General features: G+C 60.9%; 62 protein-coding genes and 1 tRNA gene (1 of these 63 cut by a window edge). 42 read left to right on the top strand and 21 right to left on the bottom strand.

The window, feature by feature from the left end:
• The 9 genes from hisD to AC1DOG_RS08000 all read left to right on the top strand — a co-directional run.
• Positions 1-85, top strand: the end of a protein-coding gene (hisD, locus tag AC1DOG_RS08040; RefSeq protein WP_477927314.1) for a histidinol dehydrogenase. The gene continues 1214 nt to the left of window position 1, outside the view; 85 of the gene's 1299 nt are visible here — the last part of the coding sequence; its start codon lies beyond the left edge, outside the window; the stop codon is at positions 83-85.
• A gap of 3 nt (positions 86-88) precedes the next feature.
• Positions 89-562, top strand: a complete 474-nt coding sequence (locus AC1DOG_RS08035; protein WP_112979834.1) for a UPF0262 family protein — start codon at positions 89-91, stop codon at positions 560-562.
• 5 nt (positions 563-567) lie between these two features.
• Positions 568-1044 (top strand): arsenate-mycothiol transferase ArsC, encoded by a 477-nt coding sequence (locus tag AC1DOG_RS08030; protein ID WP_477927313.1) that lies wholly within the window; start codon positions 568-570, stop codon positions 1042-1044.
• A 130-nt stretch (positions 1045-1174) separates the two neighbouring features.
• Entirely contained in the window at positions 1175-1393 is a 219-nt protein-coding gene (gene infA, locus AC1DOG_RS08025) for a translation initiation factor IF-1 (protein WP_003545338.1), read from the top strand.
• Between the two features lie 57 nt (positions 1394-1450).
• Positions 1451-2071: a Maf-like protein gene (locus AC1DOG_RS08020; protein ID WP_018898379.1), complete on the top strand. Its 621-nt coding sequence runs from the start codon at positions 1451-1453 to the stop codon at positions 2069-2071.
• A gap of 32 nt (positions 2072-2103) precedes the next feature.
• Positions 2104-2313 (top strand): DNA gyrase inhibitor YacG, encoded by a 210-nt coding sequence (yacG, locus tag AC1DOG_RS08015; RefSeq protein WP_047507557.1) that lies wholly within the window; start codon positions 2104-2106, stop codon positions 2311-2313.
• A 181-nt stretch (positions 2314-2494) separates the two neighbouring features.
• Positions 2495-2570, top strand: a tRNA-Phe gene (locus AC1DOG_RS08010).
• Between the two features lie 121 nt (positions 2571-2691).
• Positions 2692-2961, top strand: coding sequence for a hypothetical protein (locus AC1DOG_RS08005; RefSeq protein ID WP_047507331.1), 270 nt, complete (start codon positions 2692-2694; stop codon positions 2959-2961).
• 154 nt (positions 2962-3115) lie between these two features.
• Entirely contained in the window at positions 3116-3349 is a 234-nt protein-coding gene (locus AC1DOG_RS08000) for a hypothetical protein (protein WP_477927312.1), read from the top strand.
• Positions 3350-3372: 23 nt separating this feature from the next.
• Here the strand turns inward: AC1DOG_RS08000 and AC1DOG_RS07995 are convergent, their stop codons facing one another.
• Positions 3373-3621 (bottom strand): hypothetical protein, encoded by a 249-nt coding sequence (locus AC1DOG_RS07995; RefSeq protein ID WP_477927311.1) that lies wholly within the window; start codon positions 3619-3621, stop codon positions 3373-3375.
• 229 nt (positions 3622-3850) lie between these two features.
• Between AC1DOG_RS07995 and AC1DOG_RS07990 the strand changes: the two genes are divergently transcribed.
• On the top strand, positions 3851-4255 hold the full coding sequence (locus AC1DOG_RS07990) for a hypothetical protein (protein ID WP_477927310.1): 405 nt from the start codon (positions 3851-3853) through the stop codon (positions 4253-4255).
• A 58-nt stretch (positions 4256-4313) separates the two neighbouring features.
• On the opposite strand, the gene AC1DOG_RS07985 is transcribed toward AC1DOG_RS07990, so the two are convergent.
• A complete protein-coding gene (locus tag AC1DOG_RS07985; protein ID WP_477927309.1) occupies positions 4314-4520 on the bottom strand; it encodes a hypothetical protein in 207 nt (68 codons plus the stop codon).
• A 271-nt stretch (positions 4521-4791) separates the two neighbouring features.
• Here AC1DOG_RS07985 and AC1DOG_RS07980 point away from each other — a divergent pair, with 271 nt between their 5' ends.
• Entirely contained in the window at positions 4792-5220 is a 429-nt protein-coding gene (locus AC1DOG_RS07980; protein ID WP_112979837.1) for an OsmC family protein, read from the top strand.
• A gap of 154 nt (positions 5221-5374) precedes the next feature.
• Positions 5375-6271: a DMT family transporter gene (locus AC1DOG_RS07975; RefSeq protein WP_477927308.1), complete on the top strand. Its 897-nt coding sequence runs from the start codon at positions 5375-5377 to the stop codon at positions 6269-6271.
• A 6-nt stretch (positions 6272-6277) separates the two neighbouring features.
• Here AC1DOG_RS07975 and AC1DOG_RS07970 read toward each other — a convergent pair whose 3' ends face one another.
• The 7 genes from AC1DOG_RS07970 to AC1DOG_RS07940 all read right to left on the bottom strand — a co-directional run bounded on the left by AC1DOG_RS07970 (position 6278) and on the right by AC1DOG_RS07940 (position 16094).
• Entirely contained in the window at positions 6278-7300 is a 1023-nt protein-coding gene (locus AC1DOG_RS07970) for a polysaccharide pyruvyl transferase family protein (protein WP_047507341.1), read from the bottom strand.
• Between the two features lie 50 nt (positions 7301-7350).
• Positions 7351-8841: a lipopolysaccharide biosynthesis protein gene (locus AC1DOG_RS07965; protein ID WP_477927307.1), complete on the bottom strand. Its 1491-nt coding sequence runs from the start codon at positions 8839-8841 to the stop codon at positions 7351-7353.
• Between the two features lie 55 nt (positions 8842-8896).
• Positions 8897-9814, bottom strand: coding sequence for a glycosyltransferase family 2 protein (locus tag AC1DOG_RS07960; RefSeq protein ID WP_477927306.1), 918 nt, complete (start codon positions 9812-9814; stop codon positions 8897-8899).
• Between the two features lie 573 nt (positions 9815-10387).
• A complete protein-coding gene (locus AC1DOG_RS07955; RefSeq protein ID WP_112979841.1) occupies positions 10388-11947 on the bottom strand; it encodes a VOC family protein in 1560 nt (519 codons plus the stop codon).
• 62 nt (positions 11948-12009) lie between these two features.
• Entirely contained in the window at positions 12010-13623 is a 1614-nt protein-coding gene (locus AC1DOG_RS07950) for a response regulator (protein WP_477927305.1), read from the bottom strand.
• Positions 13624-13627: 4 nt separating this feature from the next.
• Positions 13628-14053 (bottom strand): response regulator, encoded by a 426-nt coding sequence (locus AC1DOG_RS07945; protein WP_018898394.1) that lies wholly within the window; start codon positions 14051-14053, stop codon positions 13628-13630.
• Positions 14040-16094 carry a sensor histidine kinase gene (locus AC1DOG_RS07940; protein ID WP_477927456.1) on the bottom strand — a complete coding sequence of 685 codons (2055 nt, stop codon included), beginning with the start codon at positions 16092-16094 and terminating at the stop codon, positions 14040-14042. Before AC1DOG_RS07940 ends, AC1DOG_RS07945 begins: the two co-directional genes overlap by 14 nt.
• 256 nt (positions 16095-16350) lie before the next feature.
• Between AC1DOG_RS07940 and AC1DOG_RS07935 the strand changes: the two genes are divergently transcribed.
• The 3 genes from AC1DOG_RS07935 (at position 16351) to AC1DOG_RS07925 (ending at position 18294) form a co-directional block, all read left to right on the top strand.
• Positions 16351-16725 carry a response regulator gene (locus AC1DOG_RS07935; RefSeq protein WP_477927304.1) on the top strand — a complete coding sequence of 125 codons (375 nt, stop codon included), beginning with the start codon at positions 16351-16353 and terminating at the stop codon, positions 16723-16725.
• Between the two features lie 412 nt (positions 16726-17137).
• The gene (locus AC1DOG_RS07930; RefSeq protein WP_047507352.1) at positions 17138-17842 is read left to right on the top strand and encodes a response regulator transcription factor; all 705 of its coding nucleotides are present in this window, start codon (positions 17138-17140) and stop codon (positions 17840-17842) included.
• Positions 17843-17856: 14 nt separating this feature from the next.
• Positions 17857-18294: a response regulator gene (locus tag AC1DOG_RS07925; protein ID WP_477927454.1), complete on the top strand. Its 438-nt coding sequence runs from the start codon at positions 17857-17859 to the stop codon at positions 18292-18294.
• Between the two features lie 7 nt (positions 18295-18301).
• On the opposite strand, the gene AC1DOG_RS07920 is transcribed toward AC1DOG_RS07925, so the two are convergent.
• The 4 genes from AC1DOG_RS07920 to ybaL form a co-directional block, all read right to left on the bottom strand.
• Positions 18302-18997 (bottom strand): sensor histidine kinase, encoded by a 696-nt coding sequence (locus AC1DOG_RS07920; protein WP_477927303.1) that lies wholly within the window; start codon positions 18995-18997, stop codon positions 18302-18304.
• Between the two features lie 110 nt (positions 18998-19107).
• On the bottom strand, positions 19108-21648 hold the full coding sequence (secD, locus tag AC1DOG_RS07915; protein WP_477927302.1) for a protein translocase subunit SecD: 2541 nt from the start codon (positions 21646-21648) through the stop codon (positions 19108-19110).
• A gap of 92 nt (positions 21649-21740) precedes the next feature.
• A complete protein-coding gene (locus AC1DOG_RS07910; protein WP_477927301.1) occupies positions 21741-22127 on the bottom strand; it encodes a hypothetical protein in 387 nt (128 codons plus the stop codon).
• 54 nt (positions 22128-22181) lie between these two features.
• Positions 22182-23993 carry a YbaL family putative K(+) efflux transporter gene (gene ybaL, locus AC1DOG_RS07905; protein ID WP_477927300.1) on the bottom strand — a complete coding sequence of 604 codons (1812 nt, stop codon included), beginning with the start codon at positions 23991-23993 and terminating at the stop codon, positions 22182-22184.
• Between the two features lie 35 nt (positions 23994-24028).
• On the opposite strand from ybaL, the gene AC1DOG_RS07900 reads away from it, so the two are divergent.
• Positions 24029-24334 (top strand): helix-turn-helix domain-containing protein, encoded by a 306-nt coding sequence (locus AC1DOG_RS07900; protein WP_047507358.1) that lies wholly within the window; start codon positions 24029-24031, stop codon positions 24332-24334.
• A gap of 4 nt (positions 24335-24338) precedes the next feature.
• Here the strand turns inward: AC1DOG_RS07900 and AC1DOG_RS07895 are convergent, their stop codons facing one another.
• Entirely contained in the window at positions 24339-25763 is a 1425-nt protein-coding gene (locus AC1DOG_RS07895) for an ArnT family glycosyltransferase (RefSeq protein WP_477927299.1), read from the bottom strand.
• A 644-nt stretch (positions 25764-26407) separates the two neighbouring features.
• On the opposite strand from AC1DOG_RS07895, the gene AC1DOG_RS07890 reads away from it, so the two are divergent.
• From AC1DOG_RS07890 to visR, 13 genes are all read left to right on the top strand, one after another.
• Positions 26408-28021, top strand: a complete 1614-nt coding sequence (locus tag AC1DOG_RS07890; RefSeq protein ID WP_477927298.1) for a globin-coupled sensor protein — start codon at positions 26408-26410, stop codon at positions 28019-28021.
• 63 nt (positions 28022-28084) lie between these two features.
• Entirely contained in the window at positions 28085-28375 is a 291-nt protein-coding gene (locus AC1DOG_RS07885; protein WP_477927297.1) for an STAS domain-containing protein, read from the top strand.
• A gap of 2 nt (positions 28376-28377) precedes the next feature.
• Positions 28378-28743, top strand: a complete 366-nt coding sequence (gene cheY1, locus AC1DOG_RS07880; RefSeq protein ID WP_018898407.1) for a chemotaxis response regulator CheY1 — start codon at positions 28378-28380, stop codon at positions 28741-28743.
• Positions 28744-28760: 17 nt separating this feature from the next.
• Positions 28761-31007, top strand: a complete 2247-nt coding sequence (locus tag AC1DOG_RS07875; RefSeq protein ID WP_477927296.1) for a chemotaxis protein CheA — start codon at positions 28761-28763, stop codon at positions 31005-31007.
• A gap of 3 nt (positions 31008-31010) precedes the next feature.
• Entirely contained in the window at positions 31011-31478 is a 468-nt protein-coding gene (locus AC1DOG_RS07870) for a chemotaxis protein CheW (RefSeq protein ID WP_018898409.1), read from the top strand.
• Entirely contained in the window at positions 31475-32386 is a 912-nt protein-coding gene (gene cheR / locus AC1DOG_RS07865) for a protein-glutamate O-methyltransferase CheR (protein WP_477927295.1), read from the top strand. Before AC1DOG_RS07870 ends, cheR begins: the two co-directional genes overlap by 4 nt.
• Entirely contained in the window at positions 32383-33423 is a 1041-nt protein-coding gene (gene cheB / locus AC1DOG_RS07860; RefSeq protein WP_018898411.1) for a protein-glutamate O-methylesterase CheB, read from the top strand. Before cheR ends, cheB begins: the two co-directional genes overlap by 4 nt.
• Complete coding sequence (locus tag AC1DOG_RS07855) at positions 33423-33812, top strand: response regulator (protein ID WP_477927294.1); 390 nt, start codon at positions 33423-33425, stop codon at positions 33810-33812. The genes cheB and AC1DOG_RS07855 overlap by 1 nt, the downstream gene beginning before the upstream one ends.
• Positions 33809-34363 carry a chemoreceptor glutamine deamidase CheD gene (gene cheD, locus AC1DOG_RS07850; protein ID WP_112942790.1) on the top strand — a complete coding sequence of 185 codons (555 nt, stop codon included), beginning with the start codon at positions 33809-33811 and terminating at the stop codon, positions 34361-34363. Before AC1DOG_RS07855 ends, cheD begins: the two co-directional genes overlap by 4 nt.
• A gap of 12 nt (positions 34364-34375) precedes the next feature.
• On the top strand, positions 34376-34768 hold the full coding sequence (gene cheT / locus AC1DOG_RS07845; protein ID WP_018898414.1) for a chemotaxis protein CheT: 393 nt from the start codon (positions 34376-34378) through the stop codon (positions 34766-34768).
• A gap of 215 nt (positions 34769-34983) precedes the next feature.
• Positions 34984-36672, top strand: coding sequence for a flagellar basal-body MS-ring/collar protein FliF (fliF, locus tag AC1DOG_RS07840; RefSeq protein WP_477927293.1), 1689 nt, complete (start codon positions 34984-34986; stop codon positions 36670-36672).
• A 314-nt stretch (positions 36673-36986) separates the two neighbouring features.
• A complete protein-coding gene (visN, locus tag AC1DOG_RS07835) occupies positions 36987-37733 on the top strand; it encodes a transcriptional regulator VisN (protein WP_018898416.1) in 747 nt (248 codons plus the stop codon).
• Between the two features lie 13 nt (positions 37734-37746).
• Entirely contained in the window at positions 37747-38496 is a 750-nt protein-coding gene (gene visR / locus AC1DOG_RS07830) for a transcriptional regulator VisR (RefSeq protein WP_477927292.1), read from the top strand.
• Positions 38497-38517: 21 nt separating this feature from the next.
• On the opposite strand, the gene AC1DOG_RS07825 is transcribed toward visR, so the two are convergent.
• From AC1DOG_RS07825 to motA, 6 genes are all read right to left on the bottom strand, one after another.
• Positions 38518-38958: a hypothetical protein gene (locus AC1DOG_RS07825; protein WP_112942786.1), complete on the bottom strand. Its 441-nt coding sequence runs from the start codon at positions 38956-38958 to the stop codon at positions 38518-38520.
• Positions 38959-38962: 4 nt separating this feature from the next.
• Positions 38963-40042, bottom strand: a complete 1080-nt coding sequence (gene flhB / locus AC1DOG_RS07820; protein ID WP_113196477.1) for a flagellar biosynthesis protein FlhB — start codon at positions 40040-40042, stop codon at positions 38963-38965.
• A 126-nt stretch (positions 40043-40168) separates the two neighbouring features.
• Entirely contained in the window at positions 40169-41209 is a 1041-nt protein-coding gene (gene fliG, locus AC1DOG_RS07815) for a flagellar motor switch protein FliG (RefSeq protein WP_018898420.1), read from the bottom strand.
• A gap of 29 nt (positions 41210-41238) precedes the next feature.
• Complete coding sequence (gene fliN / locus AC1DOG_RS07810; RefSeq protein ID WP_477927291.1) at positions 41239-41808, bottom strand: flagellar motor switch protein FliN; 570 nt, start codon at positions 41806-41808, stop codon at positions 41239-41241.
• A gap of 62 nt (positions 41809-41870) precedes the next feature.
• The gene (locus AC1DOG_RS07805; RefSeq protein ID WP_477927290.1) at positions 41871-42809 is read right to left on the bottom strand and encodes a FliM/FliN family flagellar motor switch protein; all 939 of its coding nucleotides are present in this window, start codon (positions 42807-42809) and stop codon (positions 41871-41873) included.
• Positions 42810-42815: 6 nt separating this feature from the next.
• Positions 42816-43688 carry a flagellar motor stator protein MotA gene (motA, locus tag AC1DOG_RS07800; protein WP_018898423.1) on the bottom strand — a complete coding sequence of 291 codons (873 nt, stop codon included), beginning with the start codon at positions 43686-43688 and terminating at the stop codon, positions 42816-42818.
• Positions 43689-43962: 274 nt separating this feature from the next.
• Between motA and flgF the strand changes: the two genes are divergently transcribed.
• The 13 genes from flgF (at position 43963) to fliP (ending at position 52943) form a co-directional block, all read left to right on the top strand.
• Positions 43963-44697: a flagellar basal-body rod protein FlgF gene (gene flgF, locus AC1DOG_RS07795; protein ID WP_113009914.1), complete on the top strand. Its 735-nt coding sequence runs from the start codon at positions 43963-43965 to the stop codon at positions 44695-44697.
• A gap of 16 nt (positions 44698-44713) precedes the next feature.
• Positions 44714-46102 carry a flagellar protein export ATPase FliI gene (gene fliI, locus AC1DOG_RS07790; protein WP_112942781.1) on the top strand — a complete coding sequence of 463 codons (1389 nt, stop codon included), beginning with the start codon at positions 44714-44716 and terminating at the stop codon, positions 46100-46102.
• A 44-nt stretch (positions 46103-46146) separates the two neighbouring features.
• Entirely contained in the window at positions 46147-46692 is a 546-nt protein-coding gene (locus tag AC1DOG_RS07785; RefSeq protein ID WP_112942780.1) for a flagellar protein, read from the top strand.
• A gap of 168 nt (positions 46693-46860) precedes the next feature.
• Entirely contained in the window at positions 46861-47253 is a 393-nt protein-coding gene (flgB, locus tag AC1DOG_RS07780; protein ID WP_018898427.1) for a flagellar basal body rod protein FlgB, read from the top strand.
• Between the two features lie 4 nt (positions 47254-47257).
• A complete protein-coding gene (flgC, locus tag AC1DOG_RS07775) occupies positions 47258-47674 on the top strand; it encodes a flagellar basal body rod protein FlgC (RefSeq protein WP_113009916.1) in 417 nt (138 codons plus the stop codon).
• Positions 47674-48000, top strand: coding sequence for a flagellar hook-basal body complex protein FliE (gene fliE / locus AC1DOG_RS07770; RefSeq protein WP_113009917.1), 327 nt, complete (start codon positions 47674-47676; stop codon positions 47998-48000). Before flgC ends, fliE begins: the two co-directional genes overlap by 1 nt.
• A 20-nt stretch (positions 48001-48020) precedes the next feature.
• A complete protein-coding gene (gene flgG, locus AC1DOG_RS07765; protein ID WP_113009918.1) occupies positions 48021-48809 on the top strand; it encodes a flagellar basal-body rod protein FlgG in 789 nt (262 codons plus the stop codon).
• A 17-nt stretch (positions 48810-48826) separates the two neighbouring features.
• Entirely contained in the window at positions 48827-49312 is a 486-nt protein-coding gene (gene flgA / locus AC1DOG_RS07760) for a flagellar basal body P-ring formation chaperone FlgA (RefSeq protein WP_477927289.1), read from the top strand.
• Positions 49309-50430, top strand: a complete 1122-nt coding sequence (locus tag AC1DOG_RS07755; RefSeq protein ID WP_113196472.1) for a flagellar basal body P-ring protein FlgI — start codon at positions 49309-49311, stop codon at positions 50428-50430. The genes flgA and AC1DOG_RS07755 overlap by 4 nt, the downstream gene beginning before the upstream one ends.
• Positions 50427-50975, top strand: coding sequence for a MotE family protein (locus tag AC1DOG_RS07750; protein ID WP_047507413.1), 549 nt, complete (start codon positions 50427-50429; stop codon positions 50973-50975). The genes AC1DOG_RS07755 and AC1DOG_RS07750 overlap by 4 nt, the downstream gene beginning before the upstream one ends.
• A complete protein-coding gene (gene flgH / locus AC1DOG_RS07745) occupies positions 50972-51688 on the top strand; it encodes a flagellar basal body L-ring protein FlgH (protein WP_047507417.1) in 717 nt (238 codons plus the stop codon). The genes AC1DOG_RS07750 and flgH overlap by 4 nt, the downstream gene beginning before the upstream one ends.
• An 11-nt stretch (positions 51689-51699) precedes the next feature.
• The gene (locus AC1DOG_RS07740; protein ID WP_477927288.1) at positions 51700-52209 is read left to right on the top strand and encodes a flagellar basal body-associated FliL family protein; all 510 of its coding nucleotides are present in this window, start codon (positions 51700-51702) and stop codon (positions 52207-52209) included.
• Positions 52206-52943 carry a flagellar type III secretion system pore protein FliP gene (gene fliP / locus AC1DOG_RS07735; protein ID WP_477927287.1) on the top strand — a complete coding sequence of 246 codons (738 nt, stop codon included), beginning with the start codon at positions 52206-52208 and terminating at the stop codon, positions 52941-52943. Before AC1DOG_RS07740 ends, fliP begins: the two co-directional genes overlap by 4 nt.
• A 111-nt stretch (positions 52944-53054) precedes the next feature.
• Here the strand turns inward: fliP and AC1DOG_RS07730 are convergent, their stop codons facing one another.
• Positions 53055-54962, bottom strand: a complete 1908-nt coding sequence (locus AC1DOG_RS07730; protein ID WP_477927286.1) for an O-linked N-acetylglucosamine transferase, SPINDLY family protein — start codon at positions 54960-54962, stop codon at positions 53055-53057.
• Positions 54963-55261: the final 299 nt, after the last annotated feature.

The raw sequence follows: 55261 nt of genomic DNA, 5'->3' as shown, positions 1-55261 counted from the left end.
TCCGGCTGCCATTGCGCTCGCCGTGTCCGAGGGTCTCGACGCCCATGCGCGGTCGGTTGCGATCCGCCTCAACCTGGAACGGTAAGCGATGGCTGCGGGCGACTTCCGGCTTTGCGACGTCGTCCTGGACGACACCATCGGCCGATCGACGCCCGATGTCGAGCACGAGCGCGCCGTCGCTATCTTCGATCTCATCGAGGAGAACAGTTTTACGCCCCTCGGCCATGCCGGCGGCCCGTACCGGCTGAACATCTCGCTTGTCGATACCAAGCTGGTCTTTGCGATTACGACCGAAGGCGGCGAGGCGGTCGCCACTCATATCCTGTCGCTCACCCCGTTCCGGCGCATCGTGAAGGATTACTTCATGATCTGCGAGAGCTATTACGAGGCGATCCGCTCCGCCTCTCCAAGCCGCATCGAGGCGATCGACATGGGGCGGCGCGGCATCCATAACGAGGGTTCGCAGACGCTGCAGAACCGACTGGACGGCAAGATCGAGGTGGATTTCGACACCGCGCGCCGCCTGTTCACGCTGGTCTGCGTTCTCTACTGGCGCGGATGACCGGGATGAGCGAGCTCGAACCGACAAGCGCAAGCATCAGGCCGGGCGCGATTTTGTTCATGTGCGGCATGAACGCTATCCGCTCGCCGATCGCCGAGGCGATTGCCCGTAGTTTGCTGCCCTCCAATACCTATATAAGGTCTGCCGGCGTGCGCGCTGGCGAACGCGATCCCTTCGTCGATGTGGTGCTCGATGAGATCGGCCTGTCGCTCGGTCGGCATCTGCCGCACACGCTGGAAGATCTCGAAGACGATTATTTCGATGTGATCATCACGCTCTCGCCGCAAGCCCACCACGCAGCGCTGGAACTGACGCGCGCGAGCGCCGTCGAGGTGGTCTACTGGCCGACCATGGACCCAACAGTCGCGCAGGGCACACGGGAGCAGATTCTGGAGAGCTATCGCGAGGTGCGCAATTACCTCGCCGAGCTTATCGAGAGCCGTCTATTAGACCGAAGTGGTATCGCCGCGCAGTCCGCATGAAACAAATAAAGGAAACGCGATCAATTTGGTTCACAAACCCCCGTTGATTGTGTAGTTTCCGCCCAAATTTTGAGGCGGCCCCAATCTTGGCCCATGCCGCCATCTCAACCGACAGGAAGAAAACACCTATATGCCTAAAGAAGAAGTCCTCGAGTTCCCGGGTATCGTCACCGAACTTTTGCCGAATGCGACGTTCCGCGTGAAGCTCGAAAACGAGCACGAGATCATCGCCCACACGGCCGGCCGCATGCGCAAGAACCGTATCCGCGTTCTCGCCGGCGATAAGGTTCTTGTGGAAATGACGCCATACGACCTGACCAAGGGCCGTATCACCTACCGCTTCAAGTAAGCTTGATCCGAAAGCCCCTAAGGCTTTCGCTTCCGTCTGCCCGGTAGTCGAGGTTCCATGGCGCTCAAATACAAGCTCATTCTGGCTTCGGGTTCCCCCCGCCGCGTTGACCTGCTCAACCAGGCAGGGATCGAGCCCTCGCGCCTGATGCCGATGGATATCGACGAGACTCCGAAGAAGTCGGAGCACCCGCGCTCGCTGGCGCGCCGCCTGTCGACGGAAAAGGCCGAAGCAGCACTTGCTGCCATCAAGGGCGACATGACCTGGAAGGGCAGCTACATCCTGGCCGCCGATACCGTCGTCGCCGTCGGTCGCCGCATTCTCGGCAAGGCCGAGTTCGCAGACGAGGCCTCGGCCTCGCTATACCTGCTCTCCGGCCGCAGCCACTGGGTCTATACCGGTGTCTGCCTGGTGACGCCTGATCGCAAGATCCGCCAGAAGATCGTGGAAACCAAGGTGCGCTTCAAGCGTTTGTCCGGTTTCGAGGTCGAAAACTACCTGGCCTCCGGCCAGTGGCGCGGCAAGGCGGGTGCCTATGGCATCCAGGGGCTGGCCGGCACCTTCGTGCAGAAGATGGTCGGCTCCTACACCAACGTCGTCGGCCTGCCGCTGTACGAGACCATTTTGCTTCTGACCGGCGAGGGCTTCGACGTCCATAGCCGGTGGCCCGAGGCTTGAAGCCGGCGGGCCGAAAACCCGAAGGATTGACCATGCCCGATGAAACCAGACAGAGCGCCAAGATCGAACCGCTGCGCAAGGCACACCCATGCCCGGAGTGCGGCACGCCCTCGCAGCGCGAGCACTATCCATTCTGCTCGAACCGTTGCCGCGAAGTCGATCTTTCGCGCTGGCTGACCGGCTCCTACGCCATCCCCGTTGCCGAAGATGAGACGAAGGCTGAGTACCCGGACGAGAACTGATCGTGGTTCCCGCTCGGGAAGCCGTTCAATTTGTTCAATAATTCGGAAAATTCACAGGCCTGTCAAAAAACTCTCATTTGGCGCTTGCCATGGCCGAACAAGATGTTATAACCCCGCTCGCTTCCGGGGAAAACCAAGCCCCTACAGCTCTCGGAGACGAGAGATGTGCCGAAGCAGGAATGCCCAGATAGCTCAGTTGGTAGAGCAGCGGATTGAAAATCCGCGTGTCCGTGGTTCAAATCCGCGTCTGGGCACCACTCTTTCTCCCGAACAATAAAACTCTTCCTTTCGTGTCTGCTGCCGAAGCCATCTTTTGATTTGGCGGCAAACGATCGGGCTGCTACAGCGGTCCATCCCGCAGGACCAGCAGAGAGTATCATGGCCAAGACGAAAGAACCGAAGCTCGAGCATTCCGAACTCGCCGGCGAGTTTACCGATGATGGCGTGACCGTTCTGGTCGATATCTTCCGCCCGGCCGGCACCAATGGCGACTGGAAGATGGAAGTCGTGACGCAAGACGACGACCTGATCGAATGGGAAGAGGGCTTCGAGACCGATCGCGATGCTTTCGACGAGTTTTTGGCCACGGTCGAGCGCGACGGCATCCGTACTTTCCTTGATGATGCGGACGAACCATCGGTTCACTAGAGTTTTCCAGAAAGACTCTGACGCCGTGACACTGCTGTGACTGTCGTTTTCAGAATTGAAAATGTCGCTTGCGGAGACCCTTTAAAATAAACCGAAACTAAGGTGGGCCACTTCGAAAGATAAGTGCGCATAAAGCGCGCCAGGAACAGCAAACATGAAAGCTTTGGAATACAGAGCCGCTCTGGCGGTCCTGGGATTGACCACTGCTGGAGTGGAAAGTCTCTTTGGAATAGACCAGATCACCAGCCGCCGTTGGGCGACGGGCGAGCAGGAAGTGCCGCGCGCCGTGGCGCTGTGCCTGCTACTGATGGCGTCGCATAACCTGTCGGTCGCCCAGGCACAGATCCTGGCCGACAGCGTCGACGTGCCGCTGGCGAAATCCGCCTGATAGTTGGGGATCGGCGAAAGCCCTCAGGCCGCCGGTTGCTGGACCATCTTTTTCAGAACATCGAGAAGCTGTTTGGCGTCGTCATTGGCGCCGAGCACGCGCAGGCGCTCTTCCGCGAGGCTGATGATCGCCTCCATGCTTTCGCGCTCGTTCCAGCCGGAAGCGACACTGGCGCGCGTCAGGTCCTCGAACGCGAACTGCATCGCGTCCTGGCAGCGCACATCCCGATCGGGATCGTCACTGGTGACAAACGGCCTGTAGATCTCCCGCATCTCACTTCTCCGCAACTCATTCGCACGCGCCATGCTAGACCACAGGCTTTAACGAAGTATTCATGACGATATCGAGCAATCTGGGCGGAAATTCGTGACATATCCGATTTCCTGGAGAAACGCTGAACGTTGTCTCGCCGCGCGTGTTGCAGCCTACTGATAAGGGTGTCGTTCTCAACTCGCCTCTGGAGTGGTAATATTACCCCTGCCGAAAAGAGGGGAGATTCACATGCCACGCATCTCGCATCTATATTTCAAGACGGCCATTCTGTTCCTGATCTTTGGCATCGGAATGGGCCTGAACATGGCAATCTCGCAGGATCACAGCGTGATCGGCGCTCATGCACACTGCAATCTCTTGGGTTGGGTGACGATGGCGCTCTTCGGGGGCTATTACGCGCTTAACCCGCGCAAGGCCGAACGCCGCATCGCGATGATCCAGTATGGCATCTATACCGCGGGCGTCACGCTGATGGTTCCGAGCCTCTATCTGATGTTGCTTGGCAACATGGCGATGGAACCCGTCGTGGCAATCGCCTCGATCATCACATTCATCGGCGTCCTGCTATTCGCCTTCGTCATCTTCTCCGGCGAACAGGTGGCCATGACGCCATCGACGCCGTCCTATCGCTGAAGTCCACCGCATTCCTTCTCGGCGCTCGTTCTTGGGGACGGGCGCCGTGGCAGGAAGATCAGTGAACGACCTGCACGCGGATATGCTCCTTGGCTGCATAGGAATGGCAGTCGATCGGCGCATCGCCGACGAAGATCACATCGCCATCCTGGTCGAACAGGCCCCAACAGGCTTCATCATCGACATAGACCTTGCGGACGTAACCGAACGGCGCGCTTTCGACGACGACGTTGGGTGCAACAGCAACTGTCTCAAGTTCTCGCATGGATCACTCCGATAGTCATTTCTGTTTTAGTGCGACATCATATTGCATTGCGAGGCGGATGCCGGGCTATCCCTAGAAATGGGGATGTCTAACTCAGCTTGACCTTTCGCCTCTCAGGGTGTGCCGAATCGGTATTTCATGCCGATTTCCTTCCTTGGTTGCAGCGCGCCGCACCTTTGTGGATTGCGATTGCATCAGCGGCGAAAAGCGCGTTGCGCCGGCCAATCGAAGCTCCTATCTACAGGCACGAATCATCTCCGAGGAATAACTCATGGCCGACCTAAAGGTTCGCACTCGTCCCGTTGGCGCCAGCGCCGTTCTCGGCCGCACCGGCTTCCCACATGTCACCTCCGCCACCGGCGGTGAGATCGACATCGTCACCAGCCCGTCGCAACCGGGTTTCAACCCGCTGGACCTTCTCTATTCCTCGCTCTCGGCCTGCCTGGTCCTGAGCGCCCGCATGGCGGCGAGCCAACTCGGCGTTCTCGACCGCATCACCGAGCTCAAGGCCGACGTAACCGGCGAGAAGGCCACCGAAGGCCTGTCGCGGGTCAAGACCTTCAACATCGCCTTCTCCATCAAGGGCGACATCGACGAGGAGACCCGCCAGAAAATCGCCCACGCCGCCGAAGACGAGATCTGCACGGTGAGCAACACGATCCGCGGCAATCCGGAATTCTCGACGGTCATCTCCGGCTGACCCTTTCTGATGGTTCCGGCGTAGCGCGAGCCGCGCCGGCGACGATATCGACCGCGCCTGTCGTTCCCGGGCTATTCTCAGGCCGCTGCTTCTGCTACTTGCGGTGCATGATGGCGCCGCTCGATCGCACCCGACGCCGCAAGCACGGTACGCCATGTCGCAAGTCTCCTCCGCCCTCCCGCAGTCCGCTCCCTCGCACCGTTTCGCGCTTGCCGCGCTGATCCTCGGCGGTGCCGCGATCGGCGGCTCGCCGATCTTCGTGCGGCTGTCGGAAGTGGGCCCGATGGCAACCGGCTTCTGGCGCGTGGCGCTGGCTTTCTTTCCGATCTACATCTTCTCGCTGATCAAGGGTGGCGCCACCGGCCCGAAGCCCGAGACCTGGGCGGATCGCGGCATGCTCATCCTGCCCGGCGTCATTCTGGCCGTCGACCTCATCACCTGGCACCTGTCGATAACAATCACATCCGTCGCCAATGCAACGCTGCTCGCCAATCTGGCGCCGGTCTTCGTCACCATCATCGGCGTGCTCTTCATGGGTGCTGCCGTCACGCGCGTGTTCGTCGCGGGATTGCTGCTGGCGATCGTCGGCGTCGTCATCCTCAAGGGTGGTCCCGCGGCACTCGGTCAGGGCGATCTGCTGGGCGATGGCGGCGCCGTTCTCGCGGCAGTGGCCTACGCGCTATACATCATCGCCATCGGCAGGCTGCGCACGCGCTTCGATACGGTTCGTATCATGCTGTGGAGCACGGCGTCGGCCGCCGTCTGCCTGTTTCCCTTCGGCTTCTTCGTGGAAGGCCATCTCATGCCCACCACGGCCTATGGATGGGCCATGGTCTTCGGCCTCGCCTTCATCAGCCATGCCAGCGGCCAGGTGGCGATCACCTATGCGCTGGCCTATCTGCCGGCCGCCTTCTCGTCGCTGACGCTGCTTCTGCAGCCGGTCGTGGCCGCCATCCTCGCATGGATCTTGCTCAGCGAGCCGATCGGCCCGATGCAGGCGATCGGTGGTCTGGTGGTCCTCGCCGGGATCATGATCGCCCGGCGAGGCTGATTGCAATCAGGCGACAGCCGCCTGCTTCTGCATGCGCCGTGCGTCGAGAATATCAAGCGCCTCGTCGACGGTCGCCGCAAGTTCCGCCTTCTCTGTGTTGCAGGTGTTCCAGGCTTCGATGAAGCTGCTGGTCTTGCCGTAGCTGTTGTCGAGCACGCAATGGTCGGCGCCGATCAGCACGCACATGATGTGCCCGTGCATGCGGTCGGTGATCACCTGGCGCGCCGAGCCCAGGAGTGCCACGCCACGGTCGAAGCGCTGCTGCGCGCGCTCGCGGTAGGCGAGTTCCGTCATCCGCGCGCGGCCACCGATCTTGCCTGACAGCAATCCCTTCAGAATGGCCGCATGCTTGGTCTGCTTCTGGAAATCGGCGGGCTCATCCGGCCAATCCGACTTCACTGTCCCCGGCCGCTGCGTCGCCGCCGTCAGGTCCTGCGGCGTGCCGACTTCCTGGTCTTCGCGCAGGTTCAAGAGCAGCTCATGCTGCGGCACCGGCTTTGCGACCGGGCCGATGCAGAAGGCCATGTCCGGGCAAAGACGCGTCTCGCACTGGAACCAGCGCTGCGCAAACGCCAGGCTCTTCTTGTCGCGCACGAGAAGCGTGAACTGGCCGTGCTTCTCGATGGCGCGTGCCGTGCTGTCGACGTTGGCTTGATCCTTGAAATGGATGGTCTGCGGCAGCTGCACGATCGGCCGTCCCTTGTGCCGCTCCAGCATGTTTTCGCGGAACTGGCGGTAGCCGGCCCAGATGTCCCCGAAATTGCCGCCGCCATGCAGGAAGATCCGGCCGTCGCCAATGGCGCCGAGCATGCGGTCCTCGTCGAAGGTCGGGATTTCGGTGACATAGGACGGGCGCGAGCGCTTCTTGTCGAAATATGCAAGTTCACCCAGCCAGATCGCGCTGTCGCCGATATTGTAGTGGTTCGGAAAGTCGAGAAGCGCATAACGCTCCGACGGGTCGAATACGTCAGACAGGTTCTTCTCGATCACGCCCTGCAGGCGGTTGATGATCGTCAGGTTAGATTCCATTGAAGGCTCCTTGTTTTAGGGACAAGAGGTCCGAAAGTTATTGCGCGGGCTCAGGCCTGCGCGTGTTTGCGAAACGGATTGAGCGACATTGCAAGCGCGATGTAGGGGCGGATGACCGACCGGCCGAAGATCGGCAGGAAGGCGAGATAGATCACCGCGCCGAGGCCGATGCTGAGGCCGAGCGACAGCCAGCGGCTCTGGACATGCTCGACGATGACAGGATGAGCGAGCCAGACACCGGCTGCCATCAGCAGCGAACCGCAGAGCGGCAGCGCCACGGCCTTCAGCGTGCTCATCGCATCGATGTTGGCGAAGCGGGCCAGCACGTACTGCTGGTAGGGCAGCGTCAGCCAGGCGCGCAGCGTATAGCCGGCCGCAACGGCAACCACACCATAGGGCACGAGCAGCCAGGTGAGCACCAGCGTCGCGGCAAGCTGCAGGGCAGCCACCGAGAGGATCGATTCCGCCCTGTTGACGGCGGAGAGCGCCGACGAGGCGAAGAAGTTCATGACGAAGGGCACAGCCATCAGCACCAGCACCGTGGCGATATCGCCGGCATTGCCCCACTTGTCGCCGAACAACATGGCGATCATGTCGTTGGACAGAGCGCCGAAGCCGAGCAGTAGCGGAATGGTGCCGAGTGCAGCGGCGCCGACAATCTTGTTGTAGGCGTTGCGGAAGGCGACGCGGTCATTCTGCAGGCGCGACAGCGTCACCAGCGCGACACTGCCGATCGGCGCCAGCACGGCCTGTCCGATCAGCTCGATCAGCCGCCAGGCAATACGGTAACGGCCGACTTCGACCGGACCGTACCAACGCGAAATGAAGATGTCCTGCACACGGGCAAGCAGCATCCACATCAGCTGCGTGACGACAAGGCTAATGCTGAACAGGAAGACGGAGCGGAACAGCGGCACGTTGAAACGGAACTTCGGCATCCAGGGATAGGCGACCCAGCCGAGCAGCACCGTGACGACGGCATTGACGGCAGTCTGGGCGACCAGCGCCCACACGCCCCAGCCCATGAAGGCGCAGGCGACGGCGGTGATGCCGGAAAGCAGGCTGGCGGCGATCGCCTGAGCCGCGAGGTTCTTGTGGCCGAATTCGCGTGCCAGACGCGCATTGTGGATCACGGCAAGCGACGACACCGGAAGCAGCGGCGCCAGCCAGCGCAGGATCTCGGCGACTTTCGAGTCGCGGACGAGATCGCCGTAATAGGGCGCGAAGACGAAGACGACAGCGGCGACGATGGCGCTGAAGGCAATGGTCGCCCAGAAGGCGGTATCGGCCAGTTCCTCGTCCAGATCGAGCTGGCGCGTCACCGCGTCACCGAGGCCGGCATAGGCAAGCACCCTGCCGATCTCGACGAACAGGCTCGCGAGCGCGAAGGTGCCGAAATCGCCGGGGCCAAGAATGCGGGCGAGAATGACGAAGATCACGAAGGTCGCAATCGTGCTCCACGCCACGCGGATGACCGACCAGAGGACGGAAAGCGCGGTCTTCTTCTTCAGCTCGGCGTGGCCAATTGCCGTATCTGTCATTCAGTATCCAATCGATTGGGCGCTGAGGCGCAATGCTTTCGGGGCTTGGGACCGCTCAAGCGGCCCGGCCCGTCTTCTGGCCGCGCCAATAGGCGACCATGCCGGTGAAATTGTCTCTGAGCTGGCTGCGATAGGTGAGCCCCAGCTCGTCGCTGAGCTTGCGGCGGCCGATCGCCTCCAGCACTGCCTGGCGAATGTCCCAGCGCAGCATGCCGCGCATGTTCGAGCGGCGGTCGAATAGGTATTTGGCGTAGAGCGCGCCGTTGCCGAAGGCATAGCCGCTCTGCAGCTTCTTCACGTCGCCGAGTTCCCGGCGCCCATGGAAATGCTTCACAGCGAAATCCGGGACGTACTCGACGCGGATGCCGGAATTGAAGGCGCGGTGCACGTAGTCGGTATCCTCGCCGGAGCGGAACGGCGAGCCGGCGCCAAAGCGGGTGTCGAACAGGCCGACCTTGTCGATCAGCGCGCGCGGAAACGCCATGTTGGCGCCATGGATGAACCCGCCGGCATGCAGTTCGCTGGTCAGCACGGCAGGCTCCAGCTCTGGCTTGATCGTGACAGGCAGATCGCGCGCGTCGCCAAGCTCAATGCGACCGCCGCGCATGACGATATCGGTGTCGGCGGCAAAGAGTGCTGCAATCACCGTGAAGTAGTCGGGAAACACTTCGCAATCATCATCCGTGAAAGCGATGATCCGGCCCTTCGCGGCAGCCAGCCCGCTATTGCGCGCAACCGAAAGACCGGGCTTCACTTCGTAAACGAGATTGGTGCTGATCGGCGCGGTCTTTGCCCATTCGCTGACGATCGCGGAAGTGTTGTCGGTGGAACCATTGTCGACGAAGACGAGTTCCAGGCTCAGATCGCTGGCCTGGCGCGCGGCATTCGATACGGCATCCAGGCAGTTCGTCAGTCCATAAGCCCGATTTCTCGACGAGATGATCAGGCTGATGTCCACGGGCTGAGGAGGCATTCGGGTTCCCTTCTGCAGTCGATGTCGGGGAAAGGGTAGGGCGCTCCCCCAACCTCGGCAAGAAACATTTTGCGTTGCAGCAAACCAATACAGTTTGCTGAAAAACCAAAACAATGTGGTGATTTCTTGCTGGTATATTATTAATCGCAGACGGGTGATATTAATGCGATATTATTTCCAGAATGAAGAAAAGTAATTGTAATAATTCGTGTTTATTTAATATTCACAAAGTCGAAATTCTGTTTGTTTGCTTCTGATTATTGTCGAAATAAATCCGATTTAAGCATTGTGAATATAAAAATATATAGAAATGCAATAACGTTGCTTGCGTCGTTTTCTCATCGCCGCATTGCGCTTCTTCGCACTGGCGAAATGGCTGAGAGGTAAAAGACAGCTGGTCTTACCGGACCAATATCGCTCAAGAAGACCGGCCGGATCGGACGTTTTCGCCAGAGAAAAACCCGCCGCATGACTTGGAAGAATGCGACGGGTCCGAGTAGAAATTGCAGAATACGACCAGCGGGTGTGTCCTGGCGGCAGTGGATGGAGCTCCGCTGGCAGCCCGCCGACGCGCTATTCCTCGTGCGTCAGCCACTTCTGAATGACCGGAACATCGTCATCGCCGAGCAGATGCCCCGTCGGGATGACGGTCGAATCGACGGTTGCGCCAGATGTCTTCAGCCGTGTTTCGAGGTCGCTTGCATATTTCCCATAGGCATCCGTCTTGCCGCTGATGACAAGCAGATCGGTGCCTTTCAGGTCCGCATGCGGAAATTCGCTGAGCACGGGCATGGAGCGCAGCAGAACCGCTTTGTGAACCAGGTTCGGGTGAAGATAGAGAAGCGAGTTCAGGAGATTGGCGCCGTTGGAATAGCCAACATAGACGAGCTTCTTCGGATCGAGTCCATAGGATTTGACCGCGCCGTCGATAAAGGCGGCGAAAGCCTCGGCCTCGTTCTTGATGTCCTGCTGGTCGAAGGAGAACGGCGTGATGCGCTTGTACCAGCGCGGAATGCCTTCCTCCGTCGCGCGTCCGCGCACGCCGAGCAGCGTCGCGCGCGGCGCCACCTTGTGCAGCAGCGGCATCAACGTCGTCTCGTTGCCGCCCGAACCGTGCAGCAGCACCAGAACCGTGCCGTCAGGGTTCGGCGGCGTGTAGAAGCGGTGCACGAAGGGCAGTTCGCGATAATTGATCCGGGGTTCGCCCGGCATCGAGAACTGCGGCAGAACCACCTTGAGATCCTTGAGATCGGTGATTGGGTCCTTCGGCACGAACAGCTTTTCGCCAAGCGTCGCCGCCGGCTCGTCCACCGTCATGCCCGGCTTGTCGGTCGCAAGCTCGATCAGCGTGCCACCAGGTTCACGCACATAGAGCGAGCGGAAATACTTGCGGTCATGCACGTTGATATCAGATGCGCTCGCACCCTCGCTCTTCAGTGCATCATGAACCTTCGACAGTGCCGCGTCGTCCTCCGCGCGGAAGGCGACGTGGTCAAAGGTGCCTGTTCCCGGCGCGCTCGACCAGAACCCCTTGGCGTTCCTGATATCGACGATATCGCCGGACTGCGAAACCAGTCGGTCGATATTACCGCGGTTTTCCTGGAAGCGATAACCGAAGTGGCTCTCGACGAAGGCGCGGCTCTTTTCCGGCTCCTCGGTCAGCATCGTCGTCCCGCGCACGCGCTGCACGGCGTGCTCGACCGGAATGCCTGCTCCATGCCACGGAGCCGGGGACTTCAGGGCCGGCGTGCCGGCAAGCTTGACGATGATGTTGTCGGGATCCTTCAGGCGCAGCACCGGCTCGCCGAATTCGTCGGCCGGACCTTCCGTGCGGACGCCGAAGCTCATCGCCCGCGTCAGCCAATAGCCGATGCTGGAAGGGTCGATCGCCAGCGCGAGTTCGCTCAATTGCCCGAAGCCGGCACGACCAGGCGCGCCATCTTCCCAGACAAGGAATGTCACGAGCGAGCCCGGCGTGGCTTCCGCGTCACCATAGAAGAGGTGTAGCTGCGTCGCGTCTTCGAAGCCGGCCGTTTGCTTGACCAGCCGCATGCCGAGAAAGCCGGCGTAGAAGTCGACGTTCGCCTGCACCTTTCGGGTCAGCAGCGTGATGTGGTGTATGCCTGAAGCCATAGAGGGGAGCCCGGATTGCATTGGGTACAGAAGGAGCGCGGAGATGAAGGTGAGGATAACAGTCATATCGTTGCGTTTGCTTGGTGCCTTGTTTGCTCTCCATAAAGAATTAGGGCATCTCCGCAAGGCTGCAAATCCAAAGTCTGAACATCCCGCAGCGCAAGTTCCAGCTGCTGGCGCGTCGGCGGCTTGATCATGTAGGCCCGCGCGCCAAGCGTCCTGGCGCGCTCCATGTCGTCCTCATCGCTTGATGTGCTTAGGATGAAGGCCGGTATCGTCTTCAGCCGCGCGTCACGCGAAAGCGCCTCCAGAACCTCGAACCCATCCATGATCGGCATGTTGATATCGAGCAGGATGAGGTCGATCAAAGGATCGTGACCACCGGTTGCCCGCTCCTGAAGAAGCCGCATCGCCTCGCGGCCGTTCGAGGCGAGATGCAGGTTGAACGTCACCTTCTCGCGCCTCATCAGCTTGATCTTCAAAAGCTGCACATCTGCCGGGCTGTCCTCGACCAGGAGCACCTCGGCCACCCTGCCGATTCTATCCGTGCGCTGCTCTGCCTGTGTCGGGCTTGCCGCCCCCTTGGGCGCCCTGTCCGTCTCACTCAAGGCCAGTGGCAGCTCCATGATGAAGGTGGTGCCGCCGCCATCGGCATCCTCGCACCAGATGGCGCCGCCATGCAGCTGTGCGATCCGCCGGCAGATCGCCAGCCCGAGCCCCGTCCCCTCGATGCCGCGCCCGACCAGTCGCTTGAACGGCTGGAAGATCAGCTCGCGGTGGTCGCGCGCGATGCCGGGGCCGTTGTCGCTGACGGCGATCCGGCAGAGCGTGCCTTCGCCTTGTGCCGAGATCCGCACGCGCGTCACCTCGGCCTCGCAATATTTGATGGCGTTGGAGATGATGTTCTGCAGCATCTGCACCAGAAGCGTCCCGTCGCCCATCACCAGGGGCAACGGGCCACGTTCGATCTCCGCGCCGCGGCTGCTGATCTGTTCACGCAGATTGCGCTCCACCTGATCGACGATCGCCGACAGCGACACCGGCTTGGCCTCGAGATCGCCGGAAGCCTCAAGCTTCGAGAAGCCCGACACCTTGACGATCAATTCCTCCATATGGTCGGCCGCGCTGAGCACGTAGCCGAGCAGATCGTGATCGTCATGCGCCAGCGATGGCGATGCCTGCAGCAGCCGGCTGAAAGACTTGATCGTCCGCAGCGGCTCCTTCAGGTCGTGGGCCATGGCGCGGGTGAAGATCTCGAGCGATTGCTGCTTCTGCTCCAGCTTGGCCGCGAGATCGCCATGCATGATGGCGCTCTGGATGCAGCGGTGCAGCGTCTCCGGCGAAAGCGTGTCCTTGGTGAGATAATCCCGCGCGCCGCCCTTCATTACCTCGACGGCGATCGTCTCGCTTCCCTGGCCCGTCAGCATGATCACGTTGGCGGACGGATCGAGCTTCAATATCTCCTCGAGCACGCCGACGCCGTCGCGGCCTGGCAGCGAGTAGTCGAGCAACACGCAATCCGGCCGCTTCTGCGCGTTGAGCGCTATGCCCTCGTCGCCGTTCTCAGCCTCGTAGACCACGTAGTTCGCGCCCGGCGCGCGCGCCAGCATCCGCCGATAAACCTCGCGGTCGTCGATATTGTCGTCGATAACAAGTACCGCATTGCCGTCGGCCATGAAGTCACCCCTCCAGAGGCAATATGGCGATCTCGAACCAGTATTCCTTCAACCTCTGGATCGCGGCGAACAGCCCGTCGAGATCGACAGGTTTCTGGACGTAGGTGTTGGCGCCGAGCGCGTAGCAGCCCTCGATGTCGCGCTCGTCGTCCGACGTGGTCAGGATCACCACCGGGATTTTCCGCCAGGCCGGGTTGGACTTGATCGCCTCCAGCGTCTTGCGGCCATCGAGCCCCGGCATGTTGAGGTCGAGCAGGATGAGGCCCGGCCGTGTTTCCATCGTCGCCAGCAGATCCAGCGCCTGCTGGCCCGATGGCGCCCATTGCACCGGATTCTTGAGCTTGGCGCGCTTGAACGCGCGGATCGTTGCTTCGTAGTCGTCCTCGCTGTCTTCGACGATCAGGATCGGCTGTGATTCACGGTGCTGCATGCTGCCCCTCGCGCTTGTGACCCAGTGTAAAATAGAAGGTTGTGCCCTGGCCAACCTCTGACTCCAGCCAGACGTCGCCCTCGTGACGGCCGATGATCTTGCGCACGAAGGTCAGCCCGGCGCCGGTGCCGTCGTCCGATTCCTGCGTCTTTTCCAGCCGCTTGAAGATGCGGAAGATATCCTCGTGAAACTCGCGGGGAATACCCTTGCCATTATCGCGCACGAAATAGACGTCGCTCGTCCGGCGCCCGTCTTCGCCGACAAGCTCGCCGACGTGGCCGACGGTGACGATCGGCTCGGGCTTGTCGTTGTATTTAACGGCATTGGTGATCAGGTTGCGGTAGACCTCGGTCAGCCGCAGCGAATCGCAGACGACGTCAGGAAGCTGGCCCTCGACCAGCACCTTCGCCCGCCGCTCTTCCAGATAAAGCTCCATAGTCGAGACCACGTCCTTGACGATGGCATGGACGTCGGTGCGCTTCACTGCCAGCTGCTGGCGCCCGATGCGCGAGAAATAGAGCAGGTCGTTTACCAGCTTCTCCATGCGCTGGCTAAGCCGGACGATACGGTTGATGCGACGCACGCCGTCCTCGTCGAGCACCGTCTCATAATCCTCGAGCAGAAAGCGGGAATGGTTGTGCATCCCGCGCAGCGGTTCCTTCAGGTCATGCGAGGCGATATAGGCGAACTCGTCGAGATCGGAATTGCTGCGCTCCAGATCGGCGGTGTAGGCCTGAAGCTGGCGGAACATCGTCCGCAGCTGCTCCTCCTGCTGCACCCGCAGGCTGATGTCGCGCAAAATGGCGACGAAGGTGACCGTCGTCCCGGTCCGGAAGGCGCTGAGCGACACATCGAGCGGGAATGTCTCGCCATTGCGCCTGATGCCCGAGATCGTACCCGTCGTCCCAGTCCCGCCTTCCTCGCTCAAGAGCAGCGATCGCCGGAAATAGTCGTCGAGCCCTGCATGGAAGGTTTCCGGCAGCAGGATATGGACGCTCTCTCCGATCGCCTCCCTCGACGTCCGGCCGAACATCTCCTCGGCCGCCGGATTGAACAGCGAAATCTTGCCCTGCGGATCCATGGCGACGATCGCGTTCGGCGTGTTGCGCGTCACCGTGTCGAAGCGGATGCGCTCGGCATCCAGGCTGTCGCTCTTGCGCTGGAAGAAAAACACGAAGGTCGCAACCAGCCAGAGCATGCCGACAGTGATGGCGCGGTTCGTCGCCTCGTAGCCATAGCCTTCGCCATGCCGATCGACAGCAAGAAAGCCGAGCAGGATCAGGATGGAGCAGACGAAGGCCAGGTTGAAGGGCGCCGTGCGGCTGTTGAACCACAGCGAGGTCAGGATCAGCGGCACATAGATCATGCCGTTCACCACCCCGAGAGGGGTATAGAGATCGATCATCAGCCCGATGAAGCACAGCGCACCCGGCAGCCAGACGGGCATGCCGCCATGCTGGTCCGGCTGCAGCCACCAGGACCGCACCAGCATCGCCGAGCCGAGCAGCGTCACGCCGGCGGCGGTATGCACCGCCATGCCGATGTTCGATCCCCAGCGATAGATGTGCTCGGTATGCATCGCGTATCCGGCAAGGGCCGCGATGCCTAGGCCGATCACCACATAGCCGACAAGCTCCTCGAAAAGCCGTGCCTTGCCCTTCTGGTCCGGCGGGGTCAGCGCCAGAGCGAGGTTGGAGAAGAACATGATCACGGCGGTATTGAGCGCCATGCCGCCGCCGATGCGGCCAAAGAATGCCGGATCGACAAAAATGCCGGCCAGAAAGCGCTCCATGATCTGCGGCTGTCTTCCGACGAATGTCAGCTCGATCAGCCGGACCCCGCTCATCGCGGCGGCAAGCGAAAACAGCAGGAAAGCGGCGAGCCGCGCGTTTGCGCTTGTATAGACCGATATGACGAGCGCGATCCCGGTGAGGCAGAAGCAGATCGCCGTGTTGATTGCCATCGCCGGTGAATCCGGTATCAGGAAAAGAAGAGGCTCGATCTGCCGCACCCAGGCGAGAAGGATCACGGCGCCCAGCATGAGCAGAAGCACGCCGAGCACGATCGTGGTCAAACGGTGTCGTTCCTGGCGCCAGGGGGCACTCGTCCTTCGACCAATGATCGGCTTCACCACGCGTTGCTCTCCCGTCCGGCGGTTACTATTTCCAGAATTGAAAATTATTCAATATACATCTGTCGCGATAGTTGCGGCTTCGGCGTCGACCGGCAATATGCCTGTTACGGATGCCGTGCTCTGCGGTCGAACGGAGTGCCGGCGCGAGCACGGGAGGGTGGCAATGCCGGCGGTATTTTATGTGGACGACAGCCGCGACGACCTGTTTTACGCGCAGTATGTCTGCCGCAAGGAACGCCCGGACATCGCTCTTTCCTGCTTCCAGACCGCCGATGCCGCCTTTGAGGCGCTTTGTGTATCCGCCGCCGAAGGCCTGGCGCTACCGGCGCTCTTGGTCGTTGATCTCTACATGCCTGTCGATAGCGGCATCGGCCTCGTCACGCGCCTGCGCGCCGATCAACGCTTCGCATCGATGCGAATCGCTGTCTGTTCCGGCTCGGACGCGACGGCGGATCGGGAGCGGGCCTTGGCCTGCGGGGCGGATCTATACGTCGAAAAACCGATCGACCTCAGTGCACTCGTGAGTCCCGGCCAATAGTCCATCAAAGACAATCGACTTTCTTAGGTATTTATGACGCAATGGTTGCAAGTCTCATTGACACGACTTTGGCTACATTTCACACTATACGCATGAAGCAGTGTGAGACGATGCTGGGGAGAGCCGTTTGACTTTGTTGACGAAACAACCCCGGCAAAATCTGTGACTGAAGTCTGTCTTCCCGCTGATGCGCGAAGCGCGTCGCAGGCGGCGTAGGACAGGCGAATGCCGAGGGTAGGGGGCGGAAGCGGAGGTCGCATGCCGATTTTGTGATCGGCGTGTCGCGGCGGTTTCCCTCGAAACTCCGCACTCGGTCATTAACTGTATCAGTCTGGCGCGTGTCTCCAGAGTTCGGAGATGCCGCTCAACCGGTAACCACCGGCACGTAGGAGCCAAGAAGCAGGAATGCGGAATGAGTAGCGCGATGGCACTTCCATTTCACGCTGGCCCGGAATTGGGGCGGGCGATCAACCGCACGGATTTCTTTCGACTTCTGAAGGCGGCCGCGCATCACTATGCCTTCGACAGCTTCGCGCTCGCCCGCATCTCCGAGGCGTCGCAGCCGTTCGGCGCGCGCGACATCATCATCACCAATGTCGCCGAGCGCCAGACCGGCTTCTTCGTCTACGCCATGGGCCGCGCGCTGGGCTTCATCAAATCCAAGGCTGCGCAGTTTCTGGCGACCCCCATGAGCGGCAAGGCCAACAATCTGGAGGGCTATCCTCCCGATCTCGTCCTCAACGAGTTCGACACAAACAGCTTTCTGCTCATCCCGCTTTTCACGCCCGAGGGGCGCCGCTACTGTGTCGCCTTCAGTGGCAAGCGCCAGCAGCCGGACCAGGGCGAAGTCGCCGATATCCTGCTCGACACGATGCGGATATTCGACAAGTTCTACGAGGAAATCCTGGTCAACGAAATGTCCGGGCGTTTGACCCAACGGGAGAGTGAAGTGGTTCGCTGGACCAGTGAAGGCAAGACATCGGCGGAGATCGCCATCATCCTCGGCCTGTCGGAACACACCGTCAATTCGCATATCGCGGCGTCGGTCAGGAAGCTCGGCGCGGTCAATCGCGTGCACATGGTGGCGATGGCGTTGCGCATGGGACTTGTTTCGTGACCGAAAACGCTGAAGTGAAATCAGAGACGGCTCGCGGCGAGGCGGTAAAAATCCTGTTCGTCGACGACGAATTCATCGAATTTCGCGCCTTGAAAAAGACCGTCGCGGCACTCACCGAGCCGAAGGTCGAGATGGACTACGCACAATCGGTCAGCGATGCGCTGGCAAAGCTCGGCAGCGACAGGTTCGACCTGATCCTGCTCGACAACCGGCTGCTCCCGAACGCGGATTTTCGCGAGACCGTGCCGAAGCTTCGCGCCGCTAGTTTCACCGGCCCGATCGGCGTCATATCGATGGATGTGTCGGACAGCTACTTCCAGCAGTTCCAGGACTATGGTGTCGATTTCAGGATCGGCAAGGACGAGATCGACGTCGAGACGCTGCAGCACATCATCCGCGAATATGTTCGCTATGACATGCCGGATGTCTGGAAGGACGATTACAACATCTGACGTGTCGTCAGACGGGCAGCCGGATCGTGAACCTGCTTCCCGTCTCCGCCGGTGATGTGAGCGAGATCGTCCCGCCAAGCGCGGTCACCAGCTCGCGCGCGGCCGCCAACCCGAGGCCCGGCCTCTTCGCGGCGCCCTCCGGCAGCAGGCTCCAGAAGGCGGTGAACACGCTCTCCCGATGTTCGCTCGCGATGCCGGGCCCGTTGTCTGAAATATGGATCGTCCAATGCGTGGCATCGACCTCCGCCTCGACCGTCAGCCGGCACGCCTCGTCGGCTTCCGTGCGATGCATAAGCCCGTTCGCCATCACGTTCTTCAGCACCAGCCCGAGGATCCCCGCATCGGTCCGGATGCCGGGCAGGTCGCCTGTCTCGATTGTGGCCTTCGGTGCATCGACCTCGAAGCGCAGCTCCGCCCAGATCTGCGCGACCAAGAGCTTGGTATCGACATCGCTGATCACAAGTCGCGGCGCGCCGGAAGCGAAGCTGATCAACCCCTTGGTCAGCTCCTGAGCGGCCTGCGTCTTGGCAAGAATGGTGTTCAGATATTCCAGATGCTCGGCATCGATCCCGTCGCCGATCTCGTCGATCAGGATCTCCGCATACATCGCGATGTGTCTGAGCGGCGATTGCAGGTCGTGCGAGGCAATGGCGAGAAAGCGCTTGATGCGCGTTTCGTCGGTCTCTGTCGTCGATGGTGACATGTCTCGTCCGCCGGATTTAAGCCCGGGCGGAGAATAGAAAGCGGGCGCCGGTTCTGCAACCGGCGCCCGCATCAATTTCACGAAAGCAACCTGAAAAGGTCGATCTTGGATCAGCCTGCCGACTTGCGCGAGCTCGGCGGAATGATGTCGACCTTGTCGTCATTGCTCGAAACCGCGGCGCGGTGGCGCGTACGCCAGTCGCCGAGGAAGAGCAGGATCGGCGCCGCGATGAACACCGACGATGCTGCGGCCACGAGAATGCCGAACACCATCGGGATCGCGAAGCTTTCGACCGCGCTGCCGCCCCAGATTGCCATCGGCAGCAGGGCGAGGAAGGCGGTCACGTTGGTGTAGATGCTTCGGGCGAGCGTTTCGTTGATCGACTTGTCGATCAGTTCGCGCAGCGGCATCGACTTGTAGAGACGCATGTTTTCACGCATGCGGTCGTAGACGACGACCTTGTCGTTCACGGAATAGCCGACCAGCGTCAGGATCGCCGCGATGGCGGTCAGGTTGAAGTCGAGCCCGGTGAGAGCAAAGAAGCCGATGCACTTCGTCACGTCGAGAATGAGCGTGACGATGGCGCCGACTGCGAACGGCCATTCGAAGCGATACCAGATGTAGAGCAGCATCGCGAGGCTGGCGATGACGACGGACAGGATACCCGCCCATGCAAGCTCGCCGCTGACCTTCGGGCCGATGACGTCGGTGCCGGTCACGGTTGCCGACGGATCGATCTTGACGATCTCGTCCTTCAGCTTGGTGACGGCAGCCGTCTGCGCCTCTTCACCGCCGTCCTGGCGCTGAGCGCGCACAGCCATGGTGTTGTTGTCGCCATAGGACTGCAGCGAGACTTCGCCGAGGCCGAGGCTGTTCAGGCCTTCGCGGAACTTGGCGAGATCGGCTGCTTCCTGCGTCTTCACCGACATCTGGATACCGCCACGGAAGTCGACGCCGTAGTTGAGGCCAGGATGGAAGAAGAGCACGACCGATGCGACCGACAGCAGCGCGGAGACGGTCACGCCGAAGAAGCGCGCCTTCATGAACTGGATGTGCTTGTCGTAGGGGTAGAAGACCGGCAGCAGCGGCTTGATGTTGATGGTCTTCAGCTTGAAGCGGCGGGTGATCTCGATCATCGAGACGCGAACGAAGGCGACCGAGGTGAACATCGAGATGATCAGGCCGAGCGCCATGGTGACGGCGAAGCCGCGAACCGGGCCGGTGCCGAACCAGAACAGGATGGCGGCGGCGATCAGCGCCGTCATGTTGCCGTCGATGATGGTCGAGTAGGCGCGGCGGAAGCCGGTGTCGATGGCCGCGAACGAGCCCTTGCCCTTGCGGGTTTCTTCACGGATGCGTTCGTTGATCAGAACGTTGGCGTCAACCGCCAGACCGATGCCGAGCACGACGCCGGCGATGCCGGGCAGCGTCAGCGTGGCGCCGACAAGCGTCAGTGCCGAGAAGGTCAGGATCGTGTGGATGAGCAGCGCCACGTTGGCGAGAATGCCCCAGGTTCCGTAGAGCAGGAAGATGAAGGCTGCGACGAGGACGAAACCGACGAGACCGGAATAGATACCCATCTGGATCGCATCGGCGCCGAGGTCGGCACCAACCGTGCGTTCTTCAATGACGGTGAGCTTGGCGGGCAGGGCGCCGGCGCGCAGCATGGCAGCAAGCGTGTTGGCCGTATCGGTCGAGAAGTTGCCCGAGATCTGGCCGGAACCGCCGGTGATCGGCTCGCGGATGACGGGCGCGCTCAGCACCTTGTCGTCGAGAACGATGGCGAAGGGATTGCCGACGTTCTGGCGGGTGATGTCGGCGAAGCGGGTCGCGCCGGCGCTGTCGAAGCGGAAGCTGACGACGGGCTGCTGGCTCTGGTCGAAGCTGACGCGGGCGTCGGAAAGACGGTCACCGGAGATTTCGACACGGTCGAGAACCGGATAGGTATTGCCTTCATCGTCCTTGAGCATCGTCACGCCGGGGCCGGGAGCATTGTTCGGCGCGAGCATGTGGAAGGACATCTTGGCGGTCGAGCCGAGGAGCTGGCGAAGACGGGTCGGATCCTGCGCGCCCGGAAGCTGCACGAGAACGCGGTTGCCGCCGATGCGCTGGATCGTCGGTTCGGCGACGCCGACCTGGTCGACGCGCTGGCGAATGACTTCTAGGCTCTGCTGGACGGCGCTGTCGACGTTGCTGGAGATGCCGGCGGCCGAGAAGGCAACGATGATGTTGCCGCCGCTGGTCGTGACCGAAAGGTCCGACTGGCCGGCGGAAATGCCTGTTGCGATCGTGTTGCCGAGCGTGCGCAGCTGCGTCACCGCTTCGTCGGTCTGCGCCTGGTCGTTCAGCGTCACGACGATCTGGTTCTGGTTGCGAACAACCGACTTCGGCTGGATGTTCTTTTCGCGCAGCACGCGGCGTGCGTCCTGCAGAAGCGACTGCAGACGCTCGCGCGTCAGGTCGGCTTCATCGACTTCGAGAACGAGGTGCGAGCCGCCGCGAAGGTCGAGGCCGAGCGAGACCTGCTGGTGCGGGAGCCACGAGGGAAGGCGCTGCAATGTGGATTGCGGCAGGACATTCGGCAGTGCGATCAGAATGCCGAGGAAAATGATCACCGTATAGGTGGCCACCAGCCATGGTGAGGTGCGCATAGTGTTGTCTATCCTTGATAACGCTGGAACCTGCGCTTCGGGCGCAGGCAGGCGTGTCGTAAATGCAATGGGAGGCGCCGGGGCGCGTGTCGTCAGACCGCGAAAGCGGGCGGTCCATGCGAATCGTAGGGCTTCGCGTCAGCCGCGTAGAAGGCGGGCGAAGTGGACTGCGAAAGCCGGAGGAAGCCGGGCGACGAGCGCTCGAAGACTTGCAGGTCAGCGGTAGCCGCATCGCCGGAAGCATAGGTCGCGTATTTCTGCGCGACCTTGCGGTCAGCTGCCAGCACGCCGCGCACGACGTCGCGTGCGCTCAGCTGCAGCGGCTGGCTATCCTTGCTCGAAGAAGAGAATGCGTTGTTGGGTCCGCGCGTGGGGCCGAGCACGAGATTACCGCCGAACAACAGGCCGAGATAGGCGAAGATCGCGACAGCCAGCGAGACGGCAACGCGACCGGTCATGCGGCGCGTATCGAACCTCATCTGGTCGTCCTGCGGATTTTCAATCTCGAACCGGCTCAACGGCGCAAAGTTCTCTCATTGCTTCTCGGGAGAAGGCGTTTCCTCGGCCGCGCTTATACCAGCCTCGGTCTCGACTTCATAGGGTGAACTGTCATGATGCACTTGAGAGAGACGGTCAAGCATGCCCATGGCGATTTCGCGCTCGCCCATGATGACGGTATCAGCGCCATATTGCCTGAGTTCCTCGACCTCGGCATCCGAATGCGCACGCGCCACGATCAGCACGCCGGGATTGACCTCACGCCCCTGTTCGGCCACGCGGCAAGCCTCGAATGCGTTGGGAATGGCGATGACCAGGCTTCGCGCGCCCTTGAGGTTGGCGAGATCGAGCACCTCGCGTGTGACGGCGTTACCACCGATCACTTCAATGCCTTGCTCGCGAAGTGCCGCGATCCGGTGGTCGGAATCCTCGATGACGAGAAAGGGCGTGCCCGAGGATTTCAGGTTCTGCCCGACAATGCTGCCGACCCGGCCATAGCCGACGAGAATGGAATGGCCGGAAAGCTTTGTCGCATGCACTTCGTCCGCCACGACCGGCGGCTCTTCCACCACTTCGGTCGTGGTCTCCGTGGCCGGTTCGGGTTGGGGCTCGTCGCGCTTGGGCTCCAGCAGTGGCCGCAGCTTGTCGCAGGCATAGAAGAGGAGCGGGTTGAGGATGATCGATATGATGGCGCCGGCGAGGATCAGGTCGCGGCCTTCGTCCGGCAGCAGTCCGAGGTCGACGCCGAGAGCGGCGAGAATGAAGGAGAATTCACCGATCTGACCCAGGCTTGCCGAAATGGTCAGCGCCGTTCCCACGGGCTTGCGGAACAGCTGCACGATGAGGAAGGCGGCGACCGACTTGCCGATGACGATGATGAAAATGGTGGCGATCAGCGGGATCGGCTTTTCGATCAGGATGTTCGGATCAAACAGCATGCCGACGGAAACGAAGAACAACACCGCGAAAGCGTCGCGAAGCGGCAGGCTTTCCTGCGCCGCCCGATGGCTGAGCTCGCTTTCGGCGAGAACCATGCCCGCGAAGAAGGCGCCGAGCGCCAGCGACACGCCGAACAGCTTCGATGCGCCGAAGGCGACGCCGAGCGCGATCGCCAGGACGCCGAGGCGGAACAGTTCGCGAGAGCCGGTGTGGGCGATGCGGTGCATCGTCCAGGGAATGACGCGCCGGCCGAAAACCAGCATCACGCCGACGAAGAGCGCCACCTTGACCAGCGTCATGCCGATGATGCCGCCGATGCCCATGTCGAGGCCGAATATGCGGTTCACCGCCGCCGACAGCGGCTCGACGGTTCCGTGGCCGCTGCCGATGCTGGCCGCTGCCGGAATGAGGACGAGCGCCAGCACCATGGCGAGGTCTTCGACGATCAGCCAGCCGACCGCGATCTTGCCCCGTTCCGTCTCGACGAGCCGCCGCTCCTGCAAAGCCTTCAGGAGCACGACGGTCGACGCGACGGAAAGAGCGAGCCCGAAGACTAGGCTCCCGCCCGTCGGCCAACCCATCAGCGCGCCCAATCCCCAGCCGAGCAGGGTGGCGAAGCCGATCTGCACGATGGCGCCCGGCACTGCGATCCCGCGCACGGAGAGAAGGTCTTTCAGGGAGAAATGCAGGCCGACGCCGAACATCAGCAGGATGACGCCGATCTCGGCAAGCTCGGGCGCGAGGTTCTGGTCCGCCACGTAGCCCGGAGTATGCGGTCCCACCAGAATGCCGGCGATGAGATAGCCGACCAGGGGCGGCAGTTTCAGCCGGTTGGCGAAGGCACCGAGGATGAACGCAAGCACCAGACCCCCGACGATTGTCGAAATCAAAGGTGTATCGTGCGGCATAAGCGGTCTCCCCGACTGGAAATCCTGATTAAATTATGACATATATGGCTAATATCAACCAATATGGGTGGTTTGACATTATGGGTCAAGGCGCGAAGGAAACAATTCTCACCCCCGCTTTGTGCCGTGCGGCAAGGGGTCTGCTGGATTGGACGCAGGTCGACCTTGCCGACCATGCCGCCGTCTCCCGCAGCACGATCCGCGACTATGAAGGCAAGCACCACGAGCTGCACCGCGCCACCGAAGCGCAACTGCGGCTGGCCTTCGAAAATGGCGGCGTTGCCTTCATCGAGGTCGAAGGCAAGGGCACCTGCATCTGCCTGCGGCCCGCAAGCGAATGATACGCTACTTCGCCGCTGCCAGGCAGCTGGCCTTCACCTTGTAGGCATAGATCATATTTCCGCGATAATAACCTTCGCTCGGCTGCCATGATTTGATGGTCTGTGGTGTCTCCGCGCACTCGAAGGGCTGCGTGGTGACGAACAACACGTCGTCGCTGACATTATTGGGCAGCGCAAAGGTCTGCTCATAATAGTTGTCGGGCGCTTCCGCCGGCGGCCGCGCATAGATCTTCAAGGGTTCGTTTCTGAGCGTATGGTACATGTCCGCCAGGATATCGCGGCTGTCGCTGACGATGATCGCGGTACCCGCCTGCCGCGCCAGATCGCCGGCTTCGCGGCTGACGGCGCTGCGGCCGAGATAACGCTTCATCACCTCGTTCCCATTCGGCAGCACCAGCTCGTGCGCGAAGATGGCGGCGAGCGGAAAGAGCAGGCTGGCCGTGCCATTGATGGCGAACGACACGCGCAGCCCCTTGGGCCAGACGCGATGAAGCAGCCAGACGGCGAGGATCGTGCCGGCGACATAAGCCGTCACCGCCCAGTTGGCATAAGCCTTGGCGATCAGTGCCTGGAAGGTGATCAGGAGTACGACAGGCACGGAAAGCCAGATCAGCAATTTTTCGATCGGGCTGCCTTGCCCTCTCAAAGCTCGATAGACCGCCCAGAGGATTGCGAAGAACACGATCGGGCCAACAACGCCGAACTGCGCGGCGAAAAACTCGATCCCGTGCCCGATATTGAGGTTCAACCCGCTCCAGTGGGCGATGCTGGTCGTGTGCTTGATCGTCGTGGCGTCATGGGTGGCGTTCCACCAGAGGTTCGGCGCCGCCACCACGACGGCCGTCGCGGCCGAAATCAAGAAGTCGCGCCATCCGATCCGCGCCATCGGCAGAAGCAGCAAGGCGATCAGGCCGCCGGGTACGACGAACAGGATCGCGTACTTGGATAGAAACGCACAGCCGAAGGCCACGCCCATCAATAGCGCCAGTGCGATCGAGCGCTGGCGGGTCAGGCCGAAATAGGCAAACAGCGCGACAGCCAGGAAGAAGAGCAGGATGACGTCGGTCGAGAAGAAGACGGAAGACAGAGCGACGCCGGGCAGCGTGATGTAGGTGACCCCCGTCCAACCCTCGATCTCGGGGCTGACGAAGCGCTTGGCAATCTTCATCAGCACGAAAGCGGTCGCCATGTGCACGAGGGGACCGCACAGCCTGATCCAGAAGATCGCGGTCGATCCAGAAAGTTCGGTCATCGCGCGGATCACCCAGGCGATCATCGGCGGCTTCGAATAATAGCCGAAGTCGAGATTCTGCGACCAGAACCAGTATTGCGCCTCATCGACGAACAGATCCGTCGTGTCGAAGTGCAAGGTGACGATGCGCCAAAGCGTCACGCCGATAATGATGAGGATACCGAGGCGTGAGGACATGCGTCTGATTTCCGTAACTGGACAAACCATCGTCGGCCAAAGCGCAACACTTCGCCGGCTCAGTGATTAAACACGTCCATTACTGTTGTTTTATGACGGGAATTCAAAGCACCCGCAGAGGCATGGCGACACGGCCCGCTTCAATACGGTCGAGAAGTGCGACGGCTGTGAGAACAGACACAGCAAGAAAACATGCACCCAAACCCAGAACAATCATTGCTCAATCCCTATGACGTCATGTCGTGATTTGGCGGGGATATAACACGAAGCTTGCTTCGAACTTGTAGCAGCCGCGCAACGCTACGCCAGTATTTCATAGATGGTTATTCGCGTTGCTCCGAAAGCCCACATTCATAAAATGGGTATTAACCTTCAGGCAAGGAATTAACCATAAACATTGCAATACACGTCGGAATGGGAAAATTTTAGCGTTCCTAGCAGGCATGACGCCGAACCGCCGTACCGGCTTAATCCGGTATCGATCTCTCAAGTAGCTCTAAGATAGTCCGCATTGATCGCGACAGGTCCGACCGCCGGCGTTAGCCCGCGTCAGGTCCGCACGCATCCGTGTTGGTGTCAGGAGGCTTGATTTCTCTTCGGGCGATATGCCCGGGCATTGGTTGGGGACAGGCGTGGGGCAGAATATGCCATCGGATCAGGATCGTGGAGCACAGGCGGGCAGCCTGCGTGACCGCCTGCGCTTTGCCGGCCTCGATGCCGAGCAATGCGAGATGGTGCGGCGCTACCGCCCGGCGCTCCAGCAGCACCTGACCTCAGGCCTTCGCGATCTCTTCCAGCGTTTCCAGTCTTTCCCCGATGCCGCCCGCAATTTCGAGAGCGAGCGCCAGGTCGATCGGCTTCATGATCTGCAGACGTCGCACTGGGACGTGCTGACCGATGCCCGTTTCGACAGCCTCTACGCCGAGCGCGTCAAGGTCCTGTCGGATTCCGAAAGCAAGATGGGCCTGGACCCTCGCTGGCATGTCGCCGGCCACGGCGTCGTCCTCGAGCATGTCATTGCCGGCCTCGCCGATGAGCTCGCCGGCTCCTCTATTTTGCCAAGCGTCAAGCGCCGCAAGCGCGAAATCGCCGATCTCATGACCGCGCTCATCCGCGTGGTGATGGTCGATGTCGAGATCGCCGTGTCGCTGCGCTTCAATTCCCTGCGTGCCTCGCAGCAACGTCAGATCGCCGATCAGCGAAACAGCGACAAGGCCGAGGTCGCCCGCGTATTCTCCGACGTCATCGAAGGCCTCGCTGCCCGCGACCTGACCGCCCGCGCCGTCGTCACCGAGGATGGCCCGCACAATGATGTCGCCCTGGCGCTGAACGGCGCGCTGGAAGCATTGCAGACAGAATTCGGCGCGATCAGCGAACGCACCTTGAAGGCCGAGGCATCGGTGCAGGTGCTTGGCCAGTCCGCCCGCAATCTTTCCGGCCACGCCTCTGGTCACGCCGAGCAGCTGCTGGCCTCGGCTGTCACGCTCGCCGATCTCTCTGAAAACGTGCGTCGCAGCGTCGCAGGCAGTCGCGCGGCTGAAGATGCCGCCGCATCGACGCGCGCGGCAGCCGAAGCAAGCGGCGAGGTCGTTGGCCGCGCCATCTCCGCCATGGCCGATATCGAGCAGTCCGCCGAGCGCATCGGCCAGATCATCGGCGCCATCGACGAAATCGCCTTCCAGACCAACCTGCTGGCGCTTAACGCCGGCATCGAAGCCGCTCGCGCCGGTGATTCCGGCCGTGGTTTTGCTGTTGTCGCGCAGGAAGTCCGCGCGCTGGCGCAGCGCTCGGCCGATGCCGCCCGCGAAATCAAGACGCTGGTCACCACCACCAAGTCGCAGGTCGATGCCGGCGTGCAGATGGTTGGCCGTACGCAGGATTCGATCGGCAGCATCGTCCGCCAGGTCACCGATATCAACGCCGCCATCGCCTCGGTCGCCAGCCAGACCAGCGACAACGCCTCCGTGCTCGACGCGGTCACCACCGACGTCAAGGGCCTTGGCGCACGCGTCGCAGAAAGCGCCGACGCCGCATCGCATTCGGCCGACGGCGCCGACGATCTCCACACCGTCATCGTCGAGCTTGGCCGCACGGTTCGCGAGTTTCGCATCGCCCGCAATCGCGCCGAGGCAGCCGAGCGTCGCCCTGTTCGCGCCGTCGATGTCCAGCCAGCCCGCCGGGTTGTCGAGGAAGTCGACGCGGCATTGGATTTCAACCCTCCGCTCGCAAGTCTCGGAGGCGGACGAAATGCTTACTGAAGCACTGAATTATGATGGTGGCTCACATTCGTTGGGCGCCAATCAGCAGATAGGAAAAGTCTGATGGCAGCAAAAAAGAGTGGGAAGACGCTGAACCTGGCGGCGACCATTGACCTCAACGAAGCCGCCGCCCTGCGCGACAAGTTTCTGTCGATGCGCGGCAGCGCCGTGTCGATCGACGCATCGGCCGTCGAGCGCGTCGGCGCCCTCGGTGCGCAGGTGCTGATGTCCGCCGCCAAGACCTGGGATCAAGACAAGCATGCGTTCACCTTCATCAAGGTTTCGGACGCGTTTCAAAAAACCATGCAGCTGATCGGTGTGGATGTTCACCCGCTGCTCGCCAAGGAGATTTAGTAATGAAGAAAAGAGTGCTGACCGTGGATGATTCACGGACGATCCGTAACATGCTTCTCGTGACGCTCAACAATGCGGGCTTCGAGACGATCCAGGCGGAAGACGGCGTCGAAGGTCTAGAGGTTCTGGAGACATCGCACCCCGACGTCATCGTCACCGACATCAACATGCCGCGTCTCGATGGCTTCGGCTTCATCGAAGGCGTTCGCCGCAACGACAAGTACCGCGCCATTCCGATCCTGGTCCTGACGACCGAAAGCGACGCCGAGAAGAAGAATCGTGCACGCCAGGCCGGCGCCACCGGCTGGATCGTCAAGCCTTTCGACCCTGCCAAGCTGATCGATGCCATTGAGCGCGTAACCGCTTAAACTCAGGAATTTCTTTTATGGATATGAACGAAATCAAAGAGATCTTTTTCCAGGAATGCGAGGAACAGCTCGCGGAACTGGAATCCGGTCTTCTGAAAATGAATGATGGCGATCGTGATCCGGAAACCGTCAACGCGGTATTTCGCGCCGTTCACTCGATCAAGGGCGGCGCCGGCGCCTTTGGTCTGGACGATCTCGTCGCTTTCGCCCATGTGTTCGAGACCACACTTGATTGCGTTCGTTCCAACAAGCTAGAGCCGACCCAGGACGTCCTGAAGGTCATGCTCAAGTCGGCCGACGTGCTCGCGGACCTGACGAATGCCGCCCGTGACGGCGGCAGCGTCGACGAAAGCCGCAGCCGCGGCCTCGTCAAGGAGCTGGAAGCGCTTGCCAACGGCGAACTCCCATCGCCGTCAGCCGCTTCCGAAGCGCCTGCAGCCGCTCCGGCACCGGTTGCCGCAGCACCCGTCAAGCCGACCGACGAGAGCGGCTTCGAGCCGATCCCGTTCTCGTTCGACGACTTCAGCGACGACGAGACCTTCGAGATCACCTTCAAGCCGCGCTTCGAGCTCTATTCCAAGGGCAACGACGCGACGCTCCTGCTGCGCGACCTCAGCCGCCTCGGCGAGATGAGCATCTATTGCAACATGGACGCGCTGCCGGGCCTCGACGAGCTCGATCCCGAAGCCGCCTATTTCTACTGGAACATCACGCTCAAGACCGACAAGGGCGAAGACGCGATCCGCGCGGTCTTCGAATTTGCCGAGTGGGATTGCGAACTGACGATCACCACGGTTGCCGCCGAAACCGAAGCCGCTCCGGCCGAGGAATTGCCGATGGTGCCGGTACCCTTCGACCTATCGGCGCTGGATGACGGTCCCGATGCTCCGGTTGCTGAAAAGAGCGATGCCGCCGCAGCCGTCGCTGCTGCCGAAACGGCTTCGAACGTGACGCAGATCGCGTCCGCCGCCGCCCGCGTTGAAAAGAAGGAATCGGCCGCTGCCGCCAATACAGCCGCTGCCGCCGCCGCCCAGAACAATGCCGCCGCCAACAGCGCCGGCCAGACCATCCGCGTCGATCTCGATCGCGTCGATCGCCTGATCAACCTCGTCGGCGAGCTCGTCATCAACCAGGCGATGCTCTCCCAGAGCGTCATCGAAAACGACACGACCGGCACATCCTCGATCAATATGGGCCTCGAGGAGCTGCAGCAGCTCACCCGCGAGATCCAGGATTCGGTCATGGCGATCCGCGCGCAGCCGGTGAAGCCGGTCTTCCAGCGCATGTCGCGTATCGTCCGCGAAGTCGCCGACATGGTCGGCAAGTCGATCCGCCTCGTCACCGAAGGTGAAAACACCGAAGTCGACAAGACGGTTATCGACAAGATTGCCGAGCCGCTGACGCACATGATCCGCAATGCCGTCGACCATGGCATCGAAAGCCCTGAAAAGCGCACTGCCGCCGGCAAGGATCCCGAGGGTACGATCAAGCTCACCGCGAAGCATCGTTCGGGCCGTATCCTGATCGAACTGCAGGACGACGGCGGCGGCATCAACCGCGAACGCGTCAAGCAGAAGGCAATCGACAATGACCTGATCTCGCCGGACGCCAACCTGTCCGACGAGGAGATCGACAACCTGATCTTCGCGCCGGGCTTCTCGACCGCGGACCAGATCTCGGACATCTCCGGTCGCGGCGTCGGCATGGACGTCGTCAAGCGTTCGATCCAGGCGCTCGGTGGTCGCATCAGCATCACCTCGCGGCCGGGCCAGGGCTCCGTCTTCACCATGAGCCTGCCGCTGACGCTCGCCGTTCTCGACGGCATGGTGGTCACGGTCGCCGGCCAGACGCTGGTGGTTCCGCTGACGGCAATCGTCGAAACGCTGCAGCCGGAGGCGTCCGCCATCCACTCCTTCGGCGCCAGCCATCGCCTGATCTCGATCCGCAACTCCTTCTGCCCGCTGGTCGATGTCGGTCGCATCCTGAACTTCCGCGCCACCCAGGCCAATCCGGTCGAAGGTGTTGCCCTGCTCGTCGAATCCGAAGGCGGCGGTCAGCGCGCGCTGATGGTCGATGCCATCCAGGGTCAGCGTCAGGTCGTCATCAAGAGCCTCGAGGCGAACTACACCCACGTTCCGGGCATTGCCGCGGCAACCATCCTGGGCGACGGTCGCGTCGCGCTCATTCTCGATGTCGATGCAGTCGTGGGCGCTTCGCGCGGCCAGGCGCTGAGACAGGAAGTATCTTTGGCGGCGGCGGGTTAAATCATGTCCTATATCGTGAAAAATCTGAGCGAAGGGCACCGCGAGCTGATCGCGTTCCGCGTCGGCGATCAGGAGTTTTGCGTCAATGTCATGTCGGTTCGCGAGATCCGCGGCTGGACGCCGGCAACGGCCATGCCGCACTCGCCTTCCTACATGAAAGGGGTCATCAACCTGCGTGGCGCCGTGCTGCCGATCATCGATCTCTCGGCCCGTCTCGGCATGAAGCCGACCGAGCCGACGCAGCGCCATGTCATTATTGTGGCCCAAGTTCACCGAAAAGTAGTTGGTCTGCTTGTAGATGCGGTGTCGGATATACTGACTGTTAGTGAAGACAACGTACAGCCAACGCCCGAGATCGCGTCCGAACTGCAGCGTCAGTTCGCGCGCGGGATCATGGCGATCGAAAAACGTCTGATCTGCCTGTTGGAACTGGAAGCCATATTCCCTGACGCGGAAAGCGAAGCGGCATGAGTGTCTTGAGTGCAAAAGATGTAAGACCGGGGAGCCCCGATGAGGTTCTGGCGAGCGGCGAATACCCGCTGACGCGCCGTGACCTCACGGAAATCGCCGCGATGATCTACTCGGATGCGGGTATCTTCCTCAACGAGACCAAGGCATCGCTGGTCTATTCGCGTCTTTCCAAGCACATTCGCAATCTCGGCCTCTCCGGCTTCCGCGAATACTGTTCGCTGGTGTCTTCGCAGGCGGGTGCTGTGCCGCGCCGCGAAATGCTGTCGCATCTGACGACCAATTTCACACGCTTCTTCCGTGAAAACCATCACTTCGAGCATATGCGCGACCACGTGCTGCCGGAGCTGTTGCAGCGCGCCAGGTCGGGCGGTCGCGTTCGCATCTGGTCGGCCGCCTCGTCGGATGGCCAGGAGCCCTATTCGATCGCACTCACCGTGCTGTCGATGATGCCGAATGTCGCCGACTACGATTTCAAGATCCTCGCGACCGACATCGATCCGAAGATCCTCGCCATCGCTCGCGCCGGCGCTTACGACGAAAGCGCGCTCGAAACCGTTTCGCCCGCCATGCGCAAGCAGTGGTTCAGCGAAGTCAATATCGACGGGCGCCGCAAGTTTCAGGTCGATGACCGCGTCAAGCGGCTGATCACCTATAACGAGCTCAACCTGATGGCCCAGTGGCCGTTCAAGGGAAAGTTCGACGTCATCTTCTGCCGCAACGTCGTGATCTATTTCGACGAACCGACGCAGATGAAAATCTGGTCGCGCTTCGCCGAGCTCATGCCCGAAGGCGGTCATCTCTACATCGGCCATTCCGAGCGGGTGTCCGGCGATTCAAAGCATGTCTTCGACAATATCGGTATCACCACGTACCGCTATACGACCAAGGGCCTTGGGAGGAAGGGATGAGCATGGCGGCACGTGTTCTCGTTGTTGACGATTCTCCCACCATGCGCGGTCTCATCACCGCCGTGCTGCAGTCCGATCCTGACGTCGATGTCATCGGCCAGGCCGGCGACGCCATGGAAGCGCGCGAGGCGATCAAGAAGCTCAATCCCGATGTCGTGACGCTCGATATCGAGATGCCGAACATGAACGGCCTCGATTTCCTCGAAAAAATCATGCGTCTGCGCCCGATGCCCGTCATCATGGTGTCGACGCTGACGCATCGCGGCACCAACGCGACGCTGGCAGCATTGGAGATCGGCGCGTTCGATTGCGTGAGCAAGCCGCAGCCGGGCGACATGCGCCCCTTCGCCGATCTCGCCGAAAAGGTGAAGGCCGCCGCCCGTTCGCAGCGCCGTCCCGTTATGGCGCCGCAGCCCGTCGCGCCGCCGCCCGCGGTTGCCGATTATCGCGTCGGCCGCAAGGTGGTCGCGATCGGCTCGTCGACCGGTGGCGTGGAAGCGTTGATTGCCGTGTTGCAGAAGTTTCCGGCCAATTGCCCGCCGACCGTGATCACGCAGCACATGCCGTCGACCTTCACCAAGAGCTTCGCGGAGCGGCTGAACCGCCTGTGTGCACCTGTCGTGCAGGAAGCAACGGATGGCGCGCGACTGGAAATCGGCAAGATCTATCTGGCCCCCGGCGGCGAGCGGCATCTGCAGGTGGTCAATCCATCCGCACCCTGCTGCCGTCTTCTCGAGCGCGAGCCGGTCAATGGTCACCGTCCCTCTGTGGATGTTCTCTTTGATTCCGTCGCCGAGCTTGCGGGTCGCAATGCTGTCGGCGTGATCCTGACCGGAATGGGTCGCGACGGCGCCGCTGGTCTCCTGAAAATGCGCCATGCAGGCGCCCGTACCCTCGGACAGAACGAAAAGACCTCGGTGGTCTACGGGATGCCGCGGGTAGCTTTCGAACTCGGCGCTGTCGAACAGCAGCTGCCGCTTAATGCCATTGGCGAGGAAATCTTGAAGATGACCGCCCGTAAGGAAGGAACTGACTAATGTCACTCGCAGAGAAAATCAAAGTTCTGATCGTCGACGATCAGGTCACCAGCCGCCTGCTGCTCAGCGACGCGCTGACCCAGCTCGGCTTCAAGCAGATCACCTCCGCCGGCGATGGCGTGCAGGGCATGAAGATCATGGCCCAGCAGCCGCACCACCTGGTCATCTCGGACTTCAACATGCCCAACATGGACGGCCTCGGCTTCCTGCAGGCCGTTCGCAGCAATCCGACGACGAAGAAGRCAGCCTTCATCATCCTGACCGCGCAGGGCGACCGCGCGCTGGTCACCAAGGCGGCGGCCCTCGGCGCCAACAACGTTCTGGCCAAGCCCTTCACCATCGAAAAGATGAAGGCGGCGATTGAAGCCGTATTTGGAGCGCTGAAATGACAGTCGAGGTTGCGGCCCGCCGTGTTCATATCATTCAGGGCGAATGGAAGGTCCTGAATGATCCGAACGCGGTCTTGACGACCATTCTTGGCTCGTGCGTGGCTGCATGCCTACGGGATCCTGTGGCCGGCGTGGGGGGGATGAACCACTTCCTTCTGCCGGGCAACGCCACGACGCCCATGACGGGGGGAGATGCCACGCGCTATGGCGTGCATCTCATGGAACTGCTGATCAACGGTCTCTTGAAGCAGGGCGCGCGCCGCGACCGCCTGGAAGCCAAGATCTTCGGAGGAGCGAAGACGATCTCGACATTCTCGAATGTCGGGGAACAAAATGCCGCTTTTGCCACGCAGTTTCTGAAGGATGAAGGCATCCCCATCGTCGGTTCCAGCACCGGCGGTGATCACGGGCGCAAGCTCGAGTTCTGGCCGGTGTCCGGTCGCGCTCGACAGTATCCGCTCACAGGTGCCGAAACGCAGAAGACCGTCGCGCTTGAACAGCGTCCGGTTGCCCCGCAGAAGCCAGTTGAAACCAGTATCGAATTCTTCTGAGCCGAGGTCCTAATGAACGTGAATGCACAGGCGGAGCAGCCGTCGCCGGTCGAAGCTCTGCCCGATATCCTGATGCGGGTCGTGTCCGAACTGCACGACGTCGCCTATCTGATCGAACGGATCGAACCGCAGCTTCTTGAGATCGGTGGCGAAAATTTGCTGAACGCACCCGAGAGCATGAAGGTGCTGCAAGGCATCGACCTTGCCGTGCAGAAGGCACGCGGCATAGCCGAATTCATCGACACGATCACCGGCGAGATCTCCAATGAGTGGATGGTCGACGTCGCAACGGCGCTCAGCCTCGTGAAGCTCAGCGAAATGCAGCGCGCACTGGGCGGTGGCGGCATGCGCCATGGTCACTCCCAGCCGATCAACAAGGCAGCCGGCGACTTCGATTTCTTCTAGAGCATGTCGCGCGCAAAAGCGTGCAGCGGTTTGCGATGCCGACACGCGACAAAACAATGGCTTGAAGCGTGGCGCGCAAATCCGAAGGATCGCTGCACGCTCTAGCCGGCATTCTTACTTAAACGTCAATACGAAACGCTCGCACAAGTTTCGGCTTCTATAGGTCAAATTAGGCGATAGGCCTGCTTTGTCTGTAAAGATCGTGCGAGAACAGAATGAATCTGTTAAATCAATTAGTTCCGATTATTAGGAACTTTAGTTCCCTTGGGCGGAATCGCCTGCTGGCGTTGGCCGGCATCGGGGTTGTTTCCGTGGCGCTCATTCTCGGCGCCGCTCTATTCGTTAACAAACCTGCTCAGGAAACGCTTTATGTCGGGCTTGATTCGTCCGATCTGAACCAGATCAGCATTGCGCTTGCCGAAGCCAATATTGCATTCCAGGTCGGTTCCGACGGTTCGAGCATCACAGTGCCCGCCGGCATGACCGGCAAGTCGCGTCTGCTGCTCRCCGAAAAGGGCCTGCCCAACAGCAACAACGCTGGCTACGAACTCTTCGACAAGGTCGGCTCGCTCGGCCTGACCTCCTTCATGCAGGAAGTGACCCGCGTTCGCGCGCTGGAAGGTGAGATTGGCCGCACGATCCAATCGATCTCTGGCGTATCGGCTGCGCGCGTGCACATCGTCATGCCCGAGGTCGGCAATTTCCGCCGTGCCGAGCAGAAGCCAACGGCATCCGTCATGCTTCGAGCGAGTGCCTCGACCGGCCGCGCCGCGGCAAGCTCTATCCGTCACCTTGTCGCCTCGGCCGTGCCGGGGCTTGATGTCGGTGATGTGACCATTCTCGATTCCGCTGGCCAGCTGCTCGCCTCTGGCGACGAAGCCAGCAACAGCAATCTCAACCGCTCGCTCGGTATCGTCCAGAACGTCCAGGATGAAGTCGAATCCAACATCGACAAGGCGCTCGCCCCCTTCCTCGGCATGGACAACTTCCGCTCCAGCGTTACCGCCGACCTGAACACGGACGCGCAGCAGATCCAGGAAACCGTGTACGATCCGGAATCCAAGGTCGAACGCTCCATCCGCACGACCAAGGAAGCGGCTCAGTCCCAGCAGACGTCGAACGACAACGCCGCCACGGTCCAGCAGAACGTTCCGCAGGCTGCTCCTCCAAGCGGTGGCTCGAACGGTCCTGCCTCGCAGGACAAGTCCGACAAGAAGGAAGAGCAGACCAACTACGAGATCAACAGCAAGACCACGGCGACAACGCGTAACAGCTACAAGGTCGAGAAGCTCTCGATCGCGGTTGTCGTCAACAAGGGTCGCATCGCAAAGATGGTCGGCGAACCTGCCGACCAAACGAAGATCGACGCCTATCTCGCTGAAATGCAGAAGATCGTCGCTTCGGCTGCCGGTATCCGCACCGATCGCGGCGACGTGGTCACCGTCACGGCCATGGACTTCCTCGAAAACCAGCTTCTCGAGGAAACCGGTTCCGGCGTCCGCGTCATGGACATGCTGAGCCGCAACCTCGCCGGCATCATCAACTCGCTCGCCTTCGTGGTTGTCGCCTTCCTGGTCATCTGGATGGGTGTCCGTCCGATGGTCCGCAGCATGACCGGTGGCGGTGCCGCAATCGCTGGCGACACCTCGATCGAAAGCGCCGGCCTCGAACTTCCGGACTTCGCACCGGCAGGCGACGCAGGCGGCGGGGCTCTCATGGATGGCTTCGGTTCGGACTTCGGCTTCGACAGCACCGAAGATCTCCTCAGCCTCGGCGACGACGACGGCAGCTTCAATCGCCGCGTCAAGGAAGGGCCGGAGCGCAAGCTCGCCCGAATGGTCGAGATCAACGAGGAACGCGCAGCGAAAATCCTCAGGAAATGGGCGGTCGACAACGCCGCATAACAAAAGGGCCGGGAAACCGGCCCTTATCTTTTTTGGCACATCGGAAACACGAAAACGGTGCATGACTCGCGTTTGACGCGAATCGTATTGCCATATGGCCTCGAATCATCTTAGCTTGCTATAACTTCTAAGAGATGAATTCCTTGTGCGAATCGGCGCACAGTTCGTAACGAAAGTAAATCCCCAGAACTCGGAGATGGTGGTTTGCTCTCATTGACGTACCTTTTGGATGATTCGCGGAGAAGGTGCATTTCGTTGCTGACAGACGTGATCAAGCTTTTTTCGTGATAAGTTCTCAGCCTCAGGAATTGCCAATGGACATGCATATATTGCAAGCTCTCAAGAGCGAAACGAGGACAGGGAACTTCGTCGGGATTGCTGCGACCAACCTGTCATCGCGCTCGGAACTCATTGCCCAGCTGTGTGAGATAGCGGGCACGGGAAGGTTGCAGCCAGGGCTGCGCATCCTGACCGATTACGTGGGGGCTTCGCACTATCTCCTGGCACGCGCGGATCTCTTGCAGGAAGCCGGCCTCGATTTCGTGGTCTCGTCCGATTGGCCTTTCGACCTTGTCACCAATCTCGCCGAAGCATTCGTGGGCGGTTTCGGTCGCGCGACCGAGCTTGAGAAGTGCATGCAGCTCTTCCAGCCGCACTTCGCTGTCTTGCCAGACACGGCTGACGTTCCCGATGGCGCAAGCCGCCAGTACTGCTCGCTGATGTTCAATATCGGGCGCTCGCGCCTGGCGCTAATGTTCCTGTTCGATGATGGCTTCATCCTCTCTCAGGAGCGCCTCAGGGATGTCGGCCTGCTGACGGCCTATTACACGAGCCTGCTGCAGTATAGCGGCACCAAATCGGACCGCGACTTCGAACTGACCGATCGCGAACTCGAGTGTCTATTCTGGATCGCCGAAGGCAAGACCAGCGACGAAATCGCGATGATCCTCGGTATCTCGCGAAATACGATCAACAACTACATCACCAGCGTCATGCGCAAGACGGCGACGAAGACACGTTCCGAAGCCATCGCCTTCGCTGTCAGAAACAACCTGGTGTAAGGAGGACGCGCTCATGGCATATGCATCGGGCCGGTCGATCAGCAGCTCCGACACCATCTCGCGCTCCACGCGCGCCAACAGGGTCAGCAGTCGATCCGATCTTTTCCCACGCCTCGTCGCCATGCAGAAGCTTGCCGACGCGCAGAACTTTGCGGTCTATCGTTTGTCGGGCTCCGGCCTGCCTGCCAAGCAGCGCCTGATCTGCGAGCTGGAGAATTGGGGTTCGGCCAACGCTTCGCTGCACAAGGCCTTTGTCGATGCTTACGGTGATGCGCTGATCGAGCATGTCGAGAAGTCGCTCCTGCCGCTCGCCTGGGCCGGCAGCCATGATCGCAGCTTCCCCGGCGCCATCGGTATGGCGCCCTTCGTCGTGCGGCTTCCAGATGGCCTCGTGCCGTTCTCAGGCCTCGCTTTCCCCGTTCGCCTCGGCGCGATCGGCAATGGCTTCGTCATCTTCACCGGCGATGATCTCGATCCGCCGAACGACATGGTCGTTGAACTGCACGGCCGCGCCTGCCAGGTGATGATCGACCTGCTCTCGCTCGACGAGCGTCGCGTGGCCGCAGCCGAAGCACTCAGCGAACGCGAGATCGCCTGCCTGCAGCTCGCGGGTGATGGTCGCATCAGCGAAGAAATCGCCGACAAGCTCGGCCTGTCGGTGCACACCGTCAACGCCTATCTCGGCTCGGCGACGATCAAGCTGGATTCGGTCAACCGTATCCAGGCGATCGCCAAGGCAATCCGGCTCGGCTACATCAGCTGAGGCGTTCTTTCTGCGGAATAGTTAGCTCGCGAGCGCCTGAAGCGGCGGTACGTTGTAGCGCGCCTGATTGAGGCTCTGCTCGAGAAACGCCGTGTTTTCGTGCGGGTTCGCCGAAGGGTTCTCAAAAGCGATGTGATTGATCTCGATGCCGGCATGTTCGGCGGCGAGCGTCAGCTGCGCGTAGACGGTGACGCCGCGTGGCTTGATCTCCAGGTCGATGACGACCTCCGGTTTGCCACCCCATTCCAGCGTATAGCTGCCGCCATGGCCGAAATTGACGGTACCGGGATGGAAGAACATCTCGGCGGCTGAGGAAACGAGGTCTGAAAGATTGCCGTAATACTCAAATCGCAGGATCGAAATCAGGTCCGAAGCATCAAGCAACCGCAACTCGGTGGCGACTGGGCTGATTGCTTCGGCAAGAATCTTCTCGCGCTGGGCTGAGTAGGGGCATTTTTTCATTCGTTTATCTTACCCGGTTGTTCTTGGCCTGCGCCGCATACACCCGATGAATGAGCTCCGCGACGGCCTTGTAGAATACTGACGGGATGACACTATCCACCGAGACTTGCGCAAACATGGAGCGCGCAAGCGGCGGATCTTCGAAAACCGGTATTCCGTTCGTCTCGGCGATCTCTCTGATTTTTAACGCAATTAGGTCCTGGCCCTTGGCAACGACGATAGGCGCGTCGTTTTCCTCGCGCACATAGCGAAGGGCAACCGCGAAGTGGGTCGGGTTGGCGATGACCATGGTCGCACGCGGCACGTTGGCGATCATGCGGCGTCTTGCGCGGTCGCGCATCAGCGCGCGCTGGCGGCCCTTCACGAAGGGGTCACCCTGCGATTGCTTGTTTTCTTCCTTGATTTCGTGACGCGACATCTTCAGCTCGGTGTACCAGTGATAGCGCGTCCAGAAGAAGTCGACGATCGCCACCAGCGCGGTCGCGATCAAGACCACCAGCGTGATCTTCTGCATGGCCGACATCATGCGGGTGAAGATCGTTCGCGGATCGGAGAACATTGCATCGATCGATGCGAAGTAGTCGCTGCGCAGCAAGAGCACCATCACGACGCCGACGATGACGATCTTCGTCAGCGACTTGCCGAACTCGATGAGGCCCTGGAGACTGAAGAGCCGCGACCAGCCCTTGGCGGGCGATATGCGCGACCATTGCGGCCTGATGCGCTCGAGAACCGGCACCGGCAGGTTCTGGCCGATTGAAGCGGCAACGCCGAAGACCATGAAGAGAATCATCGCCGGCGCGAGCAGCTGCGCGCTCACCCAGCCAAGATGGACGAAGAGCGACAGCACGTCAGTGCCGGTGTCGATCTTCCACTGGTCCGGCTGCTCGAAAATATCCTTGAGCGATGCTCCGACGACGCTGAGCCCGTTCGGCAGAAAGAAGATGAGATAGATGTAGGTGGCGAGAACCGTGGCGAAGAGGGGCAGTTCGCGCGAGAAGGGGGTATTACCTTTCTCTGCCGCGTCGCTTTGCTTTTTCGCGGTAGGCGCTTCTGTTTTACTGTCCTTGTCGTCGTCCGCCACGGTCGCGACTCCTAGTCAAAAAGAAAAGGCCGCGCCAGCGCGCGACCTTTGCTTTTGTAGTCCCCGTGGATGCCGCGATCAATCGCGTCGTTCGTCTCGGGCCTATCTGTACACAGTAACAGCGGCTTAGGCGGCAGCCGCACCCTCGGCTTCGCCTTCCTTGAGCTGGATCTGGCCGGAGTTGGCCAGACGAATCGCTTCCTGCGCGATGGCGCGGCGTGCGATTGCGATCTCGCGGGGGTTGATGCCCGTGGTACCGCTCTGCAGGTCGGATTCGATCATGCGGCGCTGACGCGGGCTGATCGAGGCGAGAACGGCTTCCTTCATCTCCGACGAGGAGCCACGCAGCGCCATGGTCAGGATGTCCGCGGAAATGTCGTTCAGAAGCATGACGCGGCTGCGCTGCGGCATGATCATCAGGTCTTCGAAGAGGAAGATCTTCGGACGAACCTTGTTGACCGATTCGCGGCTGATCGATTCGAGCGACGTGAGCAGGGTATCGACCTGCGGCTTGTCCATCTCGTTCATCAGTTCGGCAACCTTCGTCGAGCCGATCGAGTTCTTCTCGGCGTCGATCTCGGCGAGCAGCGTCATGACCTGCTTTTCGATGATCTGTGCCGCCTTCGGGCTGACGGATTTCAGGTTGACGGTACGGTTCATGATGTCGGCGCGGCGGCCGTCGGGAATCTGCATCAGCACCTTGGCGCCGAAGGAAGAGGGCATCATGGACAGGATGTAGGCAACCGTCTGCGGGTGTTCGCGCAGCAGGAACTTGCCGATGAAGGCGGGATCGCCTTCGCCCAGCCGGTCCCAAATCGAGGTTTCATAGGCCTGGAACGCCGTGCGGCGGCCAAGCAGGCTGTCGACTTCGTCGGGCGTCAGACCTTCTTCGAGGATACTTTCGATCGCCTTGGCGTTGTCCATCAGACCTGCACCTTCGGTGAACAGATCCTCGAACTCGGCCACGAGGCCGAGCAGCTCATCCGGCGGGATCGCGCGCAGAGCCTGCGCGGATCCGATAATCGTCTGCAGTTCGGCCTGCGTGAAATACTTCAACAGTCTGCCAGCAACCCCTTTCCCCATCGCGAGGAGAACGGCCGCTGCTTTCTCAGCCTGGGTCAACGGTTTCTCGGCAAGAGCGCCGCCGAAATCGTCAAAGTCCATCATGGTCTAACCTCTCCGTCCCTACAGCGGGATCAGGCTTTCTTAGTACCTAAAACTTCTATCAGTTTTACGCCAAAACGTGTGTCGTCATTTTCGAGAACGGTGATCTCGCCGCGCGCGATCTTGCGGCCATTCACCATGATTTCGACCGGCTCGCCGATCTTCTTGTCCAGCGCGATCGTCGCGCCTTCGTTGAGGTTCATGAGGCCGGAGACCTGCATGCGGCTGCTGCCGAGCATGATCTGAACATCGATCGGGATGTCCATGATCAGGTCCATGTTCGACTGCATCGCGCTGCCGAGCGGGGCTGCGACGCCAGGGGTCGACGAGGTGTCGCCGAAATCGGACATGCCGCCGAAGTCTGTGGAGCCGCCGAAATCGCCGCCGCCAAAATCCGTGTCGGTGCCGGTTTCCAGATCGCCGCCGAAGGCAGACAGATCGGTGCCGCCACCAAACGCGTCGAGACCGTCACCGCCGAAGTCGGGCATGCCGCCTTCCGCGTCGGTTTTCAGAACGCCACGCAGATCATCGATAGCCTGATCAAGCTCGGCTTCGTTGCCTGGTTGCTCGAGATCCGTGCTCTTTGTTTTTTTCGTCGCCATGAAATCACTATTCCAGTTGAAACTTGCCTCAACCTGCCTTGAGGGGCAGGGGCCGAAATCCGTTAATTCATTAAGTAGCGGATGAGGTCGTCATCCGAGTTGATCGTATCCTTCACCCGGACGGTATAATTCTCGCCCGAACGTCCCAACTCACACACGTAAAGCTCTTTGCTGTTGGCACTGACATCGACGCGGACGTCGCCGCTGTCGAGGAAGGGAATGACGTCGCCGGCCGCGAGCTTGGAGATGGTGCGCAGCGTCAGCTCCTGAAGATGGATCTTTGCTTCCAGCGTCACCTGCGAGCGACGAACCTGCTCGCTGATCTGCTCGGTCCATTCAGCCGAGTTTGCCGATGCGTTCTTGGCGCGCGGCGCGACCACGGTCGTCTTCAACAGCGCCGCCTGCGGAACGATCAGCGAGAATTCCGATGTGATGCCGGAAAGCGTGATCGACATGTTGATCGCCGCGGCGAATTCATCCGGCTTGTCGTCGGGAGCCTTCGGCCGCGTCTCGGCGGCGTGCGGAGGCTCAAGGCTAGGCTCGAACCCGCCAGGCGCGTTGACCGCCGAGCGCAGGACGTTGGCGATCTTCTCGAACACGGTGACGGCAAGCTCCAGCTCGATGATCGAGAGCAGGCGATCCGCCGGCTGCTCCACGGTCTCGGGCGATGCGCCAAGCAGGTGCTCCATCAGCGTGATGACGAAGCCGTTGCCGCAGGAAAGCGTGAAGTCCGGCGACCAGTTGCGAAGCGATCCATCGACCAGCGTGACGCTGTCTCCGAGATCGGCGACGAGGTCGTGCTTGTAGCCGGCGTGGCAACCGAGATAGTTGACCTGCACGTCGAGGTCGGTCTCGCTCTTGATGACATCGGGGAGAAACACCCGGTAGACGTCGCCGAAGGCGGCGCAGAGCTTTTCCACCGTCGCCTTGTCGCCCAGCCTGCCTGTCAGCTTCGCGAGCAGCGCGTCATCCATCACTGGTTTCTGGAGTAGAGCGTTCATGTCCGTTTAGGCCGCCTTGTTCTCACCACCGGGGTTCATCATTTCCTGCTCGACGGCGTCGATCGAAGGACGCTCGTAGGCCGAGATCGTCTTGCGGCCGTATTCGAGAGCAACCTGCGGAACCGAGCCGTTCATGTAGGCAAGCAGCGTCTGCTTGACGATGACGTAGAGGCGGTGCTGCTTCGAACGCACGATCTTGATCTGCGAGGTGATCGGCGAGCACACGCAGTAGGAAAGCAGAATGCCGAGGAAGGTACCGACGAGCGCCGAGCCGATCAGGTGACCGAGAACTTCAGGCGAATCGTTGATGTGCGCCATGGCCTTGATGACGCCGAGAACGGCCGCGACGATACCGATTGCCGGGAAGGCGTCGCCCATAGTCTGGATGGCGTGGTAGGGCTTCATCTTGTCGTGAAGGATCGTGTTGATCTCTTCGTCCATCAGCGCCTCGATCTCGTGGCTGCGTGCGTTGCCGATGATGATCAGGCGAACGTAGTCACAGATGAACGCCGTGATTTCCTTGTTCTTCAGGATGGTCGGCGCGGACTGGAAGATCGACGATTCAGCCGGATTGTCGATGTGAGCTTCAATCTCGTTGCGCGACTTCGTGCGCAGGTCGCGCATCAGCGAGTAGAGAACGCCGAGCGTATCGAGATAGTTACGCTCTTTCGGAACCGAATGCTTGAAGGCTTCCCCAAGCGCCTTGCCCGAGTCTTTCACGACCTTCATCGGGTTGGCCATGATGAAGCTGCCGATGCCGGCGCCGCCGATGATGACGAGCTCGAAGGGCTGCCAGAGCGCGTCGATGTGACCGCCCATGGCCATGAAGCTGCCGACGATACAGCCGCAGACAATCACAAATCCGATAATGATATTCATCGCCAGTCCAAACCTGATCGTTATTTTCAACCGAAGGGATAGGAGGGCTGGCTTGCGTGAGGCTGATCCTCGCCTTGACGATTAAGCTTTCCGGCAAGCTTTTTGCCAAGCATTTCCGATGCCAGCTTCGCGCAAGGATTTGCTGACAATCTACAGATGACGAATGGGCCACCATGCCCATGTCTGAGATGCCGCCTCAGCGGAATCGGGGTCGAACACACGACAAACGCCCAGGTTTCGTAACGTTCATCGCCAATGCCAGGAGCCTACCCCGATGCAATCCGGTCTTTATGTTTCTCTGTCGTCGCAGATGGCACTTATGCGTCGTCTCGACACCATCGCGGACAACCTGGCGAACGTGAACACGACTGGCTTTCGTGGCACCGAGGTCAAGTTCAATCAGCTGATCGGCGATACCGATAACAAGCTCAACGCGAAGATCGCATATGTTTCGCAGGGCAACGACTACCTGTCCGCCGACAATGGTGAAATGAACCACACCGGCAACATGCTCGATTTCGCGATCAAGGGCGATGCCTGGTTCTCGCTCGACACGCCGGCCGGCCGGGTTCTGACCAAGGATGGCCGCTTCACGCTGACCGATAACGGTGAGCTGGTCTCGGTGCGCGGATATCCGGTGCTCGACACCGGCGGCGGGCCGATCATGCTCGACAGAGCCGCTGGCGAGCCGAAGGTCGGCGCCGACGGCATGATCTACCAGAACAATCGGCAGGTCGCCTCGCTGGGCCTTTTCGAGGCCGATATCTCCAAGGGTTATCTTCGCTACGAAAACAGCGGCATCATGACCACCCAGACGCCGACCGCCGTGACCGACCGCTTCAATGTCGGCGTCCAGCAGGGCTATCTCGAAAATTCGAACGTCAACGCGATGCGCGAAATCACCCAGCTGATCGAGGTCAACCGTGCCTTCGAAAGCATGACTTCGCTCACCAAGGACAGCGAATCCTCCTTCGGCGAAGCCATCAAGACGCTTGGCGGCAGCCGCTAAGCGGAAGGTTTGATCCATGGGCAATGAACAGCTGACCGAGGCGGCGCTTTCCAAAAAGCTCACCCATCTCGAAGCGCTTTCCGCACGCTACGCCAATCCCGATTTCATGATCGCGCCCGGCGGCCATGTGCAGACGATCGCGACTGGTCACTACACGGTCACGGGCCTCTCGCGCCATCTGCGCTTGGGAGAGTTCGTCGCCCACAAGTCTTCAACGGGCGTGCATCTCGGTGAGGTCGTTCGCGTCGAGCCGGATCTTGCCTATGTCTGCCCCATCGAGCCGGGCGAACCGATCGGCATCCATGACACCGTCATCCGCAAGGGCGCCTTCCGCATCGCGCCGTCGGATAGCTGGTGCGGCCGGACCATCAGCTCGCTCTGCGAGCCGATCGATGGCAAGGGACCAGTTGTCGAGGGACTGAAGCGTCGCTCGATCTCCAACACCGCGCCGCCCTCGATGACACGCCAGCGTGTCGAGAAGGGTTTCAAGACCGGTGTTCGCGCGATCGACATCTTCTCGCCGCTGTGTCTCGGCCAGCGCCTCGGCATTTTCGCCGGCTCGGGCGTCGGCAAATCGACCCTGCTCTCCATGCTTGCGCGCGCGGACGCATTCGACAAGGTCGTGATCGCGCTGGTTGGCGAACGTGGCCGCGAGGTTCGCGAATTCATCGAGGATACGCTCGGCGCCGACATGCAGAAATCCGTCGTGGTCGTGGCGACCAGCGACGAAAGCCCGATGCTGCGCAAGATGGCGCCGCTGACGGCGATCACCATCGCCGAGCATTTCCGCGACCAGGGCGACAACGTGCTCCTGATCGTCGATAGCGTCACGCGTTTCGCGCATGCCATCCGCGAAGTCGCGACCGCCTCCGGCGAGCCGCCGATCGCGCGCGGCTATCCGGCATCCGTCTTCACCGAACTGCCGCGCTTGCTCGAGCGCGCCGGCCCCGGCCCCGAGGGCACCGGCACCATCACGGCCATCATCTCGATCCTCGTCGATGGCGACAATCACAACGATCCGATCGCCGACTCCACCCGCGGCATTCTCGACGGCCACCTCGTGCTCCAACGCAGCCTGGCAGACGAAGGCCGCTACCCGCCGATCGATCCGCTCGCATCGATCTCGCGTCTGGCGCGCAAGGCCTGGACGCCGGATCAGGAGAAGCTCGTCTCGCGCCTCAAGGCTCTGGTTCACCGTTACGAGGAAACCCGCGACCTTCGCTTGATCGGCGGTTACCGGCAGGGTGCCGATCCGGATCTCGACATGGCGGTCAAGCAGGTGCCCGTCATTTACGACGTACTGAAGCAATCCCCCGGCGATCAGCCATCCCCGGATTCCTTTGCCGATCTGGCGGGAGCCCTGAAGGCGGCCGCCGGCATCGGCAACCAGCCGGTACGCAGATAGCCGAATTAGACGATAGCCGACGCTTGAAGATAGAAAGACCACACGTGACCGATTTCGACGATGACGAAAAGATTCCGCCGCTGAAGCCACAGGGCCGTCGCAGGTCGACGTTCAACGATCGCGTGCTCACGATCACCGGGCTGCTGCTCGCCGGCGCGTCCGCGATCTTTCCGTGGTACGTCTTCTTCAACGAAAACAAGTTCGGCATCAATGTCGCCGAGGGTGACCGCACGCGCGACCTGCCGAACTGGCCGGCGCGCAATGTCTTCAGCGTTTCACCGCTGGCCATGGCCAACAAAAACCCGCCGGAAGTAAAGCCGGAGGTCCCCGTCGACCCGCTGACGACCGCGACGGTCTCCTCCATCGGCAAGGAAGACAACAAGGGCGCGCCCGCCGAAGATCAGCCGTTCCCCGGAAAGTCGGCCTTCCGCCTTCTGCACGTCGCCAACGGCCGGGCGCTGATCGAGGACACATCGGGCATGTACGTCGTTCGCGTGGGCTCGATCCTGCCGGATGAGAGCCGCCTCGCGACGCTTGAGCAGCGCGACGGCAAGTGGGTGATCATCACGTCCAAAGGCGAAGTCTACTGACATAGCCAATCTCGGAAAATGCCGGTTTCCAAGGCTCCTCCGCACCTGCGGTGGAGCCTTTTTCGTCTCCGCCGATCCCAGCTCGCCCTTATGAAGCAAGAACGCATTCTCCGTAAGTCTGACGCAAGATTACCCACCTAGGTTCACGGCAGTAAAAAGGAGAGTTCCATGCAACCGATTCAACTGTTCGACTTGGCCTCGCGGCAGGCGGAATGGCTGACGATTCGTCAGGAAGTCGTTGCCGGCAACATCGCGAACGCCAACACGCCAAAGTATCGCGCCAAGGACATCACGCCGTTCCAGGCCGTTCTCGACCATTCGGACGTTGCCATGGCGCGGACCAATGCCGCGCATCTGAGCGGCAACGATCTCAGCACCAAGAACGACATCGACATCAAGGATGCCGCTCTGGATGAAGAGATGGGCGTACAGGAATCGGGCAACACGGTCGGTCTGGCCGAGGAGCTCTCCAAGTCTGGCGAAATCAAGCGCCAGTATGAGCTGAACACCTCGCTGGTGGGGTCTTTCAACCGAATGATGCTTATGACGGTGAAGAGCTAAGATCATGGATCCTTTGTCTGCAGCAATGAAAATCGCTGGTTCGGGTCTCGAGGCGCAATCGACGCGCCTGCGTATCGTGTCCGAAAATATCGCAAACTCGCGCTCCACGGGCGACACGCCCGGCGCTGATCCCTACCGCCGCAAGACGATTACCTTCGGCGAAGCGGTCGATCGCGCCAACGGCGTCACGACGGTCAACGTCAAGAAGCTGGGCGTCGATGAATCGAAGTTCAGCACCGAATTCGACCCCAACAATCCCGCCGCGGACGCCAAGGGCGTGGTCAAGCTTCCCAACGTCAACATGCTGGTCGAAATGGCCGACATGCGTGAAGCAAACCGCTCCTACGACGCCAACCTGCAGACCATCAAGCAGTCCCGCGATCTGATCTCGTCGACCATCGACCTTCTGAAGAGCCAATAATGATTAACAGCGTAAATAGCCTCAGCTCCCTGTCGATCACGCGCGATCTGAGCGGCGTCGATCTCGGCAAGTCCCAGGCCTCGTCGTCGGCGCAGAGCGCCACCAACGATGCCAGCTTCGCATCCGTCCTCGGCAACGCTGCCACCAACGCCGTCAATTCGATCAAGGGCGCTGAAAACATGTCCTTCGAAGGCATCAAGGGCACCGCCACGACGCGCGAAGTCGTCGATGCCGTCATGCAGGCGCAGCAGACCCTTCAGACCGCCATTGCCATTCGAGACAAGGTCGTTTCGGCCTTTCTCGAAGTAACCAAGATGCAGATGTAGTTGATTTTAAGGATTGAGCCATGAGAGCGCTTGCCATTGCAGCAACGGGCATGGATGCCCAGCAGACCAACCTTGAGGTCATCGCGAACAACATCGCGAACATCAACACCACAGGCTTCAAGCGCGCCCGCGCCGAGTTCACGGATCTGCTCTACCAGACAGAACGCGCGCAGGGCGTCTCCAACCGCGCCAACCAGGCGATCGTGCCCGAGGGTGCGAACATCGGTCTCGGTGTCCAGACGTCTGCCGTTCGCAACCTGCACATCCAGGGCGAACTGGCACAGACCGGCAATGACCTCGACGTGGCGCTGATCGGCCGTGGCTTCTTCCAGATCCAGGCGCCTGATGGCACGACGCTCTACACCCGCGCCGGCGCGTTCAACAAGAACGAGACCGGCCAGATCGTCACCGTCGACGGCTACACCGTCGCGCCGAACATCACCATTCCGGTCGGTTCGACGCAGCTTACCATCAGCCGCTCCGGCGAAGTCACCGCGGTGTTGCCGGGCCAGACAACGCCCACGACTCTCGGACAGATGCAGATCGCCGACTTCGTCAACGAAGCGGGCCTGAAGCCGCTCGGCGACAACCTCTTCCAGGAAACGCCCGCTTCCGGCCAGCCGGTCGTCGGCACGCCTGACGATCCGGGCTACGGCTATCTCAAGCAGAGCTACCTGGAATCGTCCAACGTCGACCCGGTGAAGGAAATCACCGAGCTGATCTCGGCGCAGCGCGCTTACGAAATGAACTCCAAAGTCATCACCACCGCCGACGAAATGGCCTCCATCGTCAGCAAGAACCTGAAGTAACAGGGAAGGGCCGAAACATGACGTTTTGCCGGGTAGAACATCTTCGTGGATGGGCGAAAGCCGCACTCGTTGCGGCCATGACCTTTGCGGCGCCGACGGCTTTTGCCGCCGCCGACATGGGGTACGCGGTCATTCCGACCACCATCATCTATCCCGGCGAAACGATCTCCAGCGCCCAGCTGCAGGAAGTCGAAGTCACCAACCCCAATCTGCAGGGCGATTACGCCAAGTCCATCCATGAGGTGGACGGCATGATCTCGAAGCGCACCCTGCTTCCCGGCCAGTCGATTTCCGTCTCGGCGTTGCGCGAACCCTATACCGTTACACGCGGTTCTTCGATCCGCCTGGTCTTCACGGTTGGCGCGATGGCGATCTCGGCCGCCGGCTCTCCGCTTGAAGACGGCATGACCGGCCAGATGGTCCGTGTCCGCAACATGGACTCCGGCGTCATCGTCAGCGGCACCGTGCTCGCGAACGGCACCATACACGTGGCTGCAAAATGAAGATCCTATTCCGCCTTTTCATCGCACTTGCAATGCTCGCGCCAAACGTCCTGGCTGTCACGCCGGCGGCGGCAATGAGCTCGCGCATCAAGGATATCGCCTCGCTGCAGGCGGGCCGCGACAACCAGCTGATCGGCTACGGCCTCATCGTCGGTCTCCAGGGGACTGGGGATGGCTTCCGTTCATCGCCCTTCACCGAGCAGTCGATGCGCGCGATGCTGCAGAACCTCGGCATCTCCACGCAGGGCGGCCAGTCCAACGCCAAGAACACCGCGGCCGTCATGGTCACCGCCAACCTGCCGCCGTTCGCAAGCCCCGGCAGCCGGCTCGACGTCAACGTCAGCTCGCTGGGTGATGCCACGTCGCTGCGCGGCGGAACGCTGATCATGACCTCGCTGTCGGGCGCCGATGGCCAGATCTACGCCGTCGCCCAGGGCTCGGTGGTCGTCTCCGGTTTCACGGCGCAGGGCCAGGCCGCAACCGTTACCGAAGGCGTGACGACGGCCGGTCGCGTCCCGAGCGGCGCCATCATCGAACGTGAACTTCCATCGCGCTTCAAGGATTCGATCAACCTCGTCCTGCAGCTGCGCAATCCGGATTTCTCCACCGCCGTCCGCATCGCCGACGTGGTCAACGGCTACGCCCGCGCCCGCTTCGGCGGCCCGGTTGCCGAGCCGAAGGACGCGCAGGAAGTCATCGTTCAGAAGCCGCGCGAAGCGGACCTGACGCGCCTGATGGCCGATATCGAAAACCTCGCTGTCGAAACCGATACGCCGGCCAAGGTCGTCATCAACGAGCGGACGGGCACGATCGTCATCGGCGCCGACGTCCGCGTCTCACCGGTCGCCGTCAGCTATGGCACGCTGACCGTGCAGGTCACCGAGACGCCGCAGGTCATTCAGCCCGAACCCTTCTCGCGCGGCGTCACCGCCGTCCAGCCGCAGACCGATATCCAGGCCCAGCAGACGGGTGGCAATGTCGCCCTGCTCGACGGACCTGATCTGAAGACGCTGGTGGCCGGCCTCAACAACATCGGCGTCAAGCCCGATGGCATCATCGCCATCCTCCAGGGCATCAAGTCGGCCGGTGCGCTGCAAGCGGAGCTTGTCCTGCAATGACGAAGATCTCTTTTGCGAACATGACGGTTTCGGAACTGGCGAAGCGCCTGGTCCTGCCCACGGCTGCCGTCGTCATGCTGACCATTCCCGGCGCCTTCGCGCAGGAAGCACGCACCTCGGCGGGCGGCGAGCTGACGTCCGAGGAAGAAATCAAGCAGTTCTGCAGCAACATCGCCGAACCCGCCCGCGACCAGCGCTATCTTTTACAGAAGCAGGAACTCGACAAGCTCCGGGCAGACGTCGATAGCCGCATGGCCGAAATGACGAAGCGCCGCGACGAGTATCAGGACTGGCTGAAGCGTCGCAACGACTTCCTGAAGCAGGCCGAGGCCGGGCTGACCGATATCTACAAGAAGATGAAGCCGGACGCAGCGGCGCTGCAGCTTCAGGAAGTGAAGGTCGAAGTGGCGGCCGCCGTGATCATGCGGCTGAACGCCACGCAGTCGAGCCTGATCCTGAACGAGATGGATCCGCAGAGAGCTGCGGTTATCGCCAACATCATCGCCAGCGCGTCCGATCCCAATACGTCGAAGGACCCCTCATGAACAAGCGTTTCCCGGTCGCGATTGCCGCAGTAGCCATTCTGGCCGGCTGCCAATCCCCGCAGGCGATCAACGAGATCGGCCGTGCGCCTGCCATGAGCCCGATCGGCAGCGGTCTTGCCTATGGCCAGACGCAGCAGATGTCGATGTATCCGAAGCAGCCGCGCCAGGTCGCCCAGGGCTATTCGCTCTGGAGTGATTCCAAGGCCGCTCTGTTCAAGGATGCTCGCGCGCTCAACGTCGGCGATATCCTGACGGTCAACATCTCGATCAACGACAAGGGCTCGTTCGAAAACAACAGCAAGCGCAGTCGTGAGAACAGCAGCGGGCTGAACTGGGACGCGCAGGCCAACATCCTCGGCTGGAACCCGTCGTCGAAAACCGACGTCACCTATGGCTCCGACACGAGCACGGATGGCAAGGGCAAGATCGAGCGCACCGACAAGCTGAACCTGATGGTCGCGGCCGTCGTCACCGGCATCCTCGAAAACGGCAACCTTGTTGTCAGCGGCTCGCAGGAAGTGCGCCTGAACCAGGAACTGCGCATCTTGAACGTCGCCGGTATCGTGCGTCCGCAGGACGTGACCGCCGACAACGAAATCTCCTACGACAGGATCGCCGAAGCGCGCATCTCCTATGGTGGCCGCGGCCGCCTGATGGAAGTGCAGCAGCCCCCGCGCGGCCAGCAGGCCGTCGATATCCTCTCGCCACTCTAAGGTCCGGCACAATGGCAGACGCAGAAGGCACCGAGGGCCAGCCGAAGAAGAAGTCGGCGATGATGATGACGATCATCGGCCTTGCCGTCCTGACACTCCTTGGCGGCGGCGGTGGCTGGGTCGTCGGCGGCATGATCGCGCCCAGCGTGAAATCCGCGCAGCAGGCCGAACAGCCCGCTGCGGCGGCCGAACAGGCAAAGGCTGGCGAGACCGGGCTCCAGAAGATCTCGACGGAAGCCAACAACGTTGTGCAGCTCGAGCCGATCACCTCGAACCTCGCCTATCCCTCCGAGAACTGGGTGCGTCTCGAAGTGGCGCTGCTGTTCTCCGGCCCGCCGGACGTAAAGCTCGCCGAGGATATCCACCAGGATATCATGGCCTATATCCGGACGGTTTCGCTGCAGCAGATCGAGGGCCCGCGCGGCTTCGAATATCTTAGGGATGACATCCAGGAGCGTGTTGACCTTCGGGCGCAGGGACGCGTATCGAAAGTCATGTTCAGGACCTTCGTCATCGAATGATTCGATTCCTAGTGATCTTGGCTGCCATGATGGCGGTCCCGGAGCTGGCGCATGCGCAGCAGCTCCCGTCGAACCTGCTCAACCTGCCGGTGGACGGTTCGGTTGCGGCATGGATCATCCGCACTTTCGGTCTTTTGACGGTTCTGTCGGTCGCGCCCGGCATCCTGATCATGGTGACAAGCTTCCCTCGCTTCGTCATCGCTTTCTCTATTCTGCGCACCGGCCTCGGCCTCGCCTCCACCCCCTCGAACATGATCCTCTTGTCGCTGTCGCTGTTCATGACCTTCTACGTCATGCAGCCGACCTTCGATCAGGCATGGCGGGATGGCGTTCAGCCGCTCCTGTCGAACCAGATCAATGAGCAGCAGGCGGTGGAGCGGATCGCTGAGCCCTTCCGCACCTTCATGACGCGCAACACCCGTGACAAGGATCTGGCGCTCTTCGTCGATCTCGCCCGTGAGCGCGGCCAGATGGTCGATACCGGCGCCACGATCGATTATCGCGTGCTTGTTCCCGCCTTCATGATCTCGGAAATCCGGCGCGGCTTCGAAATCGGCTTCCTGGTCGTCCTTCCGTTTCTCGTCATCGACCTGATCGTTGCCACCATCACCATGGCCATGGGCATGATGATGCTGCCGCCGACATCGATCTCACTGCCGTTCAAGATCCTGTTCTTCGTCCTGATCGACGGCTGGAACCTGCTGGTCGGCAGCCTGGTTCGATCTTTCAACTGACGCGCTGCACGGAAAGCGCTTCTCGATCTTCCAAAACAAAAGGCCGGCGATCAGATCGCCGGCCTTTTGCTTTTGTTTTTATGAGAGATCGCGAACCCGTCGCGGCCCAAGTCAGAACGGTGAGGTTCTGACGGGCAGGGCGGGCACGTCGAGATGGTCGGGCTCAAGTCCCTCTTTCGCGCGGGCGACCGTCATCTCATAGGCTGTCTCGAGGTGCCGGCAGAAGCGCTCCGCGTCGAACAGCGGCTTGATCATCTTGTTGTCGTCGATCGTCTGCTTGAACGCGGCGATCCGCTCGGGATTCTCGTAAAGAGCAATAGCCATGTCTTCGTAGGCCTGCGCATCGTCGGCCACCAGCTCGGGCAGCCCGATCGCGTTCAGCAGGCTCTCGGTGACACGCGAGGCGAAGTTGGTGCCCTTCAGCGTCAGCACAGGCAAACCGCCCCAGAGCTGCTCCGACGTCGTGGTGTGGCCGTTGTACGGCCAGGTGTCGAGCGCAAGATCGGCCGCCTGCTGCCTGTCAATGTGGCTGCGATAATCCGCATGCCCGCAGAAGACGAGACGCTTGGCGGGAATTCCCCGGCTTTTGAAATACTCGCGGAGATTGGCTTCCGTCTGCTTCGAGACCGCCATCATCCACAGCACGCTGTTCGGCGCGCGGCGAAGCACGTTGCACCAGACGTCGACCGTCTCCGGCGTGATCTTACGGCTGGCATTGAACGATGCGAAAACGAATTTGTCGTCAGGCAGACCGAATTCGCCGCGATCCACGAAGCCGGGCGTCGGCCGGTGGAAGGGATCGTTCGGCTGGTAGGTGTCCGGCAAGCGGATGAATTTTTCGTGGTAATGCGGGCGCGAGGAATCGGGCAGAACGAACCGGTCGCCGATGACGTAGTCGACATCGGTGTTCGTCGCGCTGCCGGGAAAGCCGAGCCAGGAAATCTGGATCGGTGCGGGACCCTTGTTCAAAACGTGATAGCGCGTTTCGAATGTCGGGCCCTTGAGATCGACGAGAATATCGATCCCGTCGGCCCGCATCCGCTCGGCCATCGCCGCGTCGGATAGATCACCCACCTCGACGACCCGACCCCAGAGGCTTCGGTCGAAGGTGTTGTGCTCGAGGTTCGAAGCGCGCGAATGGCAATAGAGCGTGATCTCGAAACGCTCCCTGTCGTGGAGCTCCAAAACACGGCCCATGAGCTTCATGGTCGCGTGCTGCTCGAAGAGGTCGTTGGAGAGATAGCCGACCCGGATCTTGTCCGCCCACTGATGCGGTCGCGTCCGTCGTGCGTTTGTCTGCTCGACGGTCACGGCATTGTTCATGCTCGAGGTCAGGCGATTCAGCGCTTCGTCGCCACACCACTGGAGATTATAAAATTCGCTCTCATGGTGCAGGAACGCGGTCTGGCCGTTGGCGATCAACTCGTCGATGATCTGCTTGTGCAGCTTGATGCTGGTGAGATCGCTGACATGCCTGGCGAACATCAGATAGAGGAAACGCAGCGGCACCAGTTTCGGGAAGCGCTTGAACAGGTTGCGGATCAGGAGTGCCTGGGTTTCGTCGCCCGGGTCGTTCTTGAGCAATCTGATCGCAAGCAGGGTGTGATCGCTGTTGCTGCTTTCAGCAAGCACCTTGACGAAAGGGCTGAGCAGCTCGTCTTGTCCGCGCTTCTTGTAGATGGAGGCCAGCGCGTAAGCCAGCTCGGCATCGAGGCTTTGGTTCAGCATGTATCGCAGCCCGAGCCTGATGGCCTCGTCTTCGTTACCGACCTCAAAATAAAGCAGCGCTGCCTTGCGGGAAAATTCCGATCCGCTTTGTCCCGCCTTCTCAGCGGCCACGGCAAATGCCATCGCCGCGTCGGCCTTCATTCCCAGCTGCGACAGGGTACGGGCCAGCAAGGCGTAGGTCTTCGCGTCCTGCTGTGTCTCGAGCAACGCGTTCAGCGTCTCCAGCGACTTGGTATAGCGCCCGCTTTGATAGTCTTTTGACGCTGCGGAAAACGAAACCACACGATTCACGGTCAAACCTCGTTCAGTTCTTTACGCGGCAAACATCGGGCTCCGCGGGCATGATCACCACGGACCCAATGAGGCCATTATGGCGCAGAATGACACGTGAACCTTGCCTGAGGCAGGAAGCAGTAATCGTCTCCACTGAGGTCGAAAATGACGTTCGTCTGTTTAAGCTCTCCTTTAACGACTAGTTAACCATTTGTATTCGTTTGAGAAACTGGAGAGGGTCATTAATTAGTCCGCAAGGTTTTGCTGCGAAAGTCATCCTCGACATGACGGGTTTGGTCCCAATGCAGAATGACCAA

This window comes from Rhizobium sp. 01N48, assembly GCF_056399145.1.
Note: the sequence above shows the minus strand (reverse complement) of the source record. Positions and strands in the feature narration are given on the sequence as shown.

Coding starts and splice junctions, on each gene's coding strand:
- AC1DOG_RS08035 (WP_112979834.1), top strand. CDS start 89: ATGGCTGCGGGCGACTTCCGGCTTTGCGACGTCGTCCTGGACGACACC.
- AC1DOG_RS08030 (WP_477927313.1), top strand. CDS start 568: ATGAGCGAGCTCGAACCGACAAGCGCAAGCATCAGGCCGGGCGCGATT.
- infA (WP_003545338.1), top strand. CDS start 1,175: ATGCCTAAAGAAGAAGTCCTCGAGTTCCCGGGTATCGTCACCGAACTT.
- AC1DOG_RS08020 (WP_018898379.1), top strand. CDS start 1,451: ATGGCGCTCAAATACAAGCTCATTCTGGCTTCGGGTTCCCCCCGCCGC.
- yacG (WP_047507557.1), top strand. CDS start 2,104: ATGCCCGATGAAACCAGACAGAGCGCCAAGATCGAACCGCTGCGCAAG.
- AC1DOG_RS08005 (WP_047507331.1), top strand. CDS start 2,692: ATGGCCAAGACGAAAGAACCGAAGCTCGAGCATTCCGAACTCGCCGGC.
- AC1DOG_RS08000 (WP_477927312.1), top strand. CDS start 3,116: ATGAAAGCTTTGGAATACAGAGCCGCTCTGGCGGTCCTGGGATTGACC.
- AC1DOG_RS07995 (WP_477927311.1), bottom strand. CDS start 3,621: ATGCGGGAGATCTACAGGCCGTTTGTCACCAGTGACGATCCCGATCGG.
- AC1DOG_RS07990 (WP_477927310.1), top strand. CDS start 3,851: ATGCCACGCATCTCGCATCTATATTTCAAGACGGCCATTCTGTTCCTG.
- AC1DOG_RS07985 (WP_477927309.1), bottom strand. CDS start 4,520: ATGCGAGAACTTGAGACAGTTGCTGTTGCACCCAACGTCGTCGTCGAA.
- AC1DOG_RS07980 (WP_112979837.1), top strand. CDS start 4,792: ATGGCCGACCTAAAGGTTCGCACTCGTCCCGTTGGCGCCAGCGCCGTT.
- AC1DOG_RS07975 (WP_477927308.1), top strand. CDS start 5,375: ATGTCGCAAGTCTCCTCCGCCCTCCCGCAGTCCGCTCCCTCGCACCGT.
- AC1DOG_RS07970 (WP_047507341.1), bottom strand. CDS start 7,300: ATGGAATCTAACCTGACGATCATCAACCGCCTGCAGGGCGTGATCGAG.
- AC1DOG_RS07965 (WP_477927307.1), bottom strand. CDS start 8,841: ATGACAGATACGGCAATTGGCCACGCCGAGCTGAAGAAGAAGACCGCG.
- AC1DOG_RS07960 (WP_477927306.1), bottom strand. CDS start 9,814: ATGCCTCCTCAGCCCGTGGACATCAGCCTGATCATCTCGTCGAGAAAT.
- AC1DOG_RS07955 (WP_112979841.1), bottom strand. CDS start 11,947: ATGGCTTCAGGCATACACCACATCACGCTGCTGACCCGAAAGGTGCAG.
- AC1DOG_RS07950 (WP_477927305.1), bottom strand. CDS start 13,623: ATGGCCGACGGCAATGCGGTACTTGTTATCGACGACAATATCGACGAC.
- AC1DOG_RS07945 (WP_018898394.1), bottom strand. CDS start 14,053: ATGCAGCACCGTGAATCACAGCCGATCCTGATCGTCGAAGACAGCGAG.
- AC1DOG_RS07940 (WP_477927456.1), bottom strand. CDS start 16,094: ATGCTGGGCGCCGTGATCCTTCTCGCCTGGGTGCGGCAGATCGAGCCT.
- AC1DOG_RS07935 (WP_477927304.1), top strand. CDS start 16,351: ATGCCGGCGGTATTTTATGTGGACGACAGCCGCGACGACCTGTTTTAC.
- AC1DOG_RS07930 (WP_047507352.1), top strand. CDS start 17,138: ATGAGTAGCGCGATGGCACTTCCATTTCACGCTGGCCCGGAATTGGGG.
- AC1DOG_RS07920 (WP_477927303.1), bottom strand. CDS start 18,997: ATGTCACCATCGACGACAGAGACCGACGAAACGCGCATCAAGCGCTTT.
- secD (WP_477927302.1), bottom strand. CDS start 21,648: ATGCGCACCTCACCATGGCTGGTGGCCACCTATACGGTGATCATTTTC.
- AC1DOG_RS07910 (WP_477927301.1), bottom strand. CDS start 22,127: ATGAGGTTCGATACGCGCCGCATGACCGGTCGCGTTGCCGTCTCGCTG.
- ybaL (WP_477927300.1), bottom strand. CDS start 23,993: ATGCCGCACGATACACCTTTGATTTCGACAATCGTCGGGGGTCTGGTG.
- AC1DOG_RS07900 (WP_047507358.1), top strand. CDS start 24,029: ATGACATATATGGCTAATATCAACCAATATGGGTGGTTTGACATTATG.
- AC1DOG_RS07895 (WP_477927299.1), bottom strand. CDS start 25,763: ATGTCCTCACGCCTCGGTATCCTCATCATTATCGGCGTGACGCTTTGG.
- AC1DOG_RS07890 (WP_477927298.1), top strand. CDS start 26,408: ATGCCATCGGATCAGGATCGTGGAGCACAGGCGGGCAGCCTGCGTGAC.
- AC1DOG_RS07885 (WP_477927297.1), top strand. CDS start 28,085: ATGGCAGCAAAAAAGAGTGGGAAGACGCTGAACCTGGCGGCGACCATT.
- cheY1 (WP_018898407.1), top strand. CDS start 28,378: ATGAAGAAAAGAGTGCTGACCGTGGATGATTCACGGACGATCCGTAAC.
- AC1DOG_RS07875 (WP_477927296.1), top strand. CDS start 28,761: ATGGATATGAACGAAATCAAAGAGATCTTTTTCCAGGAATGCGAGGAA.
- AC1DOG_RS07870 (WP_018898409.1), top strand. CDS start 31,011: ATGTCCTATATCGTGAAAAATCTGAGCGAAGGGCACCGCGAGCTGATC.
- cheR (WP_477927295.1), top strand. CDS start 31,475: ATGAGTGTCTTGAGTGCAAAAGATGTAAGACCGGGGAGCCCCGATGAG.
- cheB (WP_018898411.1), top strand. CDS start 32,383: ATGAGCATGGCGGCACGTGTTCTCGTTGTTGACGATTCTCCCACCATG.
- cheD (WP_112942790.1), top strand. CDS start 33,809: ATGACAGTCGAGGTTGCGGCCCGCCGTGTTCATATCATTCAGGGCGAA.
- cheT (WP_018898414.1), top strand. CDS start 34,376: ATGAACGTGAATGCACAGGCGGAGCAGCCGTCGCCGGTCGAAGCTCTG.
- visN (WP_018898416.1), top strand. CDS start 36,987: ATGGACATGCATATATTGCAAGCTCTCAAGAGCGAAACGAGGACAGGG.
- visR (WP_477927292.1), top strand. CDS start 37,747: ATGGCATATGCATCGGGCCGGTCGATCAGCAGCTCCGACACCATCTCG.
- AC1DOG_RS07825 (WP_112942786.1), bottom strand. CDS start 38,958: ATGAAAAAATGCCCCTACTCAGCCCAGCGCGAGAAGATTCTTGCCGAA.
- fliG (WP_018898420.1), bottom strand. CDS start 41,209: ATGATGGACTTTGACGATTTCGGCGGCGCTCTTGCCGAGAAACCGTTG.
- fliN (WP_477927291.1), bottom strand. CDS start 41,808: ATGGCGACGAAAAAAACAAAGAGCACGGATCTCGAGCAACCAGGCAAC.
- AC1DOG_RS07805 (WP_477927290.1), bottom strand. CDS start 42,809: ATGAACGCTCTACTCCAGAAACCAGTGATGGATGACGCGCTGCTCGCG.
- motA (WP_018898423.1), bottom strand. CDS start 43,688: ATGAATATCATTATCGGATTTGTGATTGTCTGCGGCTGTATCGTCGGC.
- flgF (WP_113009914.1), top strand. CDS start 43,963: ATGCAATCCGGTCTTTATGTTTCTCTGTCGTCGCAGATGGCACTTATG.
- fliI (WP_112942781.1), top strand. CDS start 44,714: ATGGGCAATGAACAGCTGACCGAGGCGGCGCTTTCCAAAAAGCTCACC.
- flgB (WP_018898427.1), top strand. CDS start 46,861: ATGCAACCGATTCAACTGTTCGACTTGGCCTCGCGGCAGGCGGAATGG.
- flgC (WP_113009916.1), top strand. CDS start 47,258: ATGGATCCTTTGTCTGCAGCAATGAAAATCGCTGGTTCGGGTCTCGAG.
- fliE (WP_113009917.1), top strand. CDS start 47,674: ATGATTAACAGCGTAAATAGCCTCAGCTCCCTGTCGATCACGCGCGAT.
- flgG (WP_113009918.1), top strand. CDS start 48,021: ATGAGAGCGCTTGCCATTGCAGCAACGGGCATGGATGCCCAGCAGACC.
- flgA (WP_477927289.1), top strand. CDS start 48,827: ATGACGTTTTGCCGGGTAGAACATCTTCGTGGATGGGCGAAAGCCGCA.
- AC1DOG_RS07755 (WP_113196472.1), top strand. CDS start 49,309: ATGAAGATCCTATTCCGCCTTTTCATCGCACTTGCAATGCTCGCGCCA.
- AC1DOG_RS07750 (WP_047507413.1), top strand. CDS start 50,427: ATGACGAAGATCTCTTTTGCGAACATGACGGTTTCGGAACTGGCGAAG.
- flgH (WP_047507417.1), top strand. CDS start 50,972: ATGAACAAGCGTTTCCCGGTCGCGATTGCCGCAGTAGCCATTCTGGCC.
- AC1DOG_RS07740 (WP_477927288.1), top strand. CDS start 51,700: ATGGCAGACGCAGAAGGCACCGAGGGCCAGCCGAAGAAGAAGTCGGCG.
- fliP (WP_477927287.1), top strand. CDS start 52,206: ATGATTCGATTCCTAGTGATCTTGGCTGCCATGATGGCGGTCCCGGAG.